Here is a 57671-nt window from a genome sequence, read left to right as displayed (position 1 = left end):
TATCTGGCGAACAGCGCATCGACGTGGTCCCAATGGGCGCCGTCCACCACGCCGGGCGCAATGGCGTTGACGTTGATGCCGTGTTTGATGAGGTCGAGACCGGCCGACTGGGTGAGGCTGATTACCGCCGCCTTGGTGGCGCAATAGACCGCTACCAGAGGCTCACCCCGCCGACCGGCCTGGCTGGCCATGTTGATGATCCTGCCGCCGCGGCCTTGCGCGATCATCTGCCGGGCGACTGCCTGCATCGTGAAGAGCGTTCCGGCCACATTGACCTGGAACAGCCGCTCGTAGCTCGCCCGCTCGATGTCCACGATCGGCGCCAGATCGAACAGGGCCGCGTTGTTGATCAGGATGTCGATGCCGCCGGCCCATTCCGCCGCCTTGGCGACCGCCGCGTCGATGGACTCCTGCCTGGTCACGTCGAGCTGCAGCGCGCGGGCGCCTGCGCCGATCTCGCGGGCGGCGTCCTCCGCCCGCTCGATATCGATGTCGCCGACGGCGACGGTGGCGCCCTCGCGCACATAGGCTTCGGCGAAAGCCCGACCGATGCCACGGGCAGCCCCCGTGATAAGCGCCGATTTGCCCTCGAGGCGCTTCATGAAAACGCCTCGCCCTTGTCGTCGAAGCGATGCACCCGTTCCCGGATCGGCGTCAGAAACACGGTCTCTCCGTGACGCAAGCCGATCTCGCCGTCGGCGCGTGCGGTCACTTGGCCGAGGCCGTCCACATCTACGTGCAGGAAGGTGTCGGAGCCGAGGTGCTCGGCGACGCCGACCTTGCCCTTCCAGTACCCATCGCCCGTGGAGAGCTCCAGATGCTCCGGCCTTACGCCGATGGTCGCCGCTCCCAGCTTCTCCGCCTCGGGGCCTTGCACGAAATTCATGCGCGGCGAACCGATGAACCCTGCAACGAACAGGTTGCGCGGACTGCGATAGAGCTCGAGGGGAGAGCCGACCTGCTCGATCCGGCCGGCGTTCAGAACGACGATCTTGTCGGCCATCGTCATGGCTTCGATCTGGTCATGGGTGACGTAGATCATCGTGGTGTGCAGTTGATGATGCAATTCGCTGATCTCAAGCCGCATCGCCCCCCGCAGCGCCGCATCCAGATTGGAGAGCGGCTCGTCGAAGAGGAAGGCCTTTGGCTCGCGCACGATGGCCCGGCCGATGGCGACGCGCTGGCGCTGGCCGCCCGAAAGCTGCCCCGGGCGCCTGTCGAGATAATCGGTGAGATTGAGGATGCGGGCCGCATTGCGCACCTTCTCCTCGATCACGCTCTTGTCGGCGCCCGCCATCTTCAGCGGGAATGCGATGTTGTTGTAGACACTCATATGCGGGTAGAGCGCATAGGACTGGAACACCATCGACAGGCCGCGTTTGGCCGGTGCGCGCGCGGTCATGTCCTCGCCGTCGATGAGGATCCGGCCGCTGGTGGTGTCCTCGAGCCCGGCGATCAGCCTGAGCAGGGTCGACTTGCCGCAACCGGAGGGGCCGACGAAGACGACGAACTCGTTGTCGGCGATCTCCAGGTCGATCTCCGGAATGACGACCGTCGTGCCGAAGGCCTTGTGCACTTTTTCGAGTCGGATTTCTCCCATCGTGTTCGTTCCTATTTGACGGCGCCGAAGGTGAGCCCGCGCACGAGTTGGCGCTGCGAGAACCAGCCGAGCACGAGGATCGGCGCGATCGCGAGCGTGGAAGCGGCGGAAAGTTTTGCCCAGAACAGCCCCTCGGGGCTGGAGTAGGACGCGATGAAGGCGGTCAACGGAGCAGCCTTTGCGGCCGTCAGGTTGAGCGTCCAGAAGGCCTCGTTCCAGGCCAGGATGATGTTGAGCAGCAGTGTCGATGCGATGCCGGGAACGGCCATCGGCGTCAGCACGTAGACGATTTCCTTGGCGAGCGAGGCGCCGTCCATCCGTGCGGCTTCCAGGATGTCTCCGGGGATCTCGCGGAAATAGGTGTAGAGCATCCACACGATGATCGGCAGGTTCGACATGGTCAGCACCGCCGTCAGCCCGATCCTGGTGTCGAGCAGTCCCGTGTCCCTGAACAGGAGATAGATCGGCACCAGAACGCCGACCGCCGGCAGCATCTTGGTCGACAGCATCCAAAGGAGCACGTCCTTGGTGCGTTTTGTCGGCGCAAAGGCCATCGCCCAGGCGGCCGGGATGGCGATCAGAAGCCCCAGCAGAGTGGAGCCGACCGATATCACGACCGAGTTCATGAAGTGCTTGAAATAGTCGGACCGGCTGTTCACCTCCGCATAGTTCTCGGCGGTCCACTGAAAGAACAGGAATTGCGGCGGCGTGGCGATGGCCGTGCCTTCGGACTTGAAGCTGGTCAGCACGGTCCACAGGATCGGGAAGAAGATCAGCAGGCCGACAAGCCAGCCGACGAGTGTGAAGCCGAGCCTTGTGCGGGTCGGGATCGAGCGCGCCATGGTCTTCTCCTTAATCCAGGTTCTTGCCGATCAGGCGGACAAGGAAAATGGCGACGATGTTGGCAAGCACCACAGCGACGATGCCGCCGGCCGATGCCCCGCCCACGTCGAACTGCAGCAGCGCCTGCACATAGACGAGATAGGTCACGGTGGTTGTCTGCACGCCCGGCCCGCCATTGGTGGTGACGAGGATTTCGGCAAAGACGGACAGGAGGAAGATGGTCTCGATGAGCACCACCACGGTGATGGCACGCGCCATGTGCGGCAGGACGATATAGATGAAGCGCGACAGCGCGCCGGCACCGTCCATCTCGGCCGCCTCCTTTTGCTCGCTGTCGAGCGACTGCAGCGCGGTCAGCAGGATCAAGGTCGCGAACGGCAGCCACTGCCACGAGACAATCATCACGATGGAGAACAGCGGCGCCTGCCCGAACCAGTCGACGGGCTGCAGGCCAAAGGTCCGCGCCAGCCAGGCGAACAGCCCGTTGACGGGGTGCATCAGCATGTTCTTCCAGACGAGCGCAGAGACCGTCGGCATGACGAAGAACGGCGCGATGACCATCAAACGGACGAGGCCCTGTCCAAAAAAAGGCTGGTCGAGGAGCAACGCCATCAGAATGCCCCCGCCGACACTGATGGCGAGCACACCCCCGACCAGAAGCAGGGTGTTCAACAGACCCGCGAAGAACGCCGGGTCGGTCAGGAAGAAACGGTAATTGAGGAAGCCAGCCCATTCCTCCATGCCGGGCATCAGCAGATTGTAGCGCAGCATGGAGAAATAAAGGGTCATGGCCAACGGCACGGCCATCCACAGAAGAAGCAGGACGACGGCCGGTGTCATCATCAGCCGAGCGCTTGCGCGGGTCTGCAACGTCGCCATGGATTCTGCTCCGATACCGTGGGGGTGGCTTTATTTGGAAGGACCGGAACCGCCCCACCGAAGAGGGAGAGAGACTGGCGCGGTTCCGGTCGTGGCGGTTTCCTACTTCGGATAACCGGCCTTCTGCATTTCGCGGGCGGTAAGCGCCTGCGCACCGGCGAGCGCCTGATCGACCGTCGTCTGCCCCGCAAGGGCTGCCGAAAACTGCTGGCCGACCGCCGTGCCGATGCCCTGAAATTCAGGGATTGCCACGAACTGAACGCCGACATAAGGCACGTCGTCGACCGTCGGATGGGTCGGATCGGCGGCCTGGATCGACTTGAGCGTCAGGTCGGCGAAGGGAGCCGCCTCCTGATAGGCCGGATTGGCATAAAGCGAAGTCCGCGTCCCGGGAGGCACGTTGGCCCAACCTTCCTTCTCGGCTACCAGCTCGGAGTATTCCTTGCTGGTCGCCCAGGCGATGAACTTCTTCGCCGCATCGGTCTTCTGCGAGCCGGCGGGAACGGCCAGAGACCATGCCCAGAGCCAGTTGCCGCGCTTGCCGAGCCCGTTGTCCGGAGCCAACGCAAAGCCCACCTTGTCGGCGACCTTGCTCTCGTCCGGATTGCTGACGAAGGACGCGGCGACGGTGGCGTCGATCCACATGCCGCATTTGCCGGTCTGGAACAGGGCCAGGTTCTCGTTGAAACCATTGGAGGAGGCTCCGGGCGGTCCCGCATCCTTCATCAGGTCGATGTAAAATTGAAGTGCCTCCTTCCACTGCGGCTGATCGAATTGGGGGTTCCAATCCATGTCGAACCAGCGCGCGCCGAAAGAGTTGGCCATCGCCGTCAGGAAGGCCATGTTCTCGCCCCAGCCGGCCTTGCCTCTCAGGCAGATGCCGTAGATCTCGTTGCCCTTGTCGGTGATCTTGCGTGCCGCCTCGCCGATGAAGTCCCATGTCGGCGCCTCAGGCATTTCGAGGCCGGCCTCATCGAACAGATCCTTCCGGTACATGACGAAAGAGCTCTCGCCGTAGAACGGGGCCGCATAAAGAGCACCGTCGATCGACAGGCCGGCCCGGATCGCCGGCAGGAGATCGTCAACGTCGTAGTCGGCGTCGAAATCCAGCGGCACCAGCCAGTCCTGCGCCGCCCAGATCGGCACTTCATATGTGCCGATGGTCATGATGTCGTATTGACCGCCCTTGGTGGCGATGTCCGTCGTAACGCGCTGGCGCAGGACGTTCTCCTCCAGCGTCACCCATTCAAGCGTGATGTCCGGGTTCTTCTCCGTAAAGGCCCCCGCAAGCTTCTGCATGCGGATCATGTCGCCATTGTTCACGGTCGCGATGGTCAGGGTTTCCGCGGTCGCCCCCGTCGTGCCGAACGCCGCGATCGCCATGGCCGAACACGTCGCCACGGCGCAAAGCCTCACTCTCATGGTCTCCTCCCAGATTGAGCAAATGCCATATGAATGAGCAAATACCCATTTGTACGCAAAGTCAAGCCCGGCGGGAACCGGCACGTCATTTCCCGAAGGGTGGGCGGTCAGGTCGCCTTGAGCAGCGCGGCGGCGGTGCGCTCGTCGGTGATCAGGCCGTTGACGATATGGCTCCTGATCGCCGCCGCAATGCTCGGGAGCTTGCGCGGCCCCATGGCCGCCGCGATCACCAGGGACGTCTTGCTGGACGGCAGCGGGGCGCTGGCCACCCGTTCGTTGGTGATGCCCTCAATGAGCGCGCCCTTCGCGTCGAACGACCAGCCGACGATCTCGCCCACCGCGCCCGCATTCTGCAGCGCGTCGAGCTCTTCCCGCGAGATGAACCCGTCCTGGAAGATCGGCGCATCGGGCCCGAGATCGCCGATGCCGACGAAGGTCACGTCCGCCTCCTTCGCCAATACCAGGGTGGAACGGATCATCGGCTGGTCATGCAGCAGCGCCCGCTCTTCCGGTGAGGAGACGATGACCGGCAAAGGCATCGGAAAGCTCCGCGCCTTGACGGTGTCGGCCATGGTGAAGATGACATTGTAATAGGCAGCCGATCCATCTGGGGCGATGTTGCCCGTCAGCGAGACGATCCGATGCTGCGGACATTCCATCGGCGGCAGCTGTTCGATCGCCGCCTTCAGCGTTCGGCCGGTGCCGATCGCCATGACCATCGGTTCGGGCGATTGCAGCCGTCGCTCGATCTCGGCCGCAGTGGCCTCGGCGACGCCGATCGTCGTGGAGGTGGAAGCCGGATCGCTGGGCACGACCTCGGCAAACCGCAAATCGTATCGCTGCTTCAGTTGGCGGGCGAGTTCCATGCAGCCCGCGATGGGATGATCGATGCGCACCCGCACCAGCCCTTCCGAAACGGCAAGGGAGACGAGCCTTTGCGCCGATTGCCGTGAAACCCCGAGCTTGGCCGCGATCTGGTCCTGCGTGTTGCCGGCAACATAGTAGAGCCATCCGGCACGCGCCGCCTCGTCCAAACGGTTTCCACGCACTGCCATTGCCCGATTGCCTCCTGCGAGTGGTCTGCCCCAAACGGTACCCGTCCGCCCGGAAATGGCGACAATATCCATTACCGAGCCGACAGGTCCACCGCATTCGGCTACGCCTTCTGAAACGGACTCGAACGCTTGCCGAGCCTCGCAAGGGACTCCCTGAATAGGTAAACAACCCGAGAATATAATGAAACATAACAGAACAATAAAATACGTTTAAAATGCAAATTTCTATGCGAAATAACGTTAAATCCTTAAAATCTCTGCCTTTCCAAAGCGAAAAATTGAAGAAATGCCTTATTGCGGTCCAATTATGCGACGTTTATCTATCCAAAGGTGTTGCCTTATACAGTAGACGTATGCAAACAGTTTTCCCGCCTCCTGCCGTTTTCCCGGCAAGGTGCAAGATCGCTCCGGCGGCGGCGGGCCGAGCGGGCTGAGAATATTTTTTGGAGAGTTAGATTGATTATGACGCGTTCCACTGCCGATTTCAGCATTTCGACGAACTCCGACGAGGAGTGCATGACGGTTTTGTCCAGGAGCGCCATGGAGAAGAGTTTACCGCTCCTGTCCACTGCGATCGGGCACAAGTTGCGCCGGGCGCAACTCCTGGTCTTCCAGGATTTTCACGAGACATTCGCTTCGCTGAAGCTGCGGCCGACGGAGTTCGCCGTCCTGGCTCTGATCGCCACGAGGCCCGGGCAGAAGCAGACGGAGATTGCCGAGCAACTGAGCATCAAGCGCGCCAACTTCGTCGCGCTGATGGATTGTCTCGAGAACAGGGGACTTGCCGAGCGGCGCAAGGGCGATATCGACCGGCGTTCCCACTCCCTGCACCTGACCGAGAAAGGAGAGCGCTTCGTGGAAAAGATGACCCAGCTTTGGCGCCATCACGAAGCCCGGATCGTTCGGCGGCTCGGCGGCGAAAGGAATAGCGAGCTTCTCATCGACCTGCTCGACACGTTGCTGGGAAGCGAAAGCAATATCGAAGCGCATCAGCCTGAAAAGCAGGCAGCGGCATCCTCTTAAAGACGTTGACGTAAACGTCATTCCATGGCTAGGTGCGTCGGGTTCACAAGGTGCGACGATCAGGGCGCCACGCGCTCTGGCACCCTGTGAAACCTTTGGCATTTTGCAGTCAGGCGAGATTACCTGACGTCCGTATGAATGCGGAAATGCGAAAAAATTCAGTGTTCCTTGTGCGTCCGGGAGGGCGCACGGCGCTCTAGTGGAGAGGACCAGTAGAAATGAAGGCTCTTGCGGAGAAGATCGGCGCGCGCGTTGCTGGATCAGGTTTTTCGAGTTCCGTGAAATTCGACTGCGGAGCCGACGGCGTCATCGTGATCGACGGCGCCAACGTCTCGACCAGCGACGGTCCGGCCGACTGCACGATCAGCCTGTCGAAGGACGACCTGGAGGCAATGGTGGCCGGCGACCTCGCCCCCACGGCCGCTTTCATGCAGGGCAAGCTCAGGGTCGACGGCGACATGTCGGTCGCCATGCAGCTCAGCCAGATTCTCTGACACACGGCGCACGAAGAGAGTTACACGGTATGGGACAGGGCGTCTTCAAAGGCCCCCTGCCCCCTGTTCCGACGACAATTGAAAGTCAGGCGGCGAAGCGTCGACGCACGATGCGGCTGACGCCTTCGCGTCTTCCAGTCGGGACCAGGCAGCCTTCGGCGCCATCGAGGACGTTTTCCGCCAACTCAAGCGCCAGGAAGCGCTCTTTCTCGTAGGGACCCGGCATCGAAAGCCTGCCAGTCCTGGCCGCCGAGAAACCGAAGCGCGCGTAGTAGGGCGCATCCCCCACCAGCAGGACGGCACGGTGCTCCAGCCGCGCGGCTTCCGCGATCGCATGACGCATCAGAGCGGAGCCGACACCGCGACCGCCCGCACAGGCTTCCACCGCGAGCGGCCCGAGCAGGAGGGCCGACAAGCCGCCCTCGCCGATGGATACGTTCCACAGCCGCACCGTACCGATCAGATGCCCGTGGGCATCGCGCGCGACAAAGGCGAGCCCTTCGGCGGGCACGCGTCCACGCCGCAGCTTTTCCGAAGATTTGCGCCTGCGCTTGTGCCCCATGACCCGGTCAAGCAGGGCTTCGCGCTCGACAGCGTCGCCGGCGGTTTCGGGTGCGATGGAAAAAGCGGTCTCGGGAAGACCGGAAAATACGGCATCACTCATCTTGCCAATCCTTCAAACCAGCGATGCGATCCCGCGCAGGCGAGCCCGCGCGGCACGGCTTCGGCGGCGGGGCGCCCCGCTCAGATCACGTAGGATCGGAGCGGTTCGAACCCGTTGAAGGCGACCGAGGCATAGGTGGTGGTGTAGGCGCCGGTCCCCTCGATCAGCACCTCGTCACCGATGGTCAGCGACAGAGGCAGGGGATAGGGCGTCTTCTCGTACATCACGTCGGCCGAATCGCAGGTCGGGCCTGCCAGCACGCAGGGCGCGGTCTCGCTGCCGTCGTGGCGTGTGACCAGCGGATAGCGGATCGCTTCGTCCATCGTCTCGGCGAGGCCGCCGAACTTGCCGATGTCGAGATAAACCCAGCGCACATTGTCGTTGTCCGCCTTGGTCGAAATCAGCACCACTTCGGACTTGATCACGCCGGCATTGCCCACCATGCCGCGGCCCGGCTCGATGATCGTCTCGGGAATACGGTTGCCGAAATGCTTGCGCAGCGCGGAGAAAATCGCCTGGCCATACTGCTGCGCCGCCGGGACGTCGCGCAGGTACCGCGTCGGAAAGCCACCGCCCATATTGACCATCTTGAGCACGATGCCTTCATCGGCGAGCGTCGCGAACACACGGCGTGCGTCGGCAAGCGCCCGGTCCCAGGCATCCAGATCCGTCTGCTGCGAGCCGACATGGAAGGAAACGCCATAGGCGTCGAGGCCTAGCGCACGGGCGCGGCGCAAAACGTCGACGGCCATTGCAGGCACGCAGCCGAACTTGCGCGACAGCGGCCATTCGGCGCCCGCACCATCCGTCAGGACGCGGCAGAACACGCGCGAGCCGGGGGCGGCACGGGCGATCTTCTCCACCTCTTCCACGCTGTCCACCGCAAAGAGCCGGATGCCGAGATCGAAGGCCCGGGCAATGTCACGCTCTTTCTTGATGGTGTTGCCATAGGAGATGCGGTCCGCGGTGGCGCCGGCATTCAGCGCCATCTCGATCTCCGCAACCGAAGCCGTGTCGAAGGACGAGCCGAGCTGCGCCAGCAGGCGCAGGATCTCCGGCGCCGGGTTGGCCTTCACGGCATAGTATATCTTGGAGTCCGGCAGGGCCTTTTCGAAGGCACGGTAGTTGTCGCGAACGACATCGAGATCGACGACGAGGCAGGGGCCGTCCGGACGTCGGGTGGCGAGGAAATCGAGGATGCGCTGTGTGGCCATAACGTCTCTCCATCGGCGGCGTTCTGCGCCGCATGCTGAAGCTCAACTCTGCGATCGAAAACCGATCGACCGCGGTGGACAAAGGACGCGTCATGCGCAGCGTTGGACCGGCAGGTGGAGGCACCGGAACCAGGCGTGTCAGGACGCGCGACGTTGCGTTCCCGCCTTGCGGCGAATACGCGCTTTGTCTGCCTCAGCTTTGGTATGGGAGACCCCATCCGCACTGCCGGCAATGAAGGTGTGCCTCTTCAGTAACCCCGGTTTTTGGACAACCGGGAGACACCAGAAAGGCCCGCACCGTCGTTGCTTCAAGATGTCCTCGGTCTAGCGGTTGGCCGTAAGACCGACTGGAGTGGTTAAGTCCAGGTACCGTACCGGTTTCCTCGCCATATTCGAGGTCCGGCGGACACCCACAGGCACGTGCGACTTTGGGCAGCGCGGATATAGTCGCCCTGCGTGTCACAATCAATGATTTTTTCTCGCGCGCTTGAAAAAAGCGATCCGAACGCCGACTTTTGCCCCAAGACAGCAGAGGAACGGCGGATGACAGGCACGCGCGACACGTTGAACGCATTCCTCGACTACACGGACGCCCCGGTTCCCAACGCCGCTTCGGGCCCCCTTGCCGGGCTAACGCTGGGCGTCAAGGACATTTACGACGTCGAGGGGTATCCGACCGGTGGCGGAAACCCGGATCGCGCAAAGATCCATTCCCGCGCAACGGGCACGGCCTCTGCCATCCAGGCGCTGCTCGATGCCGGCGCCCGCTTCGTCGGCAAGACCCAGACCGACGAGCTCACCTTCTCGATGATCGGCATCAACGCGCATTATCCCGCGCCGGTCAACAGCGCCGCTCCGCAGCGCGTGACCGGCGGCTCCTCGTCCGGTTCGGCAGCCGCGGTCGCCGGCGGCCTCGTCGACATCGCCGCCGGCTCGGACACCAACGGCTCGATCCGCGCACCGGCTTCCTTCTGCGGCCTTCTCGGCCTGCGCACGACCCACGGGCGCATTCCGCTGGATCACACGATGCCGCTTGCTCCCTCCTTCGATACGTTCGGCTGGTTCGCACGCAGCGCCGCGACCTATGAAAAGGTCGCCGAAGTGCTTCTCGGCGAAGACGGGCACGCCAGGCGCCTCACCAGGCCGGTGCGAATCGCCGAGCTGGAAGCGCTGCTCTACGGCGATGAAGAACGAAGCGTCTATGCCAACATGCTGGGCACGGTGATCCGGCATTTCGATCGTCAGGCGACCTTCCTTGCGCTGCCCGGGACGCCTGACGAACTGTTCGACTGCTTCAAGAAGATCCAGGCCTTCGAGGCCTGGCAGGTGCACGGCCCGTTCATCACCAGCGACCGGCCCGCCCTTGGGCCGGGTGTGAAGGAACGCTTCGACTACGCGCGCGGGATCAGCGAGGAGACCGTGCAGGCCGCACGGAGCCGGCGCCAGGATTTCCAGGACGATTTTTCCTCCCTGTTCGACGACGACATGGTGCTGATCCTTCCGACGCAACCCACCGCGGCGCCGCTGAAGAGCGCCACCCAGCCCGAGTTGGACAGCTACCGCAACATGGCGTTGACCCTCACCTCTTTCGCCGGCCTGCTCGGCTGGCCGCAAATCACCATTCCCCTCGGGCGGGTGCACGACGCCCCGTTCGGCATCTCGCTGCTGGGCCCGGCCGGCAGCGACCGGCAGCTCATCGGGCTCGCCGCTGAAATCCTGTCCGGCACCTGAAGGAAGCGCAGTTTGGATACTCTCAGCCGTATGCGTGCGTTCGTCGACGTGGTGGAAGCGGAAGGCTTTTCCGCCGCCGCCCGCAAGGTCGGCAAGTCAAAGGCGCTGCTGTCGAAATATGTGCGCGAGCTGGAAGACGAGCTGGGGGCTCTCCTTCTGAACCGCACCACGAGACAGCTCTCCCTGACCGAAGCCGGCCACACCTATTTCGGCCGCGCCATCGAGCTTCTGCGTGACATGGACGATCTGACGGATGTCGTCCGCCAGTCTTCGGGCGATGTCCGGGGCCGCATCAAGCTGTCCGCCCCGCGCACCTATGCCGACGCGCCGATCGGCCAGTCCCTGATCGATTTTGCCAAGTCCAATCCCGACATCACCCTCGACATCAATCTCGATGACCGCTTCGTCGATCTCGTGGAGGAGGGCTTCGATCTTGCGATCCGCATCACGAAGCTCAGCGATTCGTCTTTGATCGCCAGACGCCTTGCGCCCTTCCGCGTTGTCTTGTGCGCCTCGCCCGAGCTGCTCGCGATCCACGGCGAGCCGTCCAGCCCGCACGATCTGACCCACCTGCCCTGCATCGTCGACACCAACGGCCGCTATCGCCAGAACTGGCCCTTCCTGGACGGGGACGGCGAAACCGTAAACGTGCCGGTTACAGGGCGCATCGAGGTCAACAGCCCGCTGACCGCGCGCGCCGCTGCCCTGTCCGGTCTTGGCTTCGCGATCCTGCCGGACTTCATCGCCGATCCGGAGATTTCGGCCGGCCGGCTCGTCCCCATTCTGGAGAAAAACAACCCGGAGGGTGCCGGCATCTATGCCGTCTATCCGCACCGGCGCTACCTGCCGGCCAAGGTCCGGGTCTTCGTCGACTATCTGGCGCGCTGGCTGAAGGAAAATTATCCCACGACTTGACGTGCCCGCGTCCAAATTCCGCCGGGTTCATGATAAAGACAGCACAGATCATTCCACCCTGGGGCGAAGGCATGCCGAGCAGAAAACTGATCATCCCGGGAGCCGCCGCGGTTCTTGCAGCCTTTGCTGGCCCCGCATTGTCGCATCCGCATGTTTTCGCCGAGGCTCGGCTCGACGTCACCGTCGACGAGAGCGGCAACGTGGCGACGCTGCATCATGTCTGGCGTTTCGACGACCTCTTCTCCAGCACCGTTCTTGTCGAATTCGACAAGAACAAGGACATGAAACTCGACGCCGACGAGCTCAACGACGTGTCGGAGACCGTCTACGCGTCGCTGGCGGACTACGGCTATTTTCAGATCGTCACGCACAACGGCAAAGACGTCGCCATGCAGGCCCCGGAGCGCCTGATCGCCGACTTCGTCGACAACCAGCTCATCATTCTCTTCGAATCGAAGCCGGAAAAGCCCTTGCCACTCGAAGGCACGGTGGATTTCGGCGTCTACGACCCGACCTTCTATACGGCGATCGACTTCACCGAGGATGAATATCTGGCCGTCAAGGCGATGCCTGCCAGCTGCAAGCGCAGCGTCGTCCGGCCGGATGCGGACGAGGCGATCGCGCAGAACCAGGATATGCTCACCGATGCCTTCTTCAACGATCCGACGGGCAACGACATGAGCAAGATCTTCGCCACCCGGCTGGAACTCAACTGCGGCAAGGACAGTTGACCGATGCAGATATCCCATCGCCGCCTTCCCCTCGCCGTCGCGGTGGTCTTCCTCACGGCGATGGTCGCAGGCAGCGCGCTGGCGCAAAGCTCGCTCGGAATTGGAGCCGCCGAGCCGGCGATCACCCCGACCGGTCCCTTTGCCGGCGCTCTCCAATGGATCAACCTCCAGCAGCAGCACTTCTATCGCGCCCTGACCGGCGCCCTGAAGGCCATGCGCGACGATGGCAGCAATGTCTGGATGCTGGTCGGGCTGTCCTTCGCCTACGGCGTGTTCCACGCCGCCGGCCCCGGGCACGGCAAGGCGGTGATCTCGTCCTACATGCTGGCCAATGAGGTGGCGCTCCGGCGCGGCGTCATCCTCTCCTTCGCCTCGGCGCTGCTTCAGGGGCTGACCGCAATCGCTCTGATGGGCCTGGTCTTCCTTGCCTTGCGCGGCACGTCCATTTCGATGACCAAGGCAACGTGGTTCCTCGAAACCGTCAGCTTCGGCCTGATCGCCCTTTTCGGTGCCTGGCTCCTGTGGCGCAAGCTCAGTCCGATGCTTCGCCGTCCTTCCCCCGAGGTTCACCCCATGCACAGCCTGTCGGCGGCACATGTCGGCAAACACGCTTCCCATGATCATCACGAGCATGACGGCGAGCATCGGCATGACCATCATGCTTGCGGGCACGGTCATCATCACCACCACCATCATGATCATGATCACGGCCCTGCGGAAATCTGCCCCACCTGCGGCCACGCCCACGCGCCGGATCCCTCCATGCTGACGGCCGAGCGGCTCGACTGGAAAACCGCCGCCTCCGCCGTGGCTGCCGTCGGCATCCGGCCCTGTTCGGGCGCACTGATCGTGCTCACCTTTGCGTTCCTCAACAGCCTCTGGCTCGGCGGCATCTTCTCCGTCCTGGCCATGTCGATCGGAACCGCGATCACCGTCTCGATCCTCGCCACCCTGGCGGTGACAGCCAAGAACTGGGCTGTCGCGCTCTCCGGCGGCAACCACCTGGGCACCAGGATATCGAACGCCATCGAGATCGGCGGCGCGCTGCTCGTCATGCTGCTCGGCCTCACCCTGCTCGCGGCAAGCCTCTCGGCCTGAGCGGCTCAGTCGCGCCTGTTCTGCGCGCGGGCGCGCAGCCAGAACACAAGGAAAAAAGCCGCAACGAAGCCCACGGCAACGACGCCCGCCGCAACCGTCGAGTAGTCGCCAAGGGCCAGCATGATGCGCGGCATCATAAAGGCTGCGATGCCGAAGCCGATCAGGATGATGGCCGCTGCGATGGCCGACTTGCGATTGTCCGTCAACTGGTCCTACCCGTTTGCGAGGCCGCCGTTCCCGACACATCCGCCGGAAAGCACGATGCGCGGATTCACGAGTTTGCGGCGTCCTTTGCCCGTCCGAACGGACGCGCGGCGCCTGTGAACTCCTCGAGCCGCCTTTTCTGATTGCCATCGTTATCGAAATTGGCCGGATCAAGCCATGCGTCAAACGCACTTTTCAACGCCGGCCATTCGCCGTCGAGCATGGAGAACCAGGCAGTGTCCCGGTTCTCGCCTTTGACCACCATGTGCTGACGGAACACCCCTTCGAACGTGAAGCCGAACCGCAGGGCCGCCCGCCTGGAAGGCCCGTTGCGATTGTTGCATTTCCATTCGAACCGGCGATAACCGAGATCGTCGAAGACATGGCGCGCGAAGAGATAAAGCGCCTCGGTCGCCCGGACCGTCCGCGAGAACCCCGGCCCCCAATAGATGTTGCCGGCTTCGATGGAGCCATTGGCCGGATCGATCCGCATCAGCGCCTGGCGGCCGCCGATCATGCTGCTCTGCTGGTCTATGACCGTGTAGAAGAGCGGGTCCGTGCTGGTTTCCGCCTTTTCCAGCCACGCCTGCAAATCGGCACGGTCATGAGGCGGATATTCGGCAAGCCAGCGAAAACGCTCGTCGGCATCGGCCACGCTGGAGGCGGCGAAAAGCCCGTCGCCGTGGGCGGCCGCACTGAGCGGTTCCAGCCTCACCGTGCGCCCTTCCAGCCTGTGCCGGGCGGGACGCGGCCGCGCGCTCCAGTTGGCAAGGTCGGTATCCATGTGCAAGCCCCCCTTTGGTGGTGGGCCGAGAATGCACGAAACGCGCAGCCCACAAAGGCCCAGCAAAGCCCGCACACCTGCGCCAGCTCAATCGTCGAGCCTTGCTCGGTGCCTGACACAGTGCGGGGCGACCCTTGAGCGATCGCCCCGTTTCGAACCGTGCTTGGGAGGAGGAAAGCCGATCCGACGCATGAAGCCTATTCCCGAATTCGTTAACGTTTACTTAACGAACCCGATCAAATACGCGTTATCTTGTCACGATTTCCGGCCCCATCAGGCTGTAGGGAAGCCAGGTCGACAGGATCGGCACGTAGGTGACGATGATCAGGAACAGGAAAAGCACCAGCACGAAAGGCGCCGCGGCGCGGACCACCTTGATCAGGCTCATCCCCGTGATACCGCTGGTAACAAAGAGATTGAGGCCGATCGGCGGGGTAATCATGCCGATCTCCATGTTCACCACCATGATGATGCCGAGATGGATCGGGTCGACCCCGAGTTCCATGGCGATCGGGAACACCACCGGCGCCACGATCAGCAGCAGCCCGGAGGGCTCCATGAACTGCCCGCCGAGCAGCAGGAGGAGGTTCACCGCAATCAGGAAGGTAAACCAGGTAAATCCTGCATCGACCATCACGCTGGTGATCGCCTGCGGAATCCGCTCCGCCGTCAGCACATGGGCGAACAGCAGCGCATTGACGATGATGAACATCAGCATCACGGTCGTGCGTGCGGCGTCGACCGTCGTCTTGCGCGTGTCCTCGTTGAAGAAGGCGGGCAGGAAATTGCGCCCCATCAACGCCAGGTTACGCCGCCAGATCGGCAAGCCTGCAACGAGCAGCCCCGGAAGGCCGGCGAGCCCCTTCTCGCCGCCGCGCCAAATCCCATAGGCGATCATCACGGCGAGCGACAGGGCAAGCCCGCTGAGGCTCCTCCCCCGAAGCGTGACGCCTTCCCAATCGGCCGTGAGGAAGAAGGTCATGATCATCCAGACGAAAAAGAAGGCGATCGCATAGACGCTGGCGGAAAAACCCACCCGGGCGCGCTTCGTGTCGCCCTCATTCACCCATCGCACGCCCTTCATCGGCCCCATGTCGCGGTAGACGAACAGCGCCACGGCGAAGGCATAGACGGCAGCCACGGCCGCCGCCTCGGTCGGCGTGAAGACGCCTCCATAGATGCCGCCGAGGATGATAATGATCAGGAAGAGGCCCCAGCCGGCCTGCTTGCCGCCCTCCAGGATCTCGCCAAAGCCCTTCCACTCCTCGGAGGGCAGGTTCCGGATTCTTGCCATCGCATAGATGGCGATCATCAGCATAAGCCCGGCGACTATCCCCGGCACCACGCCGGCCAGGAACATCCGGCCGACCGAAACGTCGGTTGCCGCCGAATAGACCACCATGACGATGGATGGCGGGATGAGAATGCCGAGCGTTCCCGCATTGGCGATGATGCCGGCGGCGAATTCCTTGCTGTATCCCACCTGGCGCATGCCGGCGATGGCGATGGTGCCGATCGCGACGACGGTTGCCGGAGAGGAGCCTGAAAGTGCCGCGAACATCATGCAGGCAAGCACCGAGGCCATGGCCAGGCCACCCTTGAAGTGACCGACCGAAGCGATAGCGAAGCGGATGATGCGCCGGGCGACGCCGCCCGTCGACATGAATGCCGAGGCGAGCACGAAGAAGGGGATGGCGAGCAGCGTGTAGTTTTGTGCCGCGGTGAACAGTTGCAGGGCCACCGACGAAACCGAATCGTTCGAGAAGAAGGCGATGATCAGCAGGGAGGAAAGGCCGAGCGAGACCGCCACCGGGACGCCGAGGAACAGGAGCAGCAGGACGAGAATAAACAGGATCACCGATTCCATCGTCCGCTATCCCTTCAGAATGTCTTTGTTTTCGGCGACGAGATCCTCGGCCTCATGGCTGGCGATGATCATCTCGCGGCGGCCCGTGGCGATCGCCACGACGCCCTGAAGAGCCCGGAACGCGAGCAGCGCGAGGCCGACCGGCAGCATCAGATAGGCCACCCAGCGCTGCACGCGGTCCTGCAGTCCGAAGGTTTGCTGCATCCATGATGGATAGCGTAAATCGTCGAGCCCCGTGCCTCGGTCGAACATGAAGGTCCAGTAGCCGATGGCGCCCGTCTGGCGCCAGTTGGTCGAGACCGGCGCGCCGAAAAAGCTCAGCCAGGCCGCATAGAGAAGGATGAAGGCGTAAAGGAAGACGCAGATCGCCCCGAAGACGGCGGCCGCGCGGAAAAGGGCCGACGGCATCAGCCGCACGAGGGCATCGACGCCCAGGTGGATGCCCTGCTTGACCCCGTAGCCCATGCCGAACAGGATCAGCCAGGCGAACAGGATCCGCGTCAGCTCCAGCGCACCGCCCCATCCGCTGTTGAAACCGTAGCGCGCGATGACCTGGGTGAACGAGATGAAGGTGATCGCCGCCAGAAGCACGGCCAGGACATTTTCCTCGAACCGTCCGACGGCTTCCGGAAAGCGTCGTTCGAGTGCGAACAGGAGGATTACGAGGGCGACAAGCCCCAGCACAGGCCAAAGCAGGACCATGAACGTCTCCTTGGGGAGGTCTATTCCGGCGCGATTCCCGCCCACGCGGCGGGTGCTCGTGCCGGGCGTGGCGGCGGCTGCCGCCACGCAGTGGCATTATCAGACCACAGGCACTTGATCCGGTGGGACGATTGTTCCTGACAGATGAGCACCACCTGTCAGGATCGCACCATTAGGAGCCGCTCGCCGCAGCCGAATCGATGAGTTCCTTGCCGATATCACCCTCGAACTTGGTCCACACCGGCTTCATGGCTTCGACCCACGTCGCCCGCTGTTCGGGCGTCAGCTCGCGAATCGTGCCGCCGGCATCGATGATGTTCTGCCGGCAGGCCGCTTCCTGGTTCGCCACCTCATTATTGGCGGCCATCGTGACCTCCTCGGCGATCTTCAGGAACTGGTCGCGTACGGCGGGATCGAGACCCTCCAGCCACTCGGTCGAGGTGACGAGGAGATAGGCGAGCAGTTGGTGGTTGGTCTCCGTGATGCCATCCTGCACCTCGAAGAACTTCTGTGTGTAGATGTTGCACCAGCTGTTTTCCTGGCCATCGACCACGCCGGTCTGCAGGGCGCCGTAGACTTCCTTGAAGGCCAGCTTCTGCGCCGAGGCGCCCATCGCCTCGATCATCGCCACGGCGACGTCGGAGGTCTGGACGCGGAACTTCAGGCCCGATGCGTCCTGTGGCTCGAGGAGCGGCTTGTTGGCGGAAAACTGCTTCAGGCCGGAAGACCAGAAGCCAAGGCCCGTATAGCCTTCGCTTTCGGTGGCCGTGAGAAGTTCCTTGCCGTCGTCAGATGTCGTGAACTTGTTGACGGCGTCGAGCGAGGGAAACAGGAACGGAAGGTCGAAAAGGCGATATTTGAGCGTGTAGGCCTCGAACTTGGCCAGCGAGGGAGCCGCCAGTTGAACGTCGCCCAGAAGCAGGGCTTCCATCACCTTGTCGTCGTCGTAGAGCGTGGAGTTCGGATAGACCTCCATGCAGGCCGTGCCGTTCATCTCCTCGTTGACGCGCTGTGCGAGAAGTTGTGCCGCGTCACCCTTCGGGTGTCCCTTGTCAGCGACGACATGGCTGAATTTGATGACCATTTCGCCGCTGTCGCACTGGGCTTGGGCTTGCGTCGCCAAAGCCGTGAGAGCGAGTGCCGATAAGGCGCCAATCAGAAGTTTCATGAGCATTCCTCCGCTTGATCTTGAAGTCTATCCCCCGATAGACCGTTCGGCGGCTTTCGGCCACCAGCTGCTTTCATTTTGACGAACGGCGGAGCATCAGCCCCGCGTCCCTCCACAGCTTTTGCAGCATCCTGTGACACTGATGAAGCGAAATCAAGCAGCACCGGCGCTGCTGCCTTATGCTTTAGTCGGAGTAGTCCCGTTCATCGGCGATGACCTTGCCGTCCCTGGGCAGGGATCCGCCTTCCGCAAGGCGCACATGTCCGCCGACTTTGGTGATCTCGCGCAGGCTGGCTTCGATCGCTCCGGTGTCGGGCATCGCCCCCTCGAACGTCTCCACGTGAAGCACCATTGCATCGCTCGCGCCCTCGCGCGTCACGACAAGCCGGGCGCGTTCGATCTCCGCATGCTGCCTGAGCAGCTCGGCAATCTGCTTGGGATCGATGAACATGCCCTTCACCTTGGTGCGCTGATCGGCGCGGCCCATCCATCCTGCGATGCGCATGTTGGTGCGCCCGCAGGGGCTGCGGCCGGGCAGCACGGCCGAAAGATCCCCCGTTCCCAACCGCACCAGCGGATAGGCCGGGTTGAGGCTCGTGACCACCAGCTCTCCCACCTCGCCTTCCGGCACCGGATCGTCCGTTCCCGGACGGACGATCTCCACGATCAGGTTTTCGTTGACCACCATGCCGGGCAACGGGGTCCCGTCGGCTTCGGCCGCCTCATACGCGATGACGCCAAACTCTGCCGTCGCATAGCACTGCAGCACGCGGATGCCGCGCATCCTGTATTCCTCGCGCAGCGACGGGAAGAGAGCCCCGCCGGACACGAGCCCGATACGGAAGGAGGACAGGTCCTTGCCGTCCCGATCGGCACGGTCGAGCATGACCTTGAGGAAATCGGGTGTGCCCGCATAAACGTCCGGTCTGAACGCCGCTGCCGCGTCCACCTGCATGTCGGTGTTTCCGGTGCCTGCCGGAAACACGGTGCAGCCGAGCGCCCGCGCACCCGTGTCGAGAACGAAACCGCCCGGCGTCATGTGATAGGCGAAGGCATTGTGCACCCGCGCGCCCGGCCGCACGCCGGCCGCAAAGAAGGCGCGCGCCGCCTGCCAGGGATCAGCGCCGCCCCCCTGAACCTCCCAGATGGGACCGGGCGACATGAACACGCGCGCCCCCTCCAGGGCATCCGGATTCACAAAGCCGCCGAATGGCGGCCGAGCCAACTGGCGCTCCAGCAATTCGGGCTTTCGCAGCACCGGCAGCGCCGCCAGCGACTTCCTGTCGGTGACCGCCGAGAGGTCGATGCCCGCCAGCCATTCGGCGAGCCCCTCCGCTTTCCTCACGGCTTCGCTCAGGAAATGCGGCAAGCGCGCGAACAGGTCCGTTTCGCGCTCCGCCGGATCGCGAATTTCAAGCGCATCGAAGTGCGGTGCCATTGCTCCTCCCAGAGTTTTTGACTTTATCGCAGTAACCGCACCCATCGAGCAAGGTTGACGAGCGAAATGAGCGCGGCAGCGAGATAGGTGAAGGCCGCCGCTCTCAGGACCGAGCGGACCGCCGGCAGATCCGCCGCCGACACATAGGCCCCGTGCTGCAGGATCGGCAGCGCCTTGGAAAAGCTTGCATCGAATTCCACCGGCAGCGTGACGAGGGTGACCACGACGCGTACGGACAGGAGCGCGATGCCGATCAGGACCAGCGCGATCATGGCCGCGGGCGTGCGGGCGATCAGGGCAAGAACGGGCGCCGCGACGAAAAACAGGCCGGCGGCACGATCCGTCGTCGCGGCGAGCCTTGCCAATTGCTGCCACACGGCAAGCAGTCTTTCGCTCCGGGCATCCTGCAGCGCATGGGAAACCTCGTGGGCGGCAACGGCCACTGCGGTCAGCGACCGCCCCGACAGGTTCTTGTCGGAAAGCCGGACAGCCTTGCCGACCGGATCGTAATGGTCGCCCCGCTCGGTGAGCTCGACGGCAACGTGCTGCAGGGAAAAGCGGTCGAGCAGATGGCGCGCGAGTTCGCCACCGGTCCCCGGGATATCGGCACGGTCGAGCGCATGCTTGTCGAAGGTGCGCCGCACCCAGAGTTGCGGCAGCACGACGACCGCCAGCAGCGATATGGCCGCCAGGGCGATCAGCACGAGATGCGCCCGGCCGGCATCGCGAAGGCCTCAGGAGACGCCGGCGCTTCGCGTCAGGACGAAGTTCGTACCGTTGGCAAGCGTGCAGTTCATCTGGTTGGATGCGGCCAGCAGGCACGTCGCGTTGGTGTTCTGCCTGCTCTTCAGGGAATAGAAGGACAGGTCGATCGTGCGAGCGTCGCGATGGGTGTACGACCCCTCGGTCAGCGTCTCGCCGGTCTGCACGGAGCGGGAGCTGAAACGCCCGCCCTGAAGCGTCGACACGGCAACGCCGTCCGTGCCCATCCACTGCCCCTCGACGCCCGTCTGCCGCGCCATGCGCGACCCGCCGCCTGCAAAGTCGGATTGGCAACCGGCCAGCGCCAGTGCGGCCACCAGACCGCCAAGCGTGAGAACATTGCGTGCCTTCATCTGTCGACCTCCTATCGCTCGCCGGACCGTGGCCGGCTGCGCACCGCGTCCTGAAGCCCATCCGAGCACGCGATGTGCCCGGACCACAACACTTTTTTCAATTGCCCGATTTCGAGACCATTGCAAGCACCGCGCGCCGCCAGCAGCTCAGCGCACGAGAATGTTGCGGAACTGCCACGGGTCCGTTTCGTCGATATCCTCGGGGAAAAGCCCGGGGCGCTCCTCGAGCGGCGTCCAGTCCGTATAGTAGCCCTTCACCGGTCCGAGATAGGGCATCTGGACCTCCAGGCAGCGCCAATAATCGACCTCGTCAGCCTCGACGATGCCCGCTTCCGGGTTCTCCAGCGCCCATACCATGCCTGCCAGGACCGCCGACGTCACCTGCAGGCCCGTCGCATTCTGATAGGGAGCGAGCTTGCGCGCCTCCTCCAGGGAAAGCTGCGATCCATACCAGTAGGCGTTCTTTTCGTGCCCATAGATGAGGACGCCGAGTTCGTCGATGCCGTCGACCAGTTCGTTCTCGTCGAGCACATGGTGTTCCGGCTGCGCCTTGCCGCCGGAGCCGAACATCTCGTGCAGCGACAGGATGGCGTCGTTGCAGGGATGGTAGGCATAGTGGCAGGTCGGGCGATAGGTGACCTTCCCTTTCTTGTCGCGCACGGTGAAATAATCGGCGATCGAAATCGATTCATTGTGCGTGACTAGGAAGCCATATTGCGGGCCGGGCGTCGGACACCAGGTGCGCACCCGCGTGTTGGCGCCGGGCTGCTCCAGGAAAATCGCTGCCTTGCAGCCCTTCTTCTGCTTGCGGGCGTTCTTCGGCATCCAGGTCTCGTGCGTGCCCCAGCCCAGTTCGGCCGGCTGCAGCCCCTCGGAGATGAATCCCTCGACGGACCACGTGTTCCAGAACACGTTCATCGGCTTGGGCTTTTTGGCCCGCTGGGTGTCGCGTTCGGCGATGTGGATTCCCTTCACGCCGCACTTCTTCATCAGCTTCGCCCAGCCTTCCCGGTCCCCGGCGCCGGGCTCGTCGAACTCCAGCCCGAGATCTTTCGCCAGGTTGACCAGGCCCTGCTTGACGAACCATGAGACCATGCCCGGATTGGCTCCGCAGGTGGAAACGGCGGTCGTCCCGCCGGGATTCTTCGCCTTTTCCTGGCGAACCGTCTCGCGCAGCGCGTAATTGGTGCGGGCGGCGTTGTCGGCCGTCTGGTCGAAGTAGAAGCCGAGCCAGGGTTCCACGACCGTGTCGATGTAGAGCACCCCGAGCTTGCGGCAGAGCTTCATGATGTCGAGAGAGGACGTGTCGACGGAGAGATTGACGCAGAAACCCTGGCCTTCGCCCTCGGTCAGAAGCGGCTTCAGGATGTCCTTGTAATTGTCCTTCGTGACATGGCGCTGAATGAACCTGATGCCCCGCTCATCGAGGAGCTTGCGGTCGGTGTCGACGGGATCGATCACAACCATCCGCTTCTTGTCGAACTTAAAGTGACGTTCGATCAAAGGTAAGGTTCCGCGACCGATCGAGCCGAAGCCGATCATCACGATGGGACCGGTGATCTCACCGTGAACGGGCCAGTCTTTTGCAGCCATCATGCGCCTCTCACAAACTATATTTTCAAAGCCTCAAAACACAGAACGTTGTCACAATAAAGCGTAAACCCTTGATCGAGGTCCGGAAGCCTTTGTCATTGCTTAAGCGCTTCGAGCCCGGGCACGGCTTTCGAAACGGCGCATTCGGTGATCTCGTACCGGGCAATGCCATGCACGGCGAAGGGGTCTTCCCGAAGGCACGCTTCAAGCGCCGCACGATCGCCTTTCGCCAGGATGATGCCGCCCGTGCGCGGCACCTTGCGGCCCGACGCCAGGAACAGACCCGCTTCGTAATGTTTCTCCAGCCACGCCATATGGGCCGGAACATGCATCTCGACGTCCTCGATGGGAGCCATATAGTTCAAGGAAACGATGAACACCCGTCTCTCTCCTGTTGTTGAGCAATCGTTTCAAGCCCCGCCCGCACCGGCGGCGAAGCGCGCCTTCAAAAGCGCCTCCTCATACTCGCCCTCTGCGGTGGAATCGAAGACCACGCCGCCACCGACATTGTAGACGGCCTCGCCGTCCGGAAAGAGCGACACCGTTCGTATCGCCACGTTGAAACGCATGCTGCCGTCGGGCGCCGCCCAGCCGATCGCCCCGCAATAAGCCTCGCGCGGTTCTTCCTCGAGTTCATGCAGGATCTGCATGGCGCGGATCTTGGGGGCACCGGTCACCGAACCGCACGGAAAGAGGGCTTCGAAGATCTGGCTGAGCCCGACCCCTTGCGCCAGCTTCGCCCGCACGCGGCTTACCATCTGATGCACGGTCGGATAGGTCTCCACATGGAAGAGCTGCGGCACATCGAGCGTGCCCACCTCGCAGACGCGTGAAATGTCGTTGCGCAGGAGATCGACGATCATGCGGTTCTCGGCCTGGTTCTTCGGGTCGTTGTGCAGGAACGCCTTGATTTCGGCATCCTCTTCGGGGGTTTCCCCCCGCGGTGCCGTCCCCTTCATCGGCAGGGTCTCGATCCAGCCGTCGCGCGAGACCTGGAAGAACAGTTCGGGCGACCGCGACACGATCACCGGCCAGCCGAGACCGACGAGCGCGCCATGCCGCACGGGCTGCCGCGCGGTCAGCGCATCGAACAGCGCCCTGGGCGTGCCGCGCCAGCCGGCATGGATCGGAAAGGTGAGATTGGCCTGATAGCAGTCGCCGGCACGCAGATGATCCCGCAACCGGTCGAAGCGGATGCGATAGTCCGCTAGGCTCCACACCGGGCGTGTGTCGAACAGCGCGCCCTCGCTCGTCCCGCATACCGTCGCCGGGCGCTCCTCCGGCGGATCGAACACGCCCAGGCACAGAAGCGGTGCGCGCCGGCCCGCCGGTAACAGGTGCACGAGCTTGCGCTCCAGCAGGTAGCCCGCTTCGTAGGAAAGATAACCGGCGATCCACGCCCCCCGCCGACGCGCCTCCGCCGCCTCATCGAGGGCGGAACGAAACGATGCCGCGTCTTCGGCCACCAGCAGCGCGCGAGGGCGGGAGAACAGCATCTCCCGCCCCTCCGCATCGTCGCGGAACAGAACGAAAGGCTCGTCCGCCGGGCTCACGGATGCCTTCTCGATACCGGCAAGTCAGCCGCCCAGCGCTTCGAGCTCATCGATCAGCCCTTCGATGACCGACAGTCCCTTGCCCCAGAAATCCGGGTCCGACGCGTCCAGTCCGAACGGTTTCAGAAGTTCGGAATGATGCTTCGTGCCGCCGGCCTCGAGCATGGCGAAATATTTGTCCTGGAAGCCGTCCGGCGCCTGCCGGTAGACGGCAAAAAGCGAGTTCACCAGGCAATCGCCGAAGGCATAGGCATAGACATAGAACGGCGAATGGATGAAGTGCGGGATATAGGCCCAGAAGGTCTCGTATCCCTCGCGCAGTTGCACTGCCGGCCCGAGGCACTCGGCCTGCACCTCCAGCCACAGGGCGCCGATCTGGTCCGAGGTGAGTTCGCCGTCGCTGCGCCGCTTGGCGTGCACCTTCCGCTCGAATTCGTAGAAGGCGATCTGGCGGACGACCGTGTTCAGCATGTCCTCGACCTTCTGGGCGATCATCGCCTTGCGCTCGCGCGGCTCCGCCGTCCGCTCGAGCAGCGACTGAAATGTGAGCATTTCGCCGAACACGGACGCCGTTTCGGCGAGCGTCAACGGTGTCGGCGCCATCAGCGCCCCCTGCCGTGCGGCCAGCACCTGATGGATGCCGTGGCCCATTTCGTGCGCCAGCGTCATCACGTCGCGCGGTTTGCCGAGATAGTTGAGCAGCAGGTAGGGATGCACCGAAGGCACGGTCGGATGCGCGAAAGCGCCCGGCGACTTGCCGGAGCGCACCGGCGCGTCGATCCAGTTGCGGTCGAAGAAGCGGCCGGCGATCTCCGCCATCTGCGGCGCGAAGGCGCCATAGGCGTCGAGCACCGTCTTCTTCGCTTCGTTCCAGCCGATCACCGCCTGCGGCGTCTCCGGCAGCGGCGCGTTGCGGTCCCAGTGGCTGAGCTTTTCCAGCCCCAGCCACCGTGCCTTCATCGCGTAGTACCGGTGCGACAGGCGCGGATAGGCGTCGCGAACCGCCTGCGCCAGCGCATCCACCACCGGACGCTCGACCCGGTTTGCCAGGTGACGGGAGTCGGCGATGTCGTCGAAGCCCCGCCAGCGGTCGGAGATTTCCTTGTCCTTGGCGAGCGTGTTGGTGATCAGGGTGAAGATCCGCAAGTTCTTGCGGAACGTCTCGGCCAGCGCCTCGGCGGCGCGGCGGCGCTTCTCGCCGTCGGCATCCTGCAGGAGGTTGAGCGTCTGCTCGATCGCCAGTTCCTTGCCGTCCACCACAAAGCGCAGGCTCGTCATCGTCTCGTCGAAGAGTCGGTTCCAGGCCCCGCGTCCGGTCACGGATTTCTCGTGGAACAGCTGCTCGATGCGGTCCTCGAGCTGGAACGGCTTTTCGCGCCGGATGTCCAGCACCCACGGCTCGTAGCGGGCGAACGCCTTGTCCGCGGCGAGCGCCGCATCGATCGTCGCATCGTCGATCTTGTTCAATTCGAGCGTGAAGAAGATCAGATGCGCGCTGGCGTCCGTCAGCTTCTCCTGCACATCGCCGTATAGCTTGGCGCGCCGCGGATCCGAGGTGTCGCCGGCATAGAGCAGCCCCGCATAGGAAACGATGCGGCCCATCAGTTCTTCCAGCGCCTCGTAGGCTTCGACCGCCTCTCCGAGGCGCCCGGCCTCGCCCTTGGCCACCTCCCCGGCAAGCTTGCCCTTCCAGGCCGCCTCGAACCGCACGGCTTCGTCGGCGGCACGATCAAGATCCCGCTTCAGTTCGGGCGCATCCAGCGCCGGATAAAGGTCGCTCAGATCCCATTCGGGCAGAGCGCCCAGCCCCATGGTCGCTGTTTCTGCGGCGACTGCCGCCTCGGTTGCCGCAACGGGTGTGGCGAATACTGGAAATTGGGCCATGAAGGTCCTCATCAAAGCTGTCCTGTCCGATCCGGATCGGAAAGGTTTCGTTCACCGGAATCCTTGAGCCCTTGTTTAGAAGCCTATGCCATTTTGATCCACCCTGATCGAGGAAGGCGCGCGCGATATCATCACGCCATTGCACAAATGCGACATGTCTGAAGCCGTTCTCATAGTCGATGACGACCCGATCCAGCGCCGCCTCCTGCAAGGAGCCGTCGAGAAGCTCGGCCACGCCGCGCTGGCGGCGGAGAACGGCAGTGTCGCCCTGGACCTGCTCGGCCGCGCCGAGCCGCACCCCCGGGCAATGATCCTCGACCTGATGATGCCTGGGATGGACGGCATCGAGGTTCTGCACCGGATGCGCGACCGGGGGCACGCGATCCCGGTCATCGTGCAGACCTCCAAGGGCAGCATCGACACCGCGGTGGAAGCGATGCGCGCCGGTGCGTTCGACTTCATCGTCAAGCCGGTCGCGCCGGCGCGTCTCGGCACGGCAATCGGCAACGCGCTGAAGGTGGCGGCACTGGAAAGCCGCGAACGCAACGCCAAACGCCCCGCATCGGACTATTCCTTCAACGCGCTGGCGACCAACAGCGCAGCAATGCGGCGCGTCATAGAGCTGGGCCGCAAAGCCGCCGCCACCGACATCCCGATCCTGATCGAAGGCGAATCCGGTGTCGGCAAGGAACTCATCGCGCGCGCCATCCAGGCCGCCGGTGAACGCAGGCGCAAACCGTTCATCACCGTCAACTGCGGCGCCATCCCCGACACGCTCGTCGAAAGCATCCTGTTCGGCCACGAGAAGGGGGCGTTCACGGGGGCCACCGAAAAGCACACCGGCAAGTTTGTCGAAGCCGACACCGGCACCCTCTTCCTCGACGAGATCGGCGACCTGCCGCTCAGCGTCCAGGTCAAGCTCCTGCGTGCGGTCCAGCAGGGCGAGGTCGATCCCGTCGGCGGACGGGGCACCCGCAGGGTCGACATCCGGCTGATCTCCGCGACGAATCACGATCTCATCAGCCGCGTCAAGGAAGGCCGATTCCGCGAGGATCTCTTCTACCGCCTGAACGTCTTTCCGATCATGGTTCCGCCGCTGCGGGACCGCAAGGAGGACATCCCCCTGCTTGTGCAAGGCTTTATCGCCCGCTTCGCCCCCGAGCATCAGAACCGCATCACCGGCATCCGTGCCGACGCTCTTCAGCTCCTCGCCGATTACGACTGGCCCGGCAACATACGCCAGTTGGAGAACGCGGTGTTGCGCGCGGTCGTCTTGTGCGACCGGGGCATGCTCGGCAAGGAGGATTTCCCGCAGATCCGCGCCCAGGTGGAAGGCATCGATCCGGACACGGGAGCCGCCGGGGCCGACCGCGCCGCGCCTGCATCCGGGGCCTTTTCGTCCCCGATTTCAGAGCGTGTCGATCCGGCTGAGGCGTCCGCTTTGCCCAAGGGCCTGTTGCGCGCCATCGACGAGAACGACAACATCCGGCCGCTCGAAGCGATCGAGGGCGAGCTCATCAGGCTCGCGATCGAGCATTATGAGGGGCAGATGAGCGAGGTCGCCCGCCGCCTCGGCATCGGCCGTTCGACCCTTTATCGCAAGCTCAAGGAGATGGGGATCGAGCCGGCCGAAAAGATGCGGGCGGTCGCGGCAAGATCAAGCAAGGGTCCGTTCTAGCCTTCCTGCGGCCCGGTCCTTGCCACATTCTGCCGGATGGCCGACCAGGCCCCCTTTCCATTCCCCTTGTCCACAAGTCCGTGCGAATCATGCGCCCGGGCGTTAAGCAATGATTCACCATGGAACGGTTCGTTGCCTTTTGCCACGTTCTCGCCATCCTCTTCGCGCATTCCTCCTTTAATAAGATCGGGTTAACCATTAGACTGGATATTCAGAAGGTGGGACGAAATTTCCGGGCCTAGGCTCGGGGGACACATCACCAAGCCTGCAAGGCCACGGATCTTGAGACAAAACGACGCTAACGTTTTTGGATGGCGCTTGCCGTCACTCGTACGGGTGAGGCTGCTCGCCGGTTTGATGCTCGCGATGGGCGCCCTTGCCGCTGCCACGCCGGCCGCCCATGCCGAAACGCGCACCCTGAAGCTGTATTTCATACACACCAAGGAGCGCGCCGAGATCACCTACAAGCGCAACGGCCGCTATATCCAGAGCGGCCTCAAGGAGGTCAACCGCTTCCTGCGCGATTGGCGGCGCAACGAGCCGACCAACATGAGCCCGCAGCTTCTCGATCTTCTCTGGGAAGTCTACCGGGCCAGTGGCGGACGTGACTACATCCACGTTGTCTCCGCCTACCGCTCGCCGCAGACCAATTCGATGTTGCGCAGCCGTTCCAATGGCGTTGCCAAGAAGAGCCAGCACATGCTCGGCAAGGCGATCGACTTTTACATTCCCGGCGTCAACTTGGCGAAGCTGCGTGCCACCGCGCTGAAGTTCCAGGCCGGCGGCGTCGGCTATTATCCGCGTTCGGGCTCCCCCTTCGTTCACCTCGATGTCGGCAGTGTGCGCCACTGGCCGCGCATGAGCCGTAAGGAACTCGTTGCGCTGTTCCCGGACGGCAAGACACTCCACGTCCCCACCGACGGCAAGCCTCTGCCCGGCTACCAGCAGGCGCTGGCCGCCTACGAATCGCGCAAGCGCAGCGGCAGCACGGTCCAGGTCGCCCGCGACACCGGCAACGGCCGGAAGGGTGGCGGTCTCCTCGCCGCGCTGTTTGGTGGCGGGGCCGACGAGGAAGAGGATAATGCGGACGTGAGCGTTGCCTCGGCCCGGCAGCCTTCTCGCCAGGCTCCCGCGCCGGCCGCAGCCGTTCCAGCCGCACAGCCTGCTGCTGAACCGCCGGCTCCTGTCGAAACGCCGGCGACGATCCTCGCCGCCCTTCCCGAGCGCAGCCTGCCCCTGCCCCGTTCGGCGCCGCGGCCCGACGCCGCGGTCGGACAGCCGCTGCCCTTCGAGGTCAAGCCGGTCGAGGATGCGCCCGTCGTCGAGCAGACGCCGCCCGCGGATGCCGGCACCGCCCTTCTGGTTGCTGCGAATGTACCGCTTCCGACGCATCGTCCCGACTACACCCCGCCTCAGGCGACGCCCGACAGCGCCACGCGTGATGCGCTGATCCAGATGGCCTCGGCGACGACCGATGCGCCCGACGCCATCGCCAGCGTTCTGGCCGATGCGGAAAAAGATCTGCAGCAGCCGATCACCACTGCGGCCTATCTGCCGGTACCCTCGCAGCGCCCGCAACGCGCTGCCGCCGCCAACGACTTCACGCTGGCTTCCCTGCCGCAGCCGGCCCCCGCCCCGCAACCGGCCTCCGCCCCGCAGCCGCCCGCTGCCCCGCTGCCCTCGGCGGACGAGGCAGTCGCCAACGCACCGGCGGTCACCTCGCCGCCTGCACAGCGTGGACAGCCGGTTTCGGCGTCTCCGCGGCTGGCGCTGCTGACGAGTGGCGATGCATCGACGGCCGCCCGAACGGCCAAGCGTGTCCACACGACCAGCAAATCGGCCAAGCCGGGGCCCAAGGACGTTTCGCCCGAGGCCCAGCCGGTTGTCGTGGCGGCGGATGCGAGCCGCGCCAGCCGCGCGCTCAGCCGTCAATCGATGCTGACCGAAGCCGCTCACGTGACCCACCCGCCGGCGTTCGACAGCGAGTTCGTCCGCTCGCCCAACGCCGTGTACACGACCGGTTTCCAGCAGAACATCGCGGTGGCCGACGCAACGCGCTTCACAGGCAAGGCGGTGAACTTCATCTCGATGGCGAAGTTCCGGACGAATTGATCTCCCCAAAACTTGGGGGAGATCAAATTAATTTTTCACCGTGACCGTCAAATGGCGGTCACGTATTTTGTGCATTCATAATTTATACAATTAAAAGCTCAATCTTACTTTCAATCAAAAATCGAACAATATACTCAGACCAAAGTTACATTGAAAAATATGGATAAAAGCAATGAATTACTTTATTAAATCCATAGCATTAGCTGCAATTATCGCACTTGGAGTATTCATAGGAATATATGTATCGAACGCAAACAGGTTTTTTGCCACCCAGTGCTATATGCAGGTCGTCACGGACTCGGAAGATCTGGGCTCAGGCCATGGGGATTGGCGTTATCAATACCAAGCCACTTGCTACACCGACCAAGGGCGTGAAATGGAAACGACCTTCCTGGCACCCAAAATCTTGAAGCAGAAGGCATATCTGCGCTTGTACATAAAAGGCGGTGCTGTGACGGCGTGGGAAGAAGTCGGCTTCAACCGCATTCCTCCGAAAGCCGCAGCCCGATTGCTGGCACCACACACGGGGGAATAGCTCTGGCGCGTGGATATGCTCCCGTTGCGCTAGCAATTATCTGAGAGACCGCGCCTCCCGTGCCAATTCCTCGATCGCCGCCCAGTTTCCGGCGGCGATCTCCTTTTCCGGCGCCACCCACGACCCGCCGACGCAGATGACGTTCGGCAGGGACAGATAGTCCCTTACATTCTTCAGCGAAATCCCGCCGGTCGGGCAGAAGCGGATGGTCGCCAGCGGCGAAGACAAGGCCTTCAGGAACGGCGCGCCTCCCGCCTGTTCGGCGGGAAAGAATTTCAAGAGACGATACCCTTCCTCGCGGGCCGCCATCACCTCGCTGGGGGTGGCAGCCCCCGGCAGGAAGGGCACCTCGGACATCGAGGCCACGTCGAGCAGCTCCTGCGTGATGCCGGGGCTGACGATGAAGCGAGCCCCGGCCGCAACGGCCTGCGAGAAATCCTTGGATGTGAGGATGGTGCCGGCGCCGACGATTGCATCCGGCACCTCTTCGGATACGAGGCGAATGGCGTCGATGGCATCGGGCGTGCGCAGGGTGATCTCGATGGCCGGCAGCCCCCCGCGCACCAGCGCCTGCGCCAGCGGCACGGCATCGGCAAGCCGGTCGATCTTCAACACGGGAATGACCGGCTGCCCCTCCAGGATCCCCAGCAGCGCCTCGTCCTTCTTGTGCATGGCAGCTTTCGTCTGCATGGTGATCTCCTCGGGCTCGCCGCAAATGAAATGGTTGAAGAAATGAATTCCGCCGCCCTTGAACACCTTTCATTCGCCCGACGCAAGGCCTCGCCAGTGGTCTGACCGAAACAGATGGTACCCATCCGTTTCGACAAGTCAGCCCACAAGCGATTGATCTGGTGGGGCGTTTTTCCCAACAGATGAGTACCATCTGTTGGGATCGCACCGCTAGGCGCCGCGCCGTAAAAGGCCGAGGAGCCAGCGTCCCGCCTTCGACAGGAACGATCCCAAAGGCATGGCCTTGCGCAGCGCCGCCCATGTGGCCGTATCAACGACGCCGTCCGCTTTCAGACCCTGGTCCTGCTGGAACCGCGCCAGGGCCTCGCGCGTCAGCCGCCCGAAGACGCCATCGGCCGCCACCGGATAGCCGAGCGCGGACAGCAGGATCTGCAGATCGCTCACCGCGGGCCCGCGCGCGCCTTCGGCTAACCGTCCATGCGCCTGGCCATCGTCCGCCGCCGCATAACGACGGTAGGCCCGCGCCAGCTTCCGGTCATATTGGCTCGCGGCGAATCCCGGGCCGTTGTAGCCACGCGCGAAGGCTTGCCAGTCGTGCCGGGCGAGCGCCTTCTGCAAGCCCGCCTGGCGGACATAGGCGAGCATCAGCCTGACCTGCCCGGCGAGCCCGCTCCTCGCCTCGGCCACCAACCCGTCGACATCGGCAAAACCCAACCGGCTCCAATGGACGCCCATGACCTGCCCCACCCCCCACGACACCGATTCATACGCGGCTCGGCGGTCGATCGCGGCAGCCCGCCGCAGCAACGCCCAGCGCTCCGCCTGGCTCCTCGGGTTGAGAACCGCACCGGCCCGCGGGTCGGCCAGCCCGGTCCGGCGGGCCTCTGCCCGGCGCTCGCCCGACAGCCGCCGGTCGAAGTAATGGCCTTCGAAGCGGATCAGCGGCTCTGTGCGGCCGTCGATCACGGCATGCGCGTGCCCGCCGCTCTCGATCTCGGCGACGGCCAGCACCGCCGCCGGCTCGAATCCCTCGGCCCGCGCCATGGCGCTGATCGTCTCGATTGCCTCCGGCGCAAACATCGTCATTCCTCATAAATGTTATCCTGCATTATTGTCGCGCCGCTTTTCCGGGCGGGGAGAAACGCCGCCGGATAACGCCCGGCGCCACCTACAGCGCCGTGCGTCTATTTGGACGCATGGCGCTGTAAGTCTTAGAAACTGCGCATCGTGCTTTCCGAAAATTGATTCCGATTTTTGGAAAGCACGATGCGCTAATTCTTCCCCGTCGAGCGGCGCTGCCCATGTTCCGGTTGCAAGCTACCTTCCTGCGGCTTAGGAGACGGGAATGATTTCCCTTCCGCCCGAACCGGCCATCCGTGTCGCCGCACTCTATCGCTTCGCGCCGCTCGCCGACCATGCGGCGCTGCGTGCGCCGCTTGCCGCCTTCTGCTGCGAGCGCGGCATTCGCGGCACGCTCCTCCTGGCCGCGGAAGGCATCAACGGCACGGTCGCAGGCAAGCCTGAGGCGATCGAGGCGCTGATCGGGCATCTGCGCTCCATCCCCGCGCTCGCGGATCTGGATGTGAAATACAGCGGCGCCGCCGAGATGCCCTTTCATCGGATGAAGGTGCGTCTGAAGCGGGAGATCGTCACCATGGGCGTGCCGGAGATCGACCCGGCGCGGCATGCGGGAACCTATGTGGAGCCGACGGACTGGAACGCTCTGATCTCCGATCCCGGGACGGTGGTCATCGATACCCGCAACCAGTACGAGATCGCCATCGGCACCTTTGCCGGCGCCGAGGATCCGCATACGGAGACCTTCCGCGATTTCCCCGCCTGGGCCGAAAGAAATCTCGACCGCCTGCAGGGCCGCAAGGTCGCCATGTTCTGCACCGGCGGCATTCGCTGCGAAAAGGCCACCGCCTTCATGAAGCTCAAGGGGGTGGACGAGGTCTATCACCTGAAAGGCGGCATCCTCAAATATCTGGAGGAGGTGCCGGCATCGGAGAGCCTGTGGCAGGGAGAGTGCTTCGTCTTCGACGAGCGCGTTTCCGTTCGTCATGGGCTGACGTTCGGCGAGGCAAGCCTCTGCCGCGCCTGCCGCCATCCTCTGACGGCCGAGGAACGCCGGTCCCCGCTCTTCCAGGAAGGGGTGTCGTGCCCGCACTGCGCCGGGGAGCGCAGCGAGGGGGACCGCGCCCGCTACGCCGAGCGTCAGCGCCAGGTGGAGCTTGCCAGGAAACGCGGCACGCCCTTCCCCATCGGCACGCCGACCGCGCGGTAGCGCATCGTTCTTTCCAGCAACTTGCAGCACCGACAGGCGCACACCCTGTCATTGCAATGACAACATCACCTTCCTACCTTTGCGCAGACGGCCGGAAAGCCGGATGGCGAACACGAGGAGACGCGGATGATCGATCCCAAGAAGCTGCTTGACGACTTGCTGGGCTCGCAGGTGCCCGGAACGCAGGGCACGGTGCGCGAGAAGGCCGGCCAGGCCGCACAGCTTGCCAGGGACAATCCGCTGGCGACCGGCGCCATCGCCGCTGTCCTCCTCGGCACCAGCACGGGCCGCTCCGTCACCGGCAGCGCCCTCAAGCTCGGCGGCCTCGCCGCGGTGGCCGGTCTCGCCTATAAGGCCTACCAGAACTACCAGGCCGGCAAGGAGCCGCAGCAGGCGGCCAGGGAAGGAGAGCTTCTGCCGCCGCCGCGGGACACGAGCTTCGATCCCGCGCAGGCGCCGCAGGGGGAAAGCGAGTTCGCCCTGATGCTGGTGCGCGCCATGATTGCCGCCGCCCGCGCCGATGGTCACATCGACGATGCCGAGCGCGGCAAGATCGCCGACAGGCTGAAACTCGCCGGCATCGGCGATGAGACCGAGGCGTTCCTCATCCGCGAACTGGAAGCGCCGGTCGATCTCGATGCGTTGATCGCCGCCGCCCAGACCGACGCTCAGAAGATCGAGCTCTACACGGCCTCGCGGCTGACGATCGAGCCGAAGACGCGCGCCGAGCGCGGTTATCTCGACATGCTCGCAGGGCGCCTGCGCCTGCCGGATTCGCTGATCGACCACATCGAGGCGACGGTCTCGGAAGCGACCGCCTGACGGGCTTGCCTTGACCTCTCCGCGCCGCCCCTCATACTATTGCTTCGGGCGGCGCGTGATGGCCGCCTCTGGCCCAAGGTTCGGGCAGCATCCGGGGCGCGGATGCTGGCCCTCGACCACCATACAGTCCCGTTGACCGAAGCGCGGCCCGCCGCGCGTCAGACCTTGGTGGTTTCATGTTCAAACGTGCCCTGGCGACCCTTCTCCTCCTCACCGCCTTCAGCCCCCTCGCTTCGGCCGCCGAAAAACTGACCGTTTTCGCCGCGGCCAGCATGAAGGATGCGATGGACCGCGCCGTCGTCGAATACGCAGCCGCCGGCGGCGGCCAGGTGACCGTCTCCTTCGCCTCGAGTTCGGTGCTGGCGCGCCAGATCGAGGCCGGGGCGCCGGCCGACCTCTTCATCTCCGCCAACACGGACTGGATGAATTATCTGGTCGAACGCGATCTGATCCGCGTGGAAAGCGAACGCATCATCGCCGGCAACAGCCTCGTCATCGCATCGGCACGGGGCGCGGAAGCCGTTGCGGATCCCGCGCCCCTGCTTGAAAAACGCTTTGCCATGGGCGATCCGAGCTACGTTCCGGCCGGCAAATACGCAAAGACCGCTCTCGAAACGCTCGGTCTGTGGCAGAAGGTCGAAGGCAACGCCGTCTTCGGTGAGAACGTCCGAGTGGCGCTCGAACTGGCCGGCCGTGGCGAGGTGAGGGCGGCCATCGTCTACGGTTCGGACCAGAAGGCCGCTGGCGACCTCGCTCGCGTCTACACCTTCCCCGCCGACAGCCATGCACCGATCGTTTATCCGGCAGCGGCCATCAGGAATGGCGCGCCTGGCGCCGAGGATTTCCTCGACTTCCTGACGAGCGGGGCGGGACAGGAAATCTTCGCCGAGCTCGGCTTTTCGCGCGCCCCAGACTAAGATTCGATGATGAGCGAAGCCGAGATATCCATAATTCTCCTGTCCGCGAAGGTGGCGTTCGTCGCCATAGCGTGCGCGCTGTTGCCGGCCTTCGCCATCGCCTGGCTCCTGGCGCGCAAGCGTTTTGCCGGCAGGGGACTGCTGCAGGCCCTCGTGACCCTGCCGCTCGTCTTACCTCCGGTCGCGACCGGCTACGGGCTGTTGATTCTGTTCGGCACGAAGGGGCCGCTCGGACGGTTTTTCGACAGCCTGTTCGGCCTCGAGTTCGCGTTCCGCTGGACAGGCGCGGCGCTGGCTGCCGGCGTGATGGCATTCCCGTTGCTGGTCAGGCCGATCCGCCTGTCGCTCGAAGCCATCGATCAGGGCTATGCCGAGGCTGCCCGCACGCTCGGTGCATCGCGCCTGGTCGTCTTTCTGACCGTCACCCTTCCTTTGGCCCTGCCCGGCATCATCGCCGGAGCCGTCCTCGGTTTCGCCAAGGCACTCGGCGAGTTCGGCGCGACCATCACATTCGTCTCCAACATTCCCGGACAAACGCAAACGCTCTCGCTCGCCATTTATGCCTTGCTGCAGACACCGTCGGGCGATGCGGCCGCGATGCGCCTCATCCTGCTGGCCATCGCCCTGGCTCTGCTTGCCATCATCGCCTCGGAGCTCCTTGCCCGCAAACTCACCCGAGACCGCCCGTGACCGCATTCGACATCGACATCAAGGGCCGGGCGGGCAGCTTCGCCATCGACGCAGCTTTTCGTGCCGAACTCGGCGTCACGGCGATTTTCGGAGCCTCGGGCGCCGGCAAGTCGACCCTCTTGAAGATGATCGCCGGCACCGCCCGTCCATCATCGGGGCGCATCGTCGTGGCCGGCAAGACGCTCTACGATTCGGTTTCCGGCATCGACCTTCCGCCGGAAAGGCGCGGCATCGGTTTCGTGTTTCAGGATGCCAGGCTCTTCCCGCATCTTTCCGTGCGGAAGAACCTGACCTATGCCCGATGGGCGGGGCGTCGCCCGGCTTCCCGGCCTTTCGGCGAGGTCGTCTCGCTGCTCGGCCTCGAAAACCGTCTGGACAGCGACCCTGCCACGCTTTCGGGCGGCGAGAGGCAGCGTGTCGCGATCGGCCGCGCGCTGCTCGCCGATCCGTCGCTCCTGCTGATGGACGAGCCGCTGTCCTCCCTGGACAAGGCCCGGCGCCGCGAGATCCTCCCCTATCTCGAGGCGATCCGCACGGAGACCGGCATCCCGGTCCTTTATGTCAGTCACGAGACCGCCGAGATCGCCCGATTGGCCGACACGGTCGTGGTCCTCGAGGACGGACGGGTGATCGACAGCGGACCGGCCGCGACGGTCCTGGCGCGGCTCAGCCTGGCCACGGGCGGTGATACAGAGGAGGCGGCGACGCTGATAGAGGGGCGCGTCACAGCGGTCGATCCCGCCTACCAGACGGCAACCGTCGCTCTCGATGGCGGGTCCATCGAGCTGACGGGCACCGGCTTCAACGCAGGCACGATCGTCCGCCTGAGGGTGCGGGCAACCGATGTCGCAATCGCCACCCAACCGCATGACGGGCTGTCGATTCGCAACCAGCTCTCCTGCCGCATCGACGAGCTGCGCCGCGAGGGCGCCCATGCGATGGTGGTGCTGGACCTGGGCGGGCAGCGTCTGATCGCGCGCATCACCGCCAAATCGGCGGATGCGCTCGAACTCGCTCCGGGCGGCCGGGCAATCGCCCTGCTCAAGGCCGTCTCGGTCGAGATGGCGCGCGTCGAGCAATCGACGCGGCGACCGCTCTGATCCGTGCGTCAGGCACGTTCCATGCTCACGCCGAGCGCGGGATTGCCGCGCAGCGTCTGATAGACCACGCAGTATCGCTCGGTCAGCTTCAAGAGCTGGTCGAGCTGCTCCTGGGATGCATCCGTGTCGAACCTGAAGATCAGGCGGATTTCGGCAAATCCCACGGGAGCGCTCTTGTCGACGCCCAGCGTGCCGCGAAAATCGAGATCGCCTTCGGCAGCGACCGTTCCCCGGCGGAGCGGAATCTCCAGCGCCGTGGCGACCGCCTTCAACGTCACGCCGGCACAGGCGACCAAGGCTTCGAGGAGCATGTCTCCCGAGCAAAGCTCCAGCCCCGTGCCGCCGGTCGCCGGGTGCAGGCCGGCTATCGCCAGCGCACGGCCCGTTTCCACCTTGCAGGCGATGTTCTGGTCATCGAGCGAGCCCTGCGCCTTGAGGGTGATGAAGGCGGCTTCGGGCTGGTTCCGGTATCGCTCCTTGAGCGGTGCCTGTACGGCACGCAGCGCGGCGACGTCCATTGCGGCAACTCCCCTTTCCACGACGGCACCAGCATACCGGAAATCCGCTTCGATAGCGTCTCATTTCATCGGGGCATCGGCGCAGCCCATCATGCCGCTTTGCGGGGACCAGGTCGCAGCATCCGCACAAGCACATCGGACTTGACGACGAAATGCTGCCAAAGGGCGCCGGCCGCGTGCAGGGCGACGGCGATGACGATGACGGGTTTGGCCAGTTCATGCACCTCGCCCATCGAGCTCACGCCCAGGAACCAGGCCAACGCCCCCGTAACCGGCATACCGAAGATGACGGCGTAGAGGATGACATGCACCGTGGCGGCGAGAAGCTTCTGGACACGGCTTTCGTCTGCGGGCGCCGGCGGAACCCCCTGGATGAAGCGGATCAACAGCCGTATGACCGCGAGCCCGAGAATGGCAAATCCCACATAGATGTGGATGTTGGCGTTGAAGACATCCGCTGCATCGGCCGTTTCCCCGCGGCGCAAGGCGCGATAGGCCGGTACGATCTCCTCGCCGAAGACGACCTGGAAGATCACCAATGCTGCGATCACCCAATGAAGAACAATCTGCACGGCTGAATAGCCGGCCGGCGACACCTTTGCTGCCATCGTATATCTCCAGGGCAAGAACCAGCCCAGCGATAACAGGTCGCCTGTCCAGAGCATTGATATAGAACAATTCACCGGAGCGGCGGCTCATGATTGCGAACACTTCCAAGTTTCGCTTGCATCGCGTCGGACCGGGTGGAAACATGCCTTTCGAGCGTCCTTGAACGGACGTCACAATGCGGCGCTAGAAACCGCAGGAGATTCTTTTGGGAGTAATGACGATGCAAAGACGCCTCGCCCTCGCCTCGCTCACCGTGTCCGTTTTGGCACTCAGTGCCAACGCCGCCCTCGCGGACTACACGCTGAACATCCTGCACATCAACGACTGGCACAGCCGCATTGAACCCATCAACAAATACGATTCCACATGCGCGCCGGAGGATGATGCCGAAGGCAAGTGCTTCGGAGGCGCCGCGCGCCTGGTGACCGCGGTGGCCGAGGCACGCAAGGCGCTGGACGGCCAGAATGTCCTTTTCCTCAACGCGGGCGACAATTTTCAGGGATCGCTGTTCTATACCACTTACAAAGGCGCCGTTGAGGCCGAGTTCCTCAACCTGATGAAGACCGACGCGATGGTCGTCGGCAACCATGAGTTCGACGACGGCGAGGACGGGCTTGCGACGTTTCTCGGCGAGGTCGAGTTCCCGGTGCTCGGCTCCAACGTGAAGGCCAAGGAGGCCTCCAAGCTCGGTGACCGGGTCAAGGAATATGTGATCCTCGAGGTCGGCGGAGAAAAGATCGCGCTGGTCGGTGCCGTCGCCAACGACACGGCGGAGCTTTCCTCGCCGGGCGAGCATGTCTCCATCATCGAGGACGTGGCCGGCATCACCGAGGCCGTCAAGGCCGCCACCGCCGAAGGAGCCAACAAGGTGATCGCCCTCACCCATGTCGGCTATCCCCGTGACCTGGCGGCGATCGCCAAGATCCCTGGCGTCGACGTGGTCGTCGGCGGCCACACCAACACGCTGCTGTCGAACACGATCGACGGAGCCGAGGGCCCCTACCCGACCATGGTGGACAATCCCGACGGCTATAAGGTTCCGGTGGTCCAGGCCGCCTCCTACTCCAAATATCTCGGCGATCTGAAAGTGGTCTTCAACGATGACGGCGTGGTTACCGAAGCCTCGGGCGACGTGAAGCTCATCGATGCGTCCGTCGCCCAGGACGAGGCGGTTGTTGCGCGGGTCAAGGAACTTGGCGGCCCGATCGAGGAGTTGAAGAACAAGGTCGTCGCCGAGACCTCCGCGCCGATCGACGGCAGCCGCGAGACCTGCCGCGCCGGCGAATGCGAGATGGGCAATCTCGTCACCGACGCCATGCTCGAGCGCACCAGCGACCAGGGCGTCCAGTTTGCCATCACCAATGGCGGCGGCCTGCGCGCTTCCATCGATCAGGGTGAGGTGACGATGGGCGAGGTGCTCGCCGTGCTCCCGTTCCAGAACACGCTGGCCACGTTCCAGATCAAGGGTGCCGATGTCGTGGCGTCGCTGGAAAGTGGCGTCAGCCAGATCGAGGAGGGCGCCGGCCGCTTCCCGCAGGTCGCCGGCCTGCGCTATTCGTTCGATCCGTCCGTTGCGCCGAACGAGGGGCGCATCAAATCCGTCGAGGTGAAGGACGGCGACGATTGGAAGCCCATCGACGAGGCTGCGACCTATACGGTGGCGACCAACAATTTCATGCGCAACGGCGGCGACGGCTACAAGCTCTTCTCCGAAAACGCCGAGAACGCCTATGATTACGGCCCCGGGCTCGAACAGGTGCTTGCGGACTACATGGTCGCGCACGCTCCGTACAAACCCTTCACGGAAGGGCGGATCACCGAGGTAGCGGCGACGGTCGCCAGCGGCGAAACCATGGAAAAGAGCGAAGCCCCGGGCGAAGCCGCTGCCGGCGCCGAGAAGACGGAAGAAGCCATGGAAGGCGAAAAGCCGATGGCTGCGGGCGGTGAAACCACCCACTCGATCGCTGCCGGGGACACGATGTGGGACATTGCCGAGACCTATTACGGCGACCCCACCAAATGGCGCAGGATCGCCGAAGCCAACCCGGGGATCAAACCCAGGCGGTTGGAGATCGGCTCCTCGCTCGCCCTGCCGCCGGCAAACTGAAACCGGTTGTACCGCATGCAAAAGCCTCGCCCGCACCGGGCGGGGCTTTTTTCGTGCCTGCGGCCAAGGGTTCCATTGAAAACGGTTTTGTCTTCGCTAGCTTCCCGGGAACGATCGGAGTCAAAGAATGAACCTCCCAACAAAAATCGATCCCGCCGCGGCAAAAGCGGTCGGCCGGCTACCTGTGGACCATCCGCCCGTGCACCGCGGCAAGGTGGGCGTCCTCCTCGTCAATCTCGGGACGCCGGAAGGTACCGACTACACCTCCATGCGGCGTTATCTCAGGGAGTTCCTCTCCGACCGGCGGGTCATCGAATGGCCGAGAGCGATCTGGTTTCCGGTGCTCTACGGCATCGTTCTCAACACCAGGCCCAAGAAATCGGGCGCGGCCTACGCGCAGATATGGAACCACGAACGAAACGAGTCGCCCCTGCGCACCTTCACGAGGTCGCAGGCTCAGAAGCTCGCCGCAGCGCTCGCCGAGCATGAGCATGTGGTCGTCGACTGGGCCATGCGGTACGGCCAGCCGTCCATCGAGACGGTGACGAAGAGCCTGATGGAACGCGGCTGCGAGCGTATCGTGATGTTCCCGCTCTATCCGCAATATTCCGCAACGACGACGGCGACGGTCAACGACAGTTTTTTCGAAGCGCTGATGGCAATGCGCTTTCAGCCGGCAATCCGCACCGTGCCGTCGTATCAGGACGAACCCGTCTACATCGAAGCGCTGGCCAGATCGATCGAGAACCACCTTGCCGGCCTGTCTTTCGAACCGGAGGTGGTGATCGCCTCCTATCACGGCATCCCGCAGAGCTATTTCCGGCGCGGCGACCCCTATCATTGCCATTGCCAGAAGACCTCGCGGCTGCTGCGCGAAAGGCTCGGCTGGAGCGCGGAGAAGCTGATCACCTGCTTCCAGTCCCGCTTCGGCCCTGAGGAATGGCTCCAGCCCTACACGGACAAGACCGTCGAAAAGCTCGCCCGGGAAGGCGTGAAATCGATCGCCGTCTTCAACCCCGGCTTCGTTTCCGATTGCCTGGAGACACTGGAGGAAATCGCCGGGGAAGCCGGCGAGATCTTCCGCCACGCGGGTGGCGAGAACTTCACGCACATCCCCTGCCTCAACGATTCCGATGAGGGCATGGCGGTCATCGAGACCCTGGCTCGGCGCGAGCTGTCCGGCTGGATCTGAAGATCCCGCACATCTACAGCGCCGCGCGTCCATTAGAGCGAGATGAGGAAAACCGCTTCACACTTTTCCTCATCCCGCTCCGGGCAACCTGCCGTTGTGGACTGTTCCGGTCCGCACATGGGCAATGGTCCAACTTGCGCTTAGAGTATTGAAAATGATCGAATCGCCCGTTGCTTTGCGGGCCTGATGGTCTGACTGAAACAGGTAGTGCCCACTTGTTTGGGTCAGACCACAAACTATTGATCCGGTGGGTCTTTCAGGATCGCACTACTAGGAGAGCACAATGTCCTTTTCCGGCTTCGACATCATCATTCCCGTCCTGGCGATACTCGTCCTGCTTCTGCTCTTCGCAGGCATCAAGACGGTTCCGCAGGGGTTCAACTACACGGTGGAGCGCTTTGGCCGCTACACGCGCACGCTGAGCCCCGGCCTCAATCTGATCGTTCCGTTCATCGATCGCATCGGCGCGAAGATGAACATGATGGAACAGGTGCTCGATGTTCCGACCCAGGAGGTCATCACGCGCGACAACGCCATTGTCGCCGTAGACGGCGTCGCCTTCTATCAGGTGTTGACCGCCGCCCAGGCGGCCTATCAGGTGTCTGGCCTTGAAAACGCCATCCTCAACCTGACCATGACGAACATCCGTTCGGTCATGGGCTCGATGGATCTCGACGAGCTTCTTTCGAACCGCGATGCGATCAACGAGAAGCTGTTGCGGATCGTCGACGACGCGGCCAATCCGTGGGGCATCAAGATGACCCGTGTCGAGATCAAGGACATCAACCCGCCGGCCAATCTGGTCGAGAGCATGGCCCGGCAGATGATGGCCGAACGGGAAAAGCGCGCGCAGATCCTGGAAGCCGAAGGCCTGAAGCAGGCGGAGATCCTCAAGGCGGAAGGCCGTCGCGAGGCAGCGTTCCGGGATGCCGAGGCACGTGAACGCGCCGCCGAGGCCGAGGCGCGTGCGACGCAGGTGGTTTCCGAGGCGATCGCCGCCGGCGACGTGCAGGCGGTCAACTACTTCGTCGCGCAGAAATACACCGAGGCCCTCGCCACCATCGGTTCCTCCGCGAACAACAAGGTGGTGCTGATGCCCGTGGAAGCCTCTTCCCTCATCGGTTCTCTCGGCGGCATCGGCGCGATCGCCCGCGAGGTCTTTGGCGACGGCGGCAACCTTCCCGCCCCGAGGCCCCGCGCCTCTTCGGCCCGTCCGCCCAGAACCGGTCCGGATCAGGGATAACGCCATGCTGCAGCATGTGATCTCCGAGCTCGGTCCCTGGAACTGGATGCTGCTCGGTTTCGTATTGCTCGCTGCGGAGATCCTGCTGCCGGGCGTCTTTCTGCTGTGGATCGGCATCGCGGCGATCCTGACCGGCGCCCTTTCGCTGCAATTGTGGGATGCGGCGTTCTGGAGCTGGCAGGTTCAGGTTCTGGTGTTTCTGGCGCTCTCGCTGATCTCCGCCTATCTGGGCAAGCGGCTCATGGATTCGCGCCGCAACGAAGAGACCGACCAGCCGCTCCTGAACCGCCGGGCGGAACAGCTCGTCGGCCGCACTGCACGATTGGAAACGGCGATCGACAACGGCTTCGGCCGGATAAGGCTCGACGACACGCTGTGGCGCGTCAGCGGACCGGATCTGCCGGTCGGAACACAGGTGCGGATCGTGGCCGTCCGCAACGGCACGCTGGAGGTCGAGACCGTTTGAACGTCGGCGGCGATCGAAACGAGCTCAGGCAGCGCCGATGCGCAGCAGGTCGTGCAGGTGCACGACCCCGCATGGTTTACCCTCCTCGACCACCATCAGCGCGGTGATCGCCGAGGAATTGACGATCTGCAGGGCGTGCTCGGCCAAGGTGTCGGGCGCGATCGTCTTCGGGTTGCGCGTCATGACCTGATCGACGGTCATCGACAGGAGTTCGCTGTCGATATGGCGGCGCAGGTCGCCATCCGTGATGATGCCGATCAGCCCCCCTTCGGCATCCGTTATGCCGACGCAGCCCAGCCCCTTCCGGGTCATCACCAGGATCGCCTCGCGCATCAGCGTCCCGCTTGCCGCGATCGGCAGTTCCTCGCCCTGGTGCATGATGTTGCGCACATGGGTGAGCTTGGCGCCGAGCTGGCCGCCCGGATGAAACGTGCGGAAATGATCGGCGGTGAAGCCGCGCTCTTCCAGCAGCGCCACGGCGAGCGCATCGCCGATGACGAGTTGCAGGACCGTCGAGGTCGTGGGAGCAAGCCCGTGCGGGCAGGCTTCCGGCGCTCGCGGCAGGCCGAGCACGATGGTCGCCTCCTTGGCGAGCGCAGACGCCTTGCCCGCAGTGATCGCGATGATCGGAATCGCGAACCGCCGCGCATAAGCGACAATTCCCTGCAGCTCCGTCGTCTCGCCCGACCAGGACATGGCGATGATCACATCGTCCTTGGCGATCATGCCCAAATCGCCATGGTTGGCTTCGGCGGGATGCACGAAAAAGGCCGGCGTTCCGGTCGAGGCAAGCGTGGCGGCAATCTTGGAGCCGATATGGCCGCTCTTTCCGACGCCGGTCACGATGACCCGCCCCCTGATCGCCGCAACGGTCTGCACGGCCTCGGCAAAGGGCCCGGCGAGCCCGTTGTCGAGCGCTTCGGCAAGCGCTTCGAGGCCGGCCCGTTCCGTCTCCAGAGTGCGGACGGCCGATGCGATAACACTGCGTCGGTCGGTGGTCATGGTCGTGTCCTTAAGCATGGCACTGCCCATACCGTTTCCCCATCCGGCTGTCCATTGGTGTTTGACAGTCGAAGGAAGCGTGCATGGCGGACCTCAACCTTCCGTTAACCGCAGTCCTTTACCGTTTGCTAAGCATAATGTCGCGGCCGCGTCTGAGATTGTCCGGAAATCCATGTCCCGTACCGGTGAAGCACTGATCATCCACTCACACGGGCTGTGGTTCTCGGCAGCTCTGGGGACCTGCTTCGTCTTCGCCATCGTTTCCGCCGCATCCCAGGAGCTCGGCGCCGAGCTTCGGGGACCGGTGCTGGAAGCGGAAATCTATCAGGTTCTGCGGCCCGACACCCAGGCGCGAAATGCCGAACGCGCCAACCAGGCACGGACGACGGCGGGCATTCCGGTCCCGACCTATCGGCCTGCAACGCCAAGCATCACCGCCGATCGCGACGATACGGACGAAAACGGAGGAATCGGAGCCGGCACCGCCGCCAATGCCGGGGCCGCGCCGCTTGCGTCACCGCGCCCGCCATCGACCGCGGTGGAACGCGAGCGCCGCAGGCGCAGCTCCGGCAATCCGCCGCCCGCGGAAGAACCGGCCGTCGAGGAACCGCCCCTTGAGGGGGAGGCCGAGACCGACACGCTCGCCACCGGCACGGTCCGCGCCACATCCGCCGACGCGGAGGAACGCAGGGCCATGGCACGCGCCGAGGCGTTGAACCCTCGCGCAACCGCGATCGAGGCGAGAGAGCGGATCGCCGACGAGACCCCCTACGCTCCCCGCGGCATGCGCCTCGGCACCTTCACGGTGGTTCCGACCCTGGAACAGGGCGTCACATGGACATCCAATGCCGATTCGAGCCCCGGCGGCGGCGAGGCGGTCATCTCGGAATCCACTCTGCGGCTCAGGGCCGATTCGGACTGGTCGCGCCACGCCGCGACGCTGGAAGCCTTCGGCACCTATCGCAAGTCGCTTTCCGGCGACGACCTTTCCGAGCTTCAAGGAGGTGTCGACGGTAGGCTGCGGCTCGACCTGGCGTCGGATTACACGGCGCTTGCAACCCTCGGCTACAATGTCCGGCCGGAATCCGCGTCTTCGCCGGTGATCATCGCCAATGTCGAAGATCGCCCCTTGAGACACACGATCGACGGCAGCCTGGGTCTTGCCAAGGATGTCGGGAAGCTGCGGCTCGGCATCACCGGAATGGTGACGCGCGAACAGTATGGTGATGCCACTCTGGTCGGCGGGACGAAGCTTTCGCAGGAAGAGCGAAACGCGACCCTCGCCACCTTGCGCCTGCGCACCGGCTACCAGATCTCGCCGGCGCTGACCCCTTTTGTCGAAGGAGAGATCGGCCGTCGCTTCTATGACATGAAACAGGACAGTGCCGGGTATGAGAGATCCGCCACGCGCCTCGGCGCACGCGTCGGCATGATGATCGACATCGAGGAAAAACTGTCCGGCGAGGCTTCCGTCGGCTGGATCAGCGAAGACCTCGACGACAGCCGTCTCGACACGGTTTCCGGGCTTGCCCTTGCCGCCAATCTCAACTGGTCGCCGCAACGCGGCACGACCGTCGGCCTCGACGGATCGACCACGATCGAAGGCACGACCGATGCGGGCGAGAGCGGCTCGGTTCTCTATGCGGGAACCCTGCGCCTGGAGAGGCAGATCCGCGCCAACCTGATCGCCGAAGCCGCAGCTGGAGCTTCGTGGCGCGACTACACGGGCGGCGGGCACGATCGGACGCTCTCCGGCCAAGTGGGGATGACCTGGTGGCTGAACCGCACGCTTGGCCTGACGAGCCGCGCCCGATACGAGCAGCGTACGAGCAGCCTGCCCGGACGTGACTACGATGCCACAAGCCTTTTCGTCGGCGTGAAGATGCAGCAATAGAGCATTTGGTAGTCAGGTGAAATCAACTGACGTCCGCATGAATGCCGAAAATAAAGAGACAGAGCGCCAGGCTCTGTCGACGGTGGTGGTCACTTGCCGCCGGCTTGCTCCATCATCCGCATGACATGGTCCCGCAGGTCCGGCCGCGCCAGCGCAAAGGCGAGGTTGGCCTCCACGAATCCCTCCGGAGAACCGCAGTCGAAGGTCTGACCGGTAAAGTGATGACCGTGGAAGGGCTGCTCCTGCATGAGCTTGAGCATCGCGTCCGTGAGCTGGATCTCGCCTCCGGCCCCCCGCTCGTGGCGTCCGAGCAGGGAGAAGATCTCCGGCTGCAGGATGTAACGCCCGCTGATGTAGAAGTTCGAAGGAGCCTCCGCCGGCTTCGGCTTCTCGACCATGGCGTTGATCCTGAACCCGCCCGCCACGGCCTCGCCCCGCCCGACGATGCCGTATTTGTGCGTCTGTGAGGGATCGCACTCCTCGACCGACAGGATGTTGCCGTCCGTCTGGTTGAACAGCTCCACCATCTGCTTCAGGCAGCCCGGCTCCGATTGCATGATCATATCCGGCAGCAGCAGGGCGAAGGGCTCGTCTCCGACGAGCTCGCGTGCGCACCAGACGGCGTGACCGAGGCCCAACGGCTCCTGCTGCCGGGTGAAGCTGGTCTGTCCCGGTTCCGGCTGCAACTGGCGAAGGCGCTCGAGCACGTCATTCTTGCCGCGCCGCGCCAGCGTGTCGTAAAGTTCGACCTGAATGTCGAAATGGTCTTCGATAACCGTCTTGTTGCGCCCCGTGACGAAGATGAAATGCTCGATCCCCGCCTCGCGCGCCTCGTCCACGACGTATTGGATCACCGGCCTGTCGACGACGGTCAGCATCTCCTTCGGCACGGCCTTGGTGGCCGGCAGAAAGCGGGTCCCCAAGCCGGCGACGGGAAAAACAGCCTTGCGAAGCTTCGTCATGAATGCCCCCCTTAAAGGATTGAAAGACAGGCCTTGGTGCGGGTCTCGGGATTACGACCTAACAACGCCTGATTGATGTTTCCTGAATGAATGCGCAGATTTCGAGGCGGTTCCGGTGAACGTTAGATTGGTGTGCAGATATCATGGTAAACGTTTTTCTAACCGCCTCGTGCAATGGATAGGCTAAACTGCTTTCAACGGAGGTTCCGATGTCATCGCGCTCACTTGCGGGAAACCTGTCTCTGGCCGCCATTGCTCTAGCCGCATTCGCCTTGATGGCAATGCCCGGGCCAGCCCGTGCAGACGCCGGCTTTCAGCGCTGGATTGCCCAGTTCCGCGCCGTCGCGATGCAGAACGGAATCTCGGGCTCGACCTATGATCGCGCCTTTCGCGGCGTGACGGCACCCGATCCGGAAGTGCTCGAGAAGGCGCGCTACCAGCCCGAGTTCCGCGCCGAGGCGTGGGAGTATTTCGACAATCGCGTGCAACAGAACACGATCGAAACCGGGCGCCGGTTGGCGCGCCAGTGGAAGCCCTGGCTCGACCGGATTGAACGCCAGTTCGGTGTCAGCCGCCACATCCTGCTGGCGATCTGGTCGATCGAATCGAATTACGGTGAAGTGCTGAAGAACGACCGCGTCATGCGCAGCCTGCCGCGCTCTCTCGCGACGCTCGCCTATGCCGACAGCCGGCGCGCAAAATTCGCCCGTCAGCAGCTCATCGCCGCGTTGAAGATCCTGCAGACCGGCGACATCGATGTCGGCCACCTGACCAGTTCCTGGGCAGGTGCGATGGGGCACACCCAGTTCATTCCCACCAGCTATCAGGCCTATGCCGTCGACATGGACGGCGACGGCCGGCGCGACATCTGGAATTCGGTGCCCGATGCCCTGGCCACCGCCGCCAACCTGCTGCGCAAGAACGGCTGGCGCGGCGGCGAAACCTGGGGCTATGAGGTGGCGGCTCTTCCCGGCGGACGCAAGTTCCCCGGTGGCAAGATGGCGCTCTCGCGCTGGGCGTCCATCGGCGTCGTCCGCGCCAACGGCAAGGCCTTTCCCCGTCCGTCGGACAGCGCCGAGCTGAAGGTGCCGGATGGCCGCGCCGGTCCGGCGTTCCTTGTGACGCGCAATTTCGACGTGATCAAGCGCTACAACAATTCCGACAAATACGCCCTCGCCGTCGGCCTCCTGGCCGACGAGATCGCCGGATATGGCGGCCTGGTGCGCGATTGGAACCGCCCTTTCGAGCGGCTCACCTATTCGGAGACCGAGGAGTTGCAGAAGCGGCTCGGCGCGCTCGGCTATTATGACGGACCGATCGACGGCAAGATCGGCAGCGGCTCACGCGACGCGATCAGGGCCTTTCAGGCGCGCAGCGGCATGCAGCAGGACGGTCATCCCGGCAAGGACGTGCTGCGCCGCCTGCGCGGCCAGTAGCCCGACAATCCCGGACCCGCCATAGATGCCTGGAGAGCGGACAAAACCTGGAGGATCAAGAAAGCGGTGGTGCCTGCTCGCAGCCGTTGCGCTATCGGCAACGCTGGCGGGCATCGCCGGTCCTTCCGGTGACGTTCATGCACAGGAGTATCGGCGGCAGCAGCGCGGGCTGCTCGATTTTCTTTTCGGCGGATTGCGCAACAGACAGATCGAGCCGCAGCAGCGGCGGTACATCGACCCCGTGGAACGAGCGCCTGCGCCGAGCCGCAGAACCAGCCGACCGGCGGTCACCGCCGTGCCCCGCCAGCCGCCTCCGCCGCCGGCAGTCGAAAAACTGGAGAACGCGCGCAGCGTGCTCGTCGTCGGCGACTTCCTTGCCGGCGGGCTCGCCGAGGGCCTGGAAGCAGCATACGCCCAATCTCCCGGCGTCAGGATCGTCAATGCGAGCAACGGGTCGTCCGGATTCGTTCGCGAAGACTACTACAACTGGAACGCGGAAATCGTCCCCCTGATCGAGGAGGCCGAGCCGGCGGTCGTCGTGGTCATGATCGGTTCGAACGACCGCCAGCAGATGGTCGTCGACGGTCACCGCGAAGCACCACGATCCGACGCCTGGCTGGCGGAATACGACGCCCGCGTCGAACGCTTCGCCAAGGTCTTCCAGGACCGGGGAATCCCCATCATCTGGAGCGGGTTGCCGGCCTTCAAGTCGCCCAGCATGACCTCCGACATGCTGGCCTTCAACGACATATACAAATCCACCGTCGAAGCCGCAGAAGGCGCTTTCGTGGACATCTGGGATGGATTCGTGGACGAGAACGGCGCCTTCGTCTTCACCGGTCCCGACATGAATGGCCAGGCGGTGCGGCTGCGCGGCAGCGACGGCATCAACCTGACCCGCGCCGGCAAGCGGAAGATCGCGTTCTATGTCGAAAAGCCGCTCAACAAGCTGCTCGGGCAGGCTGTCCTGCCCGATATCGGGGAGATCGGCATACAGGGGCTTCCCGATCCCAGCCTCGGCCCTTCCGACCCCAAGGCAGTGGACCGCACCGTGCCGATATCCTTGACGGATCCCGTTCTGGACGGCGGCACGGAATTGCTCGGGGCCGTCGTGAAGCCGATCGGCAGGTTGACGCAGGATGCAGCCCCCGAAGGCCGGGCGGCGTCGGACCGCGAACGATCCGGCCGCGCCGACGATTTCTCGCTGCAACCCGAGGAAGCGGGCCGGCCGGAATCCACAAATCCGGCCGCGCCCTGATCCTCGTGCCGGCTCAGCGCGGCAGGACGGTGCTCCCCATCAGGAACTCGTCGATCGCACGGGCTGCCTGCCGCCCCTCGCGAATGGCCCAGACCACCAGCGACTGGCCACGCCGGGCATCGCCTGCGGCGAACATGCGGTCGACGCTGGTGCGATAGTCGCGGTCGTCGGCGACCACGTTGACGGAACTGCGCCGGTCCGTGTGGGTCTTCAGGCGCTCGCCGAACTCGCTCAGCACCCCCTCCTCCAGCGGGCCGGCAAAGCCGATGGCGATGAAGGCCAGGTCCGCCTTGATGACGAACTCCGTGCCCGCCACCGGCTTGCGCTTCTCATCCACCTGACAGCACTTCACGCCGGTCAGGACGCCGTCCTCGCCGATGAACTCGAGCGTCGCCACCTGGAACTCGCGCTCCGCGCCCTCGGCCTGCGAGGAGGATGTGCGCATCTTGGTCGCCCAGTAGGGCCATACGGCGAGCTTGTCTTCCTTTTCCGGCGGACGCGGGCGGATGTCGAGCTGCGTCACGCGCACGGCTCCCTGCCGGAAGGCCGTACCGACACAGTCGGATGCCGTGTCGCCGCCGCCGACCACCACCACGTGCTTGCCACCGGCAAGGATCGGCTCCGCCGCCCAGGCCACGGACTGGATGTCCTCGCCGCCCACGCGGCGGTTCTGCTGCACAAGATAGGGCATGGCATCATGCACGCCCTCGAGATCCGCACCGGGAATGCCGGCCGGGCGCGGGCGCTCCGAGCCGCCGCAATAAAGCACCGCGTCATACTCGGCAAGCAACTCTTCCACTGACTTGTCGTGTCCCACATTGACGCCGCAGTGGAACGTTACCCCCTCACCCTGCATCTGCTCGATGCGCCGGTCGATGTAATGCTTCTCGATCTTGAAGTCGGGAATGCCATAGCGCATCAGACCGCCCGGGCGGCTTTCGCGCTCATAGACATGCACCTGGTGTCCGGCGCGGCCAAGCTGCTGCGCCGCAGCCATGCCGGCCGGTCCCGAACCGATGATCGCGACCTTCTTGCCGGTCTTCTTTTCCGGCGGATAGGGCCGCACGTAGCCGGCCTCGTAGGCCTTGTCGGCAATGGCCTGCTCGACCGTCTTGATCGCCACCGGAATGTCTTCCAGGTTCAGCGTGCAGGCTTCCTCGCACGGCGCAGGGCAGATCCGCCCCGTCCATTCGGGGAAATTGTTGGTCGAATGCAGGTTGCGGATCGCCGTCTCCCAGTCGCCGTTGTAGACGAGGTCGTTCCAATCCGGAATCTGGTTGTGCACCGGGCACCCTGTCGGCCCGTGGCAATAGGGGATGCCGCAATCCATGCATCGGGCGGCCTGTTTCTCGACTTCCTTGTCCGACATCGGCAGCGTGAATTCGCGAAAGTGGCGAATGCGGTCGGACGCCGGCTGGTACTTGTGCACCTGCCGGTCGATTTCGAGAAAGCCTGTAACCTTACCCATCGAGTAGACCCCGTTATTCTAGTGAAGCGCAGGAAGTCCGAGAACTTCCTCGCATCGTGCAATCCAGCGGGTGAGCGCCTTGCGCCCGTCGAAGCCGAAGCCGCCCTCGGGGGCGAGCCGCGTGTAGCCGAGCAGCGCGATGTCGGCGATCGTCAGGGACGGACCGACGAAGAAGTCGCGCTGCTCGAGCGCCGTGTTCATGAAGTCGAGAGCGGCTTCCGCCTTCTCGACCTTGTCCGGAGCCCGCGTTTCGACCGGTTCCCTGCGGTAGACCACATGGAACCGCGCCCCGGCGACATTGGGTTCGTGGAAATTCTGTTCCCAGAACATCCACTGGTCGATTTCGGCCTGCGCGAAGGCATCGTCCGGCAGAAGCGCGCTCCCACGCGCCAGATAGCGCATGATCGCACCCGACTGGGCAATCGCCCGGCCGTCGGCAAGGCGCACCACCGGCACCTGGCCGAAGGGCGACATGGCAAGGAACGCCGGCGTGCGGCTTTCCCCGGCCATGATGTCGACCTCGTGCCAGCGATACGGCAGGCCGAGGAAGTCGGCCGTATATTTCACCTTCAGGCAATTGCCTGAATTCAGATCTCCAAACACATCCACTTGAGCGTCTCCCAAGCCCGGCGCCTATTCCGCCGCAAGACCCAGTTTCATGCGCTCCATCTCTTCCAGGGCGCGACGATATTCGACCGGCATCACCTTGCGGAATTTCGGACGATAGTCGGCCCAGTTGTCGAGGATCGTGCGCGCACGTTCCGAGCCCGTGTAGTGGAGATGGTTCGAGATGAGTTGCGCCAGGCGCTCCTCGTCGTGGCGGGTCATATCGCCGGAAACGTCCACCCGGCCCTTGTGCATCAGGTCGCCGCCGTGATGGTGCAGCTTCTCGAGGATATCGTCCTCCTCGGGAACTGGCTCCAGCTCGACCATGGCCATGTTGCAGCGCTCGGCGAAATCGCCCGCCTCGTCCAGCACATAGGCGACACCGCCCGACATGCCGGCCGCGAAGTTGCGGCCAGTCTGCCCGAGCACGACCACCACGCCGCCCGTCATGTACTCGCAGCCGTGGTCGCCCACGCCCTCGACGACGGTCACGGCGCCCGAGTTGCGGACGGCGAAACGCTCGCCCGCCACCCCGCGGAAGTAGCACTCGCCCTCGGTCGCACCGTAAAGCACGGTGTTGCCGACGATGATCGAGTTCTCGGCAACGATCTGCGACTTCTCGTTCGGACGGATCACGATGCGTCCGCCCGAAAGGCCCTTGCCGACATAGTCGTTGGCATCGCCGATCAGCTCGAACGACACGCCGCGCGCCAGGAACGCGCCGAAGGACTGGCCCGCCGTACCCGTGAGGCGCACGGCGATGGTGTCTTCCTTCAGGCCCTTCTGGCCGTAGCGCTTGGCCACCGCGCCCGAAAGCATCGCGCCCGCCGAGCGGTCGGTGTTGCAGATCTCGACGTCGAGCGACACCGGTTCGCGGTTTTCGAGCGCCGGCTGGGCGCCCGCGATCAGCTTGCGGTCGAGCACATCGTCGATCGGGTGGTTCTGTCGCTCGGTCCAGCGGATCGCCTTGCGCGGCGCATCCGGCTTGTAGAACATCTTCGTGAAATCGAGCCCGCGCGACTTCCAGTGCGAGATCAGCGCGCTCTTCTCCAGAAGGTCCGACTGGCCGATGACGTCGTCGAGCCTGGTGTATCCCATCTCGGCGAGATACTGGCGCACTTCTTCGGCGACGTAAAAGAAGTAGTTGATGACGTGCTCCGGCGTGCCCTTGAAGCGCTTGCGCAGAACCGGGTCCTGCGTGGCCACGCCCACCGGGCAGGTGTTCAGGTGGCACTTGCGCATCATGATGCAGCCGGCCGCGATCAGCGGCGCGGTCGAGAAGCCGAACTCGTCGGCGCCCAGAAGCGCGCCCACGATCACGTCGCGGCCGGTCCTGAGGCCGCCGTCGACCTGCAGGGCGACGCGCGAGCGCAGGCCGTTTAGCACCAGCGTCTGGTGCGTTTCGGCAAGGCCCATCTCCCAGGGGCTGCCCGCATGCTTGATGGAGGTCAGCGGCGAAGCGCCCGTGCCGCCGTCATAGCCGGCGATCGTGATGTGATCGGCACGCGCCTTGGCGACGCCCGCCGCCACCGTCCCGACCCCCACTTCCGACACCAGCTTCACCGAGACGTCGGCGTCCGGATTGACATTCTTCAGGTCGAAGATCAGCTGCGCCAGATCCTCGATCGAATAGATGTCGTGGTGCGGCGGCGGCGAGATCAGGCCGACACCCTGCGTGGAATGGCGCACCTTGGCGATGGTGGCGTCCACCTTATGGCCGGGAAGCTGACCGCCTTCGCCGGGCTTGGCGCCCTGCGCCACCTTGATCTGCATCACGTCGGAATTGACGAGATACTCCGCGGTCACGCCGAAGCGGCCGCTGGCGACCTGCTTGATCGCCGAACGTTCGGGGTTCGCCGAGCCGTCGGGCAGCGGCAGATAGCGGTCGGATTCCTCGCCGCCCTCGCCGGTGTTCGACTTGCCGCCCAGAGCGTTCATGGCGCGGGCCAGCGTGGTGTGCGCCTCGCGGCTGATCGAGCCGAAGGACATGGCGCCCGTCGAGAAGCGCTTGACGATCTCCGCCGCCGGCTCGACCGCTTCCAGCGACACGGGCTGACGCTTCGTGTCCTTCGCGGTCTTGATCGAGAAGAGGCCGCGGATCGACTTCGCGTCCACCGCCTGCCCGTCGATCATCCTGGTGAAGTCGCGATAGGATTCCCAGGATTTGCCGCGCACCGCATGCTGCAGCGTGGCGACCGCATCCGGCGACCAGATGTGCTCTTCGCCGCGCATGCGGAAATTGTATTCGCCGCCCACTTCCAGCGCGTTGCGCAGCAGCGGATCGTCGCTGAAGGCCGAGGTGTGGCGTGCCACCGTCTCGGCCGCGATCTCTTCCAGCCCGACGCCTTCGATCGTCGTCGCCGTGCCGGTGAAATACTGCGCGATGAAATCGCTCTTCAGGCCCACCGCGTCGAAGATCTGCGCCCCGCAATAGGACTGGTAGGTGGAGATGCCCATCTTCGACATCACCTTGAGGATGCCCTTGCCGATGGCCTTGATGTAGCGCTTCACCACTTCCTGCGCGTCGACCTCCGGCGGGAAGGCCTTGTCGCGATGCATGGCGAGCAGCGTGTCGAAGGCGACATAGGGGTTGATCGCCTCGGCACCGAAACCGGCCAGGCAGCAGAAATGATGCACCTCGCGCGGCTCGCCCGATTCGACCACGAGGCCGACCGCGGTCCTCAGCCCCTTGCGGATCAGGTGATGATGCACCGCCGCCGTGGCGAGCAGCATCGGGATCGCGATGCGGTCCGGCCCGATCTGGCGATCCGACAGGATGATGATGTTGTAGCCGCCCGCGACCGCCGCCTCGGCACGCTCGCACACGCGTTCCAGCGCCCCGCGCATGCCCTCGGCGCCCTCGCCCGAAGCATAGGTGACGTCAATGGTCTTGGTGTCGAAGCGATCTTCCGTGTGGCCGATGGAGCGGATCTTCTCGAGATCGCCATTGGTCAGGATCGGCTGGCGTACCTCCATCCGCTTGCGGCGCGAGTTGCCGACCAGATCGAAGATGTTCGGACGCGGGCCGATGAAGGAGACGAGGCTCATCACCAGCTCCTCGCGGATCGGGTCGATCGGCGGGTTGGTGACCTGCGCGAAGTTCTGCTTGAAATAGGTGTAGAGCAGCTTCGCCTTGTCGGACATGGCCGAGATCGGCGTGTCCGTGCCCATGGAGCCGATGCCCTCCTGGCCGGTCGTGGCCATGGGCGCCATCAGCATCTTCGTGTCTTCCTGGGTGTAGCCGAAAGCCTGCTGAAGATCGAGCAGCGCCACATCGCGGCGCAGCGCGCGCGGCTCCACCGGCTTCAGGTCTTCCAGGATGAGCTGCGTGTTGTCGAGCCACTTGCGGAAGGGGTGCTTCTCGGCCACCTGCGCCTTCACCTCCTCGTCGGAGATGATGCGCCCCTCCGCGAAGTCGATCAGCAGCATGCGGCCGGGCTGCAGGCGCCATTTGGTGACGATCCGCTCTTCGGGAACGGTCAGCGCGCCGGCCTCCGAAGCCATGATCACGCGGTCGTCGTCGGTCACCACGTAGCGCGCCGGCCTGAGGCCGTTGCGGTCGAGCGTCGCGCCGATCTGCCGGCCGTCGGTGAAGGCCACCGCCGCCGGGCCGTCCCAGGGCTCCATCAGGGCCGCGTGGTACTCGTAAAAGGCCTGCCGCTCGGGGCTCATCAGCCGGTTGCCGGCCCAGGCCTCCGGAATGAGCATCATCATCGCGTGCACGAGCGGGTAGCCGCCCTGATGCAGGAACTCCAGCGCATTGTCGAAGCAGGCCGTGTCCGACTGCCCCTCATAGGAGATCGGCCACAGCTTGGAGATGTCGTTGCCGAACAGCTCCGAATCCACCGAGGCCTGGCGCGCCGCCATCCAGTTGACGTTGCCGCGCACAGTGTTGATCTCGCCATTGTGCGCGACCATGCGGTAGGGATGCGCCAGCTCCCAGGAAGGGAAGGTGTTGGTGGAGAAGCGCTGGTGCACGAGCGCCACCGCCGATTCCACGCGCGGATCCTTCAGATCCTTGTAATAGGCGCCGAGCTGGTAGGCGAGGAACATGCCCTTGTAGACGATGGTCCGCGAGGACATGGAAACGGTGTAGAAGCCGTTGCCCTTGCCGCCGGTCTCCTCGTAGATCCTGCCCGAGATCACCTTGCGCAGGATGTAGAGACGGCGCTCGAAATCCTCCTCGTCGGCAACGCCCGGGCCGCGCCCGATGAAGACCTGCCGGTGGACCGGCTCGGAGGCCGCGATGTCGGGGGCCTTGGAGAGGCAGGAATTGTCGACCGGGACGTCGCGGAAGCCGATCACCTCCTGGCCTTCGGCGCGCACCACCTCGGCGATCACCTCGTCGATATGGGCGCGCAGCGCGCTGTCGCGCGGCATGAAGAACTGGCCGACACCGTAATGCCCCTGCGCGGGAAGCTCCACGCCGCGCGCGGTCCACTCCTCGCGGAACAACCGGTCGGGGATCTGCATCAGCATGCCGGCGCCATCGCCGACAAGCGGGTCGGCGCCCACCGCGCCGCGATGGGTCAGGTTCTCGAGCATGGCGAGGCCGTCCTGCACGATGCCGTGCGAACGCTTGCCCTTCATATGGGCGACGAAGCCCACGCCGCAGGAATCGCGCTCGTTGCGCGGATCGTAGAGACCCTGCGCCGGCGGCAGGCCCGTGGCGGTATTTTTCGTGCGTTTGACGGCCGCCGTTCCTGCCTGCCCGGCGGGCTCGAACCCTGTCGACACAGATGGCGTCATTTCCGTCATCGCAACTTCCTCTATATGTTCTGCCCGGAGCAGGTCGCCCAGGGCGGTCGTTCAGTCTCCGGACGGCTGTCTTCGGCCATCCGGGGTGCAGGCACGGCATATCCTTTTTTGAAGCCGGAGGAACGCTTGACCGGTCCGCTCCGGCGCGCTTCTTTTTCTTGGGCGGCGCGTCCTTGACGGACACGATTGTTTTCCGGCCGTTACCGGTCCGCCGAACTCGCACCGCTCAGCCGCCACATTACCACGGCCAGACCGGCCGATTGTAACGCATATTCGGTCATCATTGCGCGAATAAATAAGACAGCACTGCTGTCCTATTTAGTCAAATGCCAGAAATCAGCCCGCGACACAAGACGAAAATGCAAATTTTATGCGTCCGATGCGTAAGAAAGTTTCGTCAAGGCTCCACCATGCGAAACTTTCGACCGCCGAAGCCCGACCATCCCAGACAGGTCTTGCAGCCGCCGCGCCTTGCTGATCAAAGTCACCCGCGGATTTTGGACTCGCAGAGCATCGCAGCAATGGATGAAAGCATGAATTTCGCCTCTGACAATTGGGCCGGCGCGCACACGAAGATCGCCGAAGCGCTTGTGAAAAACGCCGCCGGCTATGCTTCGGCCTATGGGAGCAGCGATCTCGACAAGCAGGTCGAGCAGACCTTCTGCGAGATCTTCGAACGCGATGTCGCCGTCTTCTTCGTCGGCACCGGCACGGCGGCCAATGCATTGTCCCTCACCTGGGCTTCCCGGCCGGGCGGTGTCGCCTTCTGCCATTCCGAAGCCCACGCGATCGAAGACGAGGGCGGCGCCCCCGAATATTTCACGGGCGGAGGGCGGCTGAAGGGCGTTGCAGGTGACCTCGGCCGCATCGCCCCCGATGCCCTCGATGCGGCCATCCGCCACTATCCGGCGGAATTCGTGCATGCGGGGCAGCCCATGGCGGCCTCCATCACCCAGGCGACGGAGATAGGCACGCTGTACTCCCTCGAGCAGATCGAGGCGATCGGCCGCATCTGCCGCGACCATGGCATCCCGCTTCACCTCGACGGCGCGCGCTTTGCCAACGCCCTGGTCGCGCTCGACGCGACACCGGCGGAAATGACCTGGAAGCGCGGCGTCGACATCGTCTCCTTCGGCGGAACGAAGAACGGGTGCTGGTGCGCCGAAGCCGTGATCGTGCTCGATCCTGCCAAGGCCGGCGGCATGCCGTTCCTGCGCAAGCGCGCGGCGCACCTCTTTTCCAAGTCCCGCTTTATCGCCGCGCAGTTTGAGGCTTATTTCGAGGATGACCTCTGGCTGCAGCTGGCCCGCCATTCGAATGCGATGGCGCAGATCCTCGCTGAGA

The 57671-nt window shown here is 64.1% G+C and carries 51 protein-coding genes (2 of these 51 only partly in view); 22 read left to right on the top strand and 29 right to left on the bottom strand.

Annotated elements, in window-relative coordinates; all coding sequences use genetic code 11:
- The 6 genes from NUU27_RS02380 to NUU27_RS02355 all read right to left on the bottom strand — a co-directional run.
- Positions 1–602: the 5' portion of an L-iditol 2-dehydrogenase gene (locus NUU27_RS02380; protein ID WP_257760443.1), read on the bottom strand. Its footprint begins 172 nt before the window's first position; the window shows 602 of its 774 coding nt (coding positions 1–602); it begins with the start codon at positions 600–602; the stop codon falls past the left edge of the window.
- Entirely contained in the window at positions 599–1600 is a 1002-nt protein-coding gene (locus NUU27_RS02375) for an ABC transporter ATP-binding protein (protein ID WP_257760442.1), read from the bottom strand. Before NUU27_RS02375 ends, NUU27_RS02380 begins: the two co-directional genes overlap by 4 nt.
- 11 nt (positions 1601–1611) lie before the next feature.
- Positions 1612–2442: a carbohydrate ABC transporter permease gene (locus NUU27_RS02370; RefSeq protein ID WP_257760441.1), complete on the bottom strand. Its 831-nt coding sequence runs from the start codon at positions 2440–2442 to the stop codon at positions 1612–1614.
- 10 nt (positions 2443–2452) lie between these two features.
- Entirely contained in the window at positions 2453–3322 is an 870-nt protein-coding gene (locus NUU27_RS02365) for a carbohydrate ABC transporter permease (protein ID WP_257760440.1), read from the bottom strand.
- A 102-nt stretch (positions 3323–3424) separates the two neighbouring features.
- On the bottom strand, positions 3425–4744 hold the full coding sequence (locus NUU27_RS02360; protein ID WP_257760439.1) for a sugar ABC transporter substrate-binding protein: 1320 nt from the start codon (positions 4742–4744) through the stop codon (positions 3425–3427).
- A gap of 107 nt (positions 4745–4851) precedes the next feature.
- Positions 4852–5799: a sugar-binding transcriptional regulator gene (locus NUU27_RS02355; protein ID WP_257760438.1), complete on the bottom strand. Its 948-nt coding sequence runs from the start codon at positions 5797–5799 to the stop codon at positions 4852–4854.
- Positions 5800–6315: 516 nt separating this feature from the next.
- Here NUU27_RS02355 and NUU27_RS02350 point away from each other — a divergent pair.
- A complete protein-coding gene (locus tag NUU27_RS02350; protein ID WP_257760437.1) occupies positions 6316–6822 on the top strand; it encodes a MarR family winged helix-turn-helix transcriptional regulator in 507 nt (168 codons plus the stop codon).
- Between the two features lie 218 nt (positions 6823–7040).
- A complete protein-coding gene (locus tag NUU27_RS02345; protein ID WP_257760436.1) occupies positions 7041–7316 on the top strand; it encodes an SCP2 sterol-binding domain-containing protein in 276 nt (91 codons plus the stop codon).
- Between the two features lie 85 nt (positions 7317–7401).
- Here NUU27_RS02345 and NUU27_RS02340 read toward each other — a convergent pair whose 3' ends face one another.
- Positions 7402–7980 (bottom strand): GNAT family N-acetyltransferase, encoded by a 579-nt coding sequence (locus NUU27_RS02340; protein ID WP_257760435.1) that lies wholly within the window; start codon positions 7978–7980, stop codon positions 7402–7404.
- Between the two features lie 80 nt (positions 7981–8060).
- Positions 8061–9194, bottom strand: coding sequence for an ornithine/lysine decarboxylase (gene odc2 / locus NUU27_RS02335; protein ID WP_257760434.1), 1134 nt, complete (start codon positions 9192–9194; stop codon positions 8061–8063).
- A 543-nt stretch (positions 9195–9737) separates the two neighbouring features.
- Between odc2 and NUU27_RS02330 the strand changes: the two genes are divergently transcribed.
- The 4 genes from NUU27_RS02330 to NUU27_RS02315 all read left to right on the top strand — a co-directional run bounded on the left by NUU27_RS02330 (position 9738) and on the right by NUU27_RS02315 (position 13669).
- Positions 9738–10925 carry an amidase gene (locus NUU27_RS02330; RefSeq protein WP_257760433.1) on the top strand — a complete coding sequence of 396 codons (1188 nt, stop codon included), beginning with the start codon at positions 9738–9740 and terminating at the stop codon, positions 10923–10925.
- Between the two features lie 12 nt (positions 10926–10937).
- Positions 10938–11840, top strand: coding sequence for a LysR family transcriptional regulator (locus NUU27_RS02325; RefSeq protein WP_257760432.1), 903 nt, complete (start codon positions 10938–10940; stop codon positions 11838–11840).
- Between the two features lie 71 nt (positions 11841–11911).
- Complete coding sequence (locus tag NUU27_RS02320) at positions 11912–12571, top strand: DUF1007 family protein (RefSeq protein WP_257760431.1); 660 nt, start codon at positions 11912–11914, stop codon at positions 12569–12571.
- Between the two features lie 3 nt (positions 12572–12574).
- A complete protein-coding gene (locus NUU27_RS02315; RefSeq protein WP_257760430.1) occupies positions 12575–13669 on the top strand; it encodes a nickel/cobalt transporter in 1095 nt (364 codons plus the stop codon).
- A gap of 5 nt (positions 13670–13674) precedes the next feature.
- Here NUU27_RS02315 and NUU27_RS02310 read toward each other — a convergent pair whose 3' ends face one another.
- The 12 genes from NUU27_RS02310 to NUU27_RS02255 form a co-directional block, all read right to left on the bottom strand.
- On the bottom strand, positions 13675–13875 hold the full coding sequence (locus NUU27_RS02310) for a hypothetical protein (RefSeq protein WP_257760429.1): 201 nt from the start codon (positions 13873–13875) through the stop codon (positions 13675–13677).
- Positions 13876–13940: 65 nt separating this feature from the next.
- Positions 13941–14657 carry a GNAT family N-acetyltransferase gene (locus tag NUU27_RS02305; RefSeq protein ID WP_257760428.1) on the bottom strand — a complete coding sequence of 239 codons (717 nt, stop codon included), beginning with the start codon at positions 14655–14657 and terminating at the stop codon, positions 13941–13943.
- Between the two features lie 247 nt (positions 14658–14904).
- Positions 14905–16524, bottom strand: coding sequence for a TRAP transporter large permease (locus NUU27_RS02300; protein ID WP_257760426.1), 1620 nt, complete (start codon positions 16522–16524; stop codon positions 14905–14907).
- A 6-nt stretch (positions 16525–16530) separates the two neighbouring features.
- Positions 16531–17226 carry a TRAP transporter small permease gene (locus NUU27_RS02295; protein WP_257760425.1) on the bottom strand — a complete coding sequence of 232 codons (696 nt, stop codon included), beginning with the start codon at positions 17224–17226 and terminating at the stop codon, positions 16531–16533.
- 172 nt (positions 17227–17398) lie between these two features.
- Positions 17399–18394 (bottom strand): DctP family TRAP transporter solute-binding subunit, encoded by a 996-nt coding sequence (locus NUU27_RS02290; RefSeq protein WP_308219949.1) that lies wholly within the window; start codon positions 18392–18394, stop codon positions 17399–17401.
- Between the two features lie 184 nt (positions 18395–18578).
- Positions 18579–19832, bottom strand: a complete 1254-nt coding sequence (locus NUU27_RS02285; protein ID WP_257760423.1) for a phenylacetate--CoA ligase family protein — start codon at positions 19830–19832, stop codon at positions 18579–18581.
- Between the two features lie 23 nt (positions 19833–19855).
- Positions 19856–20536 carry a zinc metallopeptidase gene (locus tag NUU27_RS02280; protein WP_257760422.1) on the bottom strand — a complete coding sequence of 227 codons (681 nt, stop codon included), beginning with the start codon at positions 20534–20536 and terminating at the stop codon, positions 19856–19858.
- A 30-nt stretch (positions 20537–20566) separates the two neighbouring features.
- Positions 20567–20947 carry a hypothetical protein gene (locus NUU27_RS02275; RefSeq protein WP_257760421.1) on the bottom strand — a complete coding sequence of 127 codons (381 nt, stop codon included), beginning with the start codon at positions 20945–20947 and terminating at the stop codon, positions 20567–20569.
- 147 nt (positions 20948–21094) lie between these two features.
- Positions 21095–22540 (bottom strand): homospermidine synthase, encoded by a 1446-nt coding sequence (locus NUU27_RS02270; protein ID WP_257760453.1) that lies wholly within the window; start codon positions 22538–22540, stop codon positions 21095–21097.
- A gap of 95 nt (positions 22541–22635) precedes the next feature.
- Positions 22636–22920, bottom strand: a complete 285-nt coding sequence (locus tag NUU27_RS02265) for a YciI family protein (RefSeq protein ID WP_257760420.1) — start codon at positions 22918–22920, stop codon at positions 22636–22638.
- Positions 22921–22950: 30 nt separating this feature from the next.
- Positions 22951–24093 (bottom strand): aminodeoxychorismate synthase component I, encoded by a 1143-nt coding sequence (locus NUU27_RS02260; protein ID WP_257760419.1) that lies wholly within the window; start codon positions 24091–24093, stop codon positions 22951–22953.
- A gap of 24 nt (positions 24094–24117) precedes the next feature.
- Positions 24118–25905 (bottom strand): M3 family oligoendopeptidase, encoded by a 1788-nt coding sequence (locus NUU27_RS02255; RefSeq protein WP_257760452.1) that lies wholly within the window; start codon positions 25903–25905, stop codon positions 24118–24120.
- 226 nt (positions 25906–26131) lie between these two features.
- Here NUU27_RS02255 and NUU27_RS02250 point away from each other — a divergent pair, with 226 nt between their 5' ends.
- The 3 genes from NUU27_RS02250 to NUU27_RS02240 all read left to right on the top strand — a co-directional run bounded on the left by NUU27_RS02250 (position 26132) and on the right by NUU27_RS02240 (position 30302).
- On the top strand, positions 26132–27655 hold the full coding sequence (locus tag NUU27_RS02250; RefSeq protein WP_257760418.1) for a sigma-54 dependent transcriptional regulator: 1524 nt from the start codon (positions 26132–26134) through the stop codon (positions 27653–27655).
- A 357-nt stretch (positions 27656–28012) separates the two neighbouring features.
- Positions 28013–29767, top strand: a complete 1755-nt coding sequence (locus NUU27_RS02245; RefSeq protein WP_257760451.1) for a DUF882 domain-containing protein — start codon at positions 28013–28015, stop codon at positions 29765–29767.
- Positions 29768–29939: 172 nt separating this feature from the next.
- Positions 29940–30302 (top strand): YxeA family protein, encoded by a 363-nt coding sequence (locus NUU27_RS02240; protein WP_257760417.1) that lies wholly within the window; start codon positions 29940–29942, stop codon positions 30300–30302.
- A 36-nt stretch (positions 30303–30338) separates the two neighbouring features.
- On the opposite strand, the gene NUU27_RS02235 is transcribed toward NUU27_RS02240, so the two are convergent.
- A complete protein-coding gene (locus NUU27_RS02235) occupies positions 30339–30974 on the bottom strand; it encodes a 2-dehydro-3-deoxy-phosphogluconate aldolase (protein ID WP_257760450.1) in 636 nt (211 codons plus the stop codon).
- 228 nt (positions 30975–31202) lie between these two features.
- Complete coding sequence (locus NUU27_RS02230; protein WP_308219947.1) at positions 31203–32078, bottom strand: N-acetylmuramidase domain-containing protein; 876 nt, start codon at positions 32076–32078, stop codon at positions 31203–31205.
- A 259-nt stretch (positions 32079–32337) separates the two neighbouring features.
- Here NUU27_RS02230 and NUU27_RS02225 point away from each other — a divergent pair, with 259 nt between their 5' ends.
- The 5 genes from NUU27_RS02225 to modC all read left to right on the top strand — a co-directional run bounded on the left by NUU27_RS02225 (position 32338) and on the right by modC (position 36808).
- Entirely contained in the window at positions 32338–33279 is a 942-nt protein-coding gene (locus NUU27_RS02225) for a rhodanese-related sulfurtransferase (protein WP_257760416.1), read from the top strand.
- A 126-nt stretch (positions 33280–33405) separates the two neighbouring features.
- Positions 33406–34101 carry a tellurite resistance TerB family protein gene (locus tag NUU27_RS02220; protein ID WP_257760415.1) on the top strand — a complete coding sequence of 232 codons (696 nt, stop codon included), beginning with the start codon at positions 33406–33408 and terminating at the stop codon, positions 34099–34101.
- Between the two features lie 176 nt (positions 34102–34277).
- Positions 34278–35018, top strand: a complete 741-nt coding sequence (gene modA / locus NUU27_RS02215; protein WP_257760414.1) for a molybdate ABC transporter substrate-binding protein — start codon at positions 34278–34280, stop codon at positions 35016–35018.
- Between the two features lie 6 nt (positions 35019–35024).
- Positions 35025–35708, top strand: a complete 684-nt coding sequence (modB, locus tag NUU27_RS02210) for a molybdate ABC transporter permease subunit (RefSeq protein WP_257760413.1) — start codon at positions 35025–35027, stop codon at positions 35706–35708.
- Complete coding sequence (modC, locus tag NUU27_RS02205) at positions 35705–36808, top strand: molybdenum ABC transporter ATP-binding protein (RefSeq protein ID WP_257760412.1); 1104 nt, start codon at positions 35705–35707, stop codon at positions 36806–36808. Before modB ends, modC begins: the two co-directional genes overlap by 4 nt.
- Positions 36809–36816: 8 nt before the next feature.
- Here the strand turns inward: modC and NUU27_RS02200 are convergent, their stop codons facing one another.
- On the bottom strand, positions 36817–37326 hold the full coding sequence (locus NUU27_RS02200; protein WP_257760411.1) for an OsmC family protein: 510 nt from the start codon (positions 37324–37326) through the stop codon (positions 36817–36819).
- Between the two features lie 89 nt (positions 37327–37415).
- Positions 37416–37934 carry a cytochrome b gene (locus tag NUU27_RS02195; protein ID WP_257760410.1) on the bottom strand — a complete coding sequence of 173 codons (519 nt, stop codon included), beginning with the start codon at positions 37932–37934 and terminating at the stop codon, positions 37416–37418.
- A 221-nt stretch (positions 37935–38155) separates the two neighbouring features.
- Between NUU27_RS02195 and NUU27_RS02190 the strand changes: the two genes are divergently transcribed.
- The 4 genes from NUU27_RS02190 (at position 38156) to NUU27_RS02175 (ending at position 42943) form a co-directional block, all read left to right on the top strand.
- A complete protein-coding gene (locus tag NUU27_RS02190; protein WP_257760409.1) occupies positions 38156–40042 on the top strand; it encodes a 5'-nucleotidase C-terminal domain-containing protein in 1887 nt (628 codons plus the stop codon).
- Positions 40043–40169: 127 nt separating this feature from the next.
- The gene (gene hemH / locus NUU27_RS02185) at positions 40170–41234 is read left to right on the top strand and encodes a ferrochelatase (protein ID WP_257760408.1); all 1065 of its coding nucleotides are present in this window, start codon (positions 40170–40172) and stop codon (positions 41232–41234) included.
- 283 nt (positions 41235–41517) lie between these two features.
- The gene (locus NUU27_RS02180) at positions 41518–42477 is read left to right on the top strand and encodes an SPFH domain-containing protein (protein WP_257760407.1); all 960 of its coding nucleotides are present in this window, start codon (positions 41518–41520) and stop codon (positions 42475–42477) included.
- Between the two features lie 4 nt (positions 42478–42481).
- Positions 42482–42943 (top strand): NfeD family protein, encoded by a 462-nt coding sequence (locus tag NUU27_RS02175; RefSeq protein WP_257760406.1) that lies wholly within the window; start codon positions 42482–42484, stop codon positions 42941–42943.
- Between the two features lie 24 nt (positions 42944–42967).
- Here NUU27_RS02175 and NUU27_RS02170 read toward each other — a convergent pair whose 3' ends face one another.
- Positions 42968–43963, bottom strand: coding sequence for an SIS domain-containing protein (locus NUU27_RS02170; protein WP_257760405.1), 996 nt, complete (start codon positions 43961–43963; stop codon positions 42968–42970).
- A gap of 154 nt (positions 43964–44117) precedes the next feature.
- Between NUU27_RS02170 and NUU27_RS02165 the strand changes: the two genes are divergently transcribed.
- Positions 44118–45839 (top strand): outer membrane beta-barrel protein, encoded by a 1722-nt coding sequence (locus NUU27_RS02165; protein ID WP_257760404.1) that lies wholly within the window; start codon positions 44118–44120, stop codon positions 45837–45839.
- An 89-nt stretch (positions 45840–45928) separates the two neighbouring features.
- Here the strand turns inward: NUU27_RS02165 and galU are convergent, their stop codons facing one another.
- Positions 45929–46801 carry a UTP--glucose-1-phosphate uridylyltransferase GalU gene (galU, locus tag NUU27_RS02160; RefSeq protein WP_257760403.1) on the bottom strand — a complete coding sequence of 291 codons (873 nt, stop codon included), beginning with the start codon at positions 46799–46801 and terminating at the stop codon, positions 45929–45931.
- A 209-nt stretch (positions 46802–47010) separates the two neighbouring features.
- On the opposite strand from galU, the gene NUU27_RS02155 reads away from it, so the two are divergent.
- Positions 47011–48237 carry a lytic murein transglycosylase gene (locus NUU27_RS02155; RefSeq protein WP_257760402.1) on the top strand — a complete coding sequence of 409 codons (1227 nt, stop codon included), beginning with the start codon at positions 47011–47013 and terminating at the stop codon, positions 48235–48237.
- 25 nt (positions 48238–48262) lie between these two features.
- Positions 48263–49495 (top strand): DUF459 domain-containing protein, encoded by a 1233-nt coding sequence (locus NUU27_RS02150; RefSeq protein WP_257760401.1) that lies wholly within the window; start codon positions 48263–48265, stop codon positions 49493–49495.
- Positions 49496–49508: 13 nt separating this feature from the next.
- Here NUU27_RS02150 and NUU27_RS02145 read toward each other — a convergent pair whose 3' ends face one another.
- Genes NUU27_RS02145 through gltB form a run of 3 tightly spaced genes read right to left on the bottom strand, consistent with a single transcriptional unit; the run spans position 49509 to position 56327 of the window.
- Positions 49509–50963, bottom strand: a complete 1455-nt coding sequence (locus NUU27_RS02145; RefSeq protein ID WP_257760400.1) for a glutamate synthase subunit beta — start codon at positions 50961–50963, stop codon at positions 49509–49511.
- A gap of 18 nt (positions 50964–50981) precedes the next feature.
- Positions 50982–51572, bottom strand: coding sequence for a glutathione S-transferase family protein (locus NUU27_RS02140; protein WP_257760399.1), 591 nt, complete (start codon positions 51570–51572; stop codon positions 50982–50984).
- A gap of 24 nt (positions 51573–51596) precedes the next feature.
- Positions 51597–56327 carry a glutamate synthase large subunit gene (gltB, locus tag NUU27_RS02135; RefSeq protein WP_257760398.1) on the bottom strand — a complete coding sequence of 1577 codons (4731 nt, stop codon included), beginning with the start codon at positions 56325–56327 and terminating at the stop codon, positions 51597–51599.
- A gap of 533 nt (positions 56328–56860) precedes the next feature.
- Between gltB and NUU27_RS02130 the strand changes: the two genes are divergently transcribed.
- Positions 56861–57671, top strand: partial view of a low specificity L-threonine aldolase gene (locus tag NUU27_RS02130; RefSeq protein ID WP_257760397.1) — the 5' portion only. The gene runs 248 nt beyond the window's last position; 811 of the gene's 1059 nt are visible here — the first part of the coding sequence; it begins with the start codon at positions 56861–56863; its stop codon lies beyond the right edge, outside the window.

It is taken from the genome of Nitratireductor sp. ZSWI3, from assembly GCF_024655565.1.
In the GTDB taxonomy this organism is placed as follows: Bacteria; Pseudomonadota; Alphaproteobacteria; order Rhizobiales; family Rhizobiaceae; genus Nitratireductor.
This window is presented reverse-complemented; position numbering and strand designations above follow the sequence as displayed.

Bases quoted from the DNA above. Each gene is read 5' to 3' on its own strand.
- NUU27_RS02365 (WP_257760440.1), bottom strand. From the start codon at position 3,322: ATGGCGACGTTGCAGACCCGCGCAAGCGCTCGGCTGATGATGACACCG.
- NUU27_RS02370 (WP_257760441.1), bottom strand. From the start codon at position 2,442: ATGGCGCGCTCGATCCCGACCCGCACAAGGCTCGGCTTCACACTCGTC.
- NUU27_RS02220 (WP_257760415.1), top strand. From the start codon at position 33,406: ATGATCGATCCCAAGAAGCTGCTTGACGACTTGCTGGGCTCGCAGGTG.
- hemH (WP_257760408.1), top strand. From the start codon at position 40,170: ATGAACCTCCCAACAAAAATCGATCCCGCCGCGGCAAAAGCGGTCGGC.
- NUU27_RS02150 (WP_257760401.1), top strand. From the start codon at position 48,263: ATGCCTGGAGAGCGGACAAAACCTGGAGGATCAAGAAAGCGGTGGTGC.
- NUU27_RS02225 (WP_257760416.1), top strand. From the start codon at position 32,338: ATGATTTCCCTTCCGCCCGAACCGGCCATCCGTGTCGCCGCACTCTAT.
- NUU27_RS02355 (WP_257760438.1), bottom strand. From the start codon at position 5,799: ATGGCAGTGCGTGGAAACCGTTTGGACGAGGCGGCGCGTGCCGGATGG.
- galU (WP_257760403.1), bottom strand. From the start codon at position 46,801: ATGACGAAGCTTCGCAAGGCTGTTTTTCCCGTCGCCGGCTTGGGGACC.
- NUU27_RS02230 (WP_308219947.1), bottom strand. From the start codon at position 32,078: ATGACGATGTTTGCGCCGGAGGCAATCGAGACGATCAGCGCCATGGCG.
- NUU27_RS02270 (WP_257760453.1), bottom strand. From the start codon at position 22,540: ATGGCTGCAAAAGACTGGCCCGTTCACGGTGAGATCACCGGTCCCATC.
- NUU27_RS02240 (WP_257760417.1), top strand. From the start codon at position 29,940: ATGAATTACTTTATTAAATCCATAGCATTAGCTGCAATTATCGCACTT.
- NUU27_RS02275 (WP_257760421.1), bottom strand. From the start codon at position 20,947: ATGAAGGCACGCAATGTTCTCACGCTTGGCGGTCTGGTGGCCGCACTG.
- NUU27_RS02145 (WP_257760400.1), bottom strand. From the start codon at position 50,963: ATGGGTAAGGTTACAGGCTTTCTCGAAATCGACCGGCAGGTGCACAAG.
- NUU27_RS02180 (WP_257760407.1), top strand. From the start codon at position 41,518: ATGTCCTTTTCCGGCTTCGACATCATCATTCCCGTCCTGGCGATACTC.
- modA (WP_257760414.1), top strand. From the start codon at position 34,278: ATGTTCAAACGTGCCCTGGCGACCCTTCTCCTCCTCACCGCCTTCAGC.
- NUU27_RS02195 (WP_257760410.1), bottom strand. From the start codon at position 37,934: ATGGCAGCAAAGGTGTCGCCGGCCGGCTATTCAGCCGTGCAGATTGTT.
- NUU27_RS02340 (WP_257760435.1), bottom strand. From the start codon at position 7,980: ATGAGTGATGCCGTATTTTCCGGTCTTCCCGAGACCGCTTTTTCCATC.
- NUU27_RS02300 (WP_257760426.1), bottom strand. From the start codon at position 16,524: ATGGAATCGGTGATCCTGTTTATTCTCGTCCTGCTGCTCCTGTTCCTC.
- NUU27_RS02290 (WP_308219949.1), bottom strand. From the start codon at position 18,394: ATGAAACTTCTGATTGGCGCCTTATCGGCACTCGCTCTCACGGCTTTG.
- NUU27_RS02330 (WP_257760433.1), top strand. From the start codon at position 9,738: ATGACAGGCACGCGCGACACGTTGAACGCATTCCTCGACTACACGGAC.
- NUU27_RS02170 (WP_257760405.1), bottom strand. From the start codon at position 43,963: ATGCTTAAGGACACGACCATGACCACCGACCGACGCAGTGTTATCGCA.
- NUU27_RS02165 (WP_257760404.1), top strand. From the start codon at position 44,118: ATGTCCCGTACCGGTGAAGCACTGATCATCCACTCACACGGGCTGTGG.
- NUU27_RS02190 (WP_257760409.1), top strand. From the start codon at position 38,156: ATGCAAAGACGCCTCGCCCTCGCCTCGCTCACCGTGTCCGTTTTGGCA.
- modB (WP_257760413.1), top strand. From the start codon at position 35,025: ATGATGAGCGAAGCCGAGATATCCATAATTCTCCTGTCCGCGAAGGTG.
- NUU27_RS02315 (WP_257760430.1), top strand. From the start codon at position 12,575: ATGCAGATATCCCATCGCCGCCTTCCCCTCGCCGTCGCGGTGGTCTTC.
- NUU27_RS02235 (WP_257760450.1), bottom strand. From the start codon at position 30,974: ATGCACAAGAAGGACGAGGCGCTGCTGGGGATCCTGGAGGGGCAGCCG.
- NUU27_RS02155 (WP_257760402.1), top strand. From the start codon at position 47,011: ATGTCATCGCGCTCACTTGCGGGAAACCTGTCTCTGGCCGCCATTGCT.
- NUU27_RS02360 (WP_257760439.1), bottom strand. From the start codon at position 4,744: ATGAGAGTGAGGCTTTGCGCCGTGGCGACGTGTTCGGCCATGGCGATC.
- NUU27_RS02245 (WP_257760451.1), top strand. From the start codon at position 28,013: ATGCTCGCGATGGGCGCCCTTGCCGCTGCCACGCCGGCCGCCCATGCC.
- NUU27_RS02250 (WP_257760418.1), top strand. From the start codon at position 26,132: ATGTCTGAAGCCGTTCTCATAGTCGATGACGACCCGATCCAGCGCCGC.
- NUU27_RS02350 (WP_257760437.1), top strand. From the start codon at position 6,316: ATGACGGTTTTGTCCAGGAGCGCCATGGAGAAGAGTTTACCGCTCCTG.
- NUU27_RS02345 (WP_257760436.1), top strand. From the start codon at position 7,041: ATGAAGGCTCTTGCGGAGAAGATCGGCGCGCGCGTTGCTGGATCAGGT.
- NUU27_RS02305 (WP_257760428.1), bottom strand. From the start codon at position 14,657: ATGGATACCGACCTTGCCAACTGGAGCGCGCGGCCGCGTCCCGCCCGG.
- NUU27_RS02285 (WP_257760423.1), bottom strand. From the start codon at position 19,832: ATGGCACCGCACTTCGATGCGCTTGAAATTCGCGATCCGGCGGAGCGC.
- NUU27_RS02295 (WP_257760425.1), bottom strand. From the start codon at position 17,226: ATGGTCCTGCTTTGGCCTGTGCTGGGGCTTGTCGCCCTCGTAATCCTC.
- odc2 (WP_257760434.1), bottom strand. From the start codon at position 9,194: ATGGCCACACAGCGCATCCTCGATTTCCTCGCCACCCGACGTCCGGAC.
- NUU27_RS02375 (WP_257760442.1), bottom strand. From the start codon at position 1,600: ATGGGAGAAATCCGACTCGAAAAAGTGCACAAGGCCTTCGGCACGACG.
- NUU27_RS02255 (WP_257760452.1), bottom strand. From the start codon at position 25,905: ATGGGGCTGGGCGCTCTGCCCGAATGGGATCTGAGCGACCTTTATCCG.
- NUU27_RS02320 (WP_257760431.1), top strand. From the start codon at position 11,912: ATGCCGAGCAGAAAACTGATCATCCCGGGAGCCGCCGCGGTTCTTGCA.
- gltB (WP_257760398.1), bottom strand. From the start codon at position 56,327: ATGACGGAAATGACGCCATCTGTGTCGACAGGGTTCGAGCCCGCCGGG.
- NUU27_RS02200 (WP_257760411.1), bottom strand. From the start codon at position 37,326: ATGGACGTCGCCGCGCTGCGTGCCGTACAGGCACCGCTCAAGGAGCGA.
- NUU27_RS02175 (WP_257760406.1), top strand. From the start codon at position 42,482: ATGCTGCAGCATGTGATCTCCGAGCTCGGTCCCTGGAACTGGATGCTG.